The following is a 55813-nucleotide window of genomic DNA, read 5'->3' as shown; positions in this document are numbered from 1 at the left end:
ACTACTTCGACTGGGATCTGCTCCGGGGCAATCTGCGACACCTGCTCAGCTCCGGGCGCCCCCGCGTGCACGAGCCGGCCTACGACCCGGACCCGGATCACTACGTCACCTGGGAGTACGCCCGCGGCTACGCCGACGGCGTACACGACACGCTTTCCGACGAGTCAGACGACACGTAGCCGCGCGGCCCCCCGCGGGCGGACGCGGGGGGCGGGTTGGGTCAGGCGACCAGGCCGGCTCGGAAGCCGGCCGCTACCGCGTGGGCGCGGTCGCGGGCGCCGAGCTTGCGAAACAGGCGCCGGGCGTGCGTCTTGACGGTGTCCTCCGAGACGAAGAGTTCGCGCCCGATCTCGGCGTTGCTCTTACCGTCGGCCATCCCCCGCAGCACCTGCAGCTCCCGCTCGGTGAGCGCCATCCTGCGCGCCACCGCGTCGGTGCGGTCGCCGTTACGTTGGCCGGCGCGCCAAGCGGGGCCGGCGTTGGGGCCGGGGACCGTGGGGCGGTTGGGGCTCAGCTCGGGCTGGTCGCGCTGGGCCGGCACCACGGACGGGCCGTGAGGCCCCTGCGGGGTGTGCGGACCGTGGGGTCCTGGTGGGCCGGCCGACGGCGCCGGACGGGGTGTCGTGGCGACGGCCGGAAGGCCATTCGACGGGCCGGGTGTCTCGCGGGGTGCGGGGGCCGCCGACGCCGTGCGCCCAGCCCCACCCGGAGACGAGCGGTCGGGCAGGCACAGGAGCAGCGCCTTGGCGACCACGCTGACCAGATCGTGGTCGCCACCGCGGAGTACACCCCGAGCGCCCGCCGCGATCACCGCTGCGGACACCCGTGGATCCTCGGTGCCGAACAGGATGAGGATCGCGCTGGGCGCCCGGACTAGTACCCGCCGGGTGAATCCCACGCTGTCCCGCCGGGTCAGCGCGGTGTCGGCGAGCACAATATCCGCAGGCCGTTCGGCGAGCCGGAGAAGCGCTTCGGTCTCGGTCACGGCGGTGCGGACGGCGCCGCTCAGACCGAGCCGAGCCGCGGCCGCTGCCACGGTCTGCGCGGCGAGCGGTGTCCGGACGCACACGAGGACGGTTCGCACAGTCATCCTCCTCAAAATCCTCTGAGGAGGAGACCACGCAACCAAGTGATCATTACGGTCTTTTGACGCTAAAGAAGTTGAAACTTCCCGACAGTTCTCGGAGAGGCCTTCGCTCGTTGTTTCCTCCCCGACCCGACCGGGTACGCAGTGGCACGAGTCGGGAGGAGGGCGCAGTGGCCAACGTGAGCAGACTGCCTGGGCCCATCGCGGATATCTGGGATTGGCAACTGCTTGGCGCATGTCGAGGTCGCGACAGCGCCCAGTTCTTCCACCCTGATGGCGAGCGCGGCACCACTCGCAACAAGCGCGAGGCGAAGGCGAAGGCGGTGTGCGGTGCCTGTCCGGTGCGGGCCGAGTGCGCGGCGCACGCGCTGTCCGTGCGGGAGCCGTACGGCGTGTGGGGCGGCTTCAGCGAGTCGGAACGGCTGCGGCTACTGGCGGTGGGCTGGGAAGACCTGGCCAACCGGTACCGCACCCGGGTCGACATCGACCGCCTGGAGGCCCGGCTCGGCAAGCCGCACAAGTCGGTGCCGGCTATTCCACCTCAACGTCGACCGAGTGCCACCCGGTAGCACCGTCGGGGTCGGGCGGCCGCTGCTCCTCCGGCTGCACGGCCCCAGCGGTGTCCGTGGCGCGTACCTGGAGCGTGTGCTCGCCACGGGTCGCCTGCCACCGCCATGACCACTGCACCCACGTGTCGATGGAGACGGTGCGGGCGAGTGTGGCCTCCTGCCAGGGCCCGCCGTCGACCCGTACCTCCACCTTGGCGACGCCACGGTGCTGCGCCCACGCCACACCGGCGACGGTGACCGGCCCGGCGACCAGGTTGTTGCGCCCGCGCGGGGTGTCGATGCGGGACTGGGTCTTGATGGGCGCCTGGGCAGCCCAGCCGCGCGGCACCCAGTACGCGTCGAAGTCGGCGAAGCTGGTCAGCTCGAGCTCGGTGAGCCACTTGCAGGCCGACACGTAGCCGTAGAGGCCCGGCACGACCATGCGTACCGGGAATCCGTGCTCGATCGGCAGCGGCTCGCCGTTCATACCGACCGCGAGCATGGCGTCGCGCCCGTCGCGCAGGGCGGCGGTGGGCGTGCCGCAGGTCCAGCCGTCCGCCGACCGGCCCACCACCTGGTCGGCGCCGCCCTGCGGCTCGGCCTCGTCGAGCAGGTCCTTCAGCGGTACGCCCAGCCAGCGGGCGTTGCCGATGAGGTCGCCGCCCACCTCGTTGGAGACGCAGGCCAGGGTGACGTACCGCTCGATCATCGGCCGTGCCAGGAGTTGTTCGAAGGTGAGCGTCATGGGCCGGCGCACCCGCCCGTGGATCTTCAGCGCCCAGTCAGCCGGGTCGACCTGCGGCACGACCAGCGCGGTGTCGATGCGGTAGAACGCGGAGTTCGAGGTGACGTACGTGGCGAGCTGGGTCACCGACAGGTCGGCGCCCGCCGGTACCGCCGGTGCGGGGCTGGCCGGCACCGGGAGGTCCACCAAGGAACGGGCCTCCGACACGCTGCGCCGGGTGGCCAGCCACCGCCCGCCGAACCCGGTGACCGCGGCCGCGCCCACCGCCAGCGCGACACCGGTGAGCAGCCGCCGCCGGTCGACCTCGTGCTCGCCGATGTCGGGCAGCTCGATCAGCGCCCAGAGGACTCCCAGGGCGACCAGCGCGCCGAGCAGCGACGGCAGGGCCACGGCTGGGCCGGCGTCGGGCCGGGTCAGCGCGGCGGCGACCCCGATCAGCCCGAACGCGGCGATGCCGGCGACGCCGTACCAGAAGCTGCGGAGCGCGAGGACGCCGATGACGGCTGCGAACGCGGCGAGCAGCACGACGGTGCCGATCAGCAGCGCGGTCTTGTCGTGTACGCCGAAGACGTCGATGGCGAACTGCTTGAGCGGCTCGGGCACGTGGTCGACGACGACGCCGCCCACCGCCACGAGAGGCGCGCTGCGCGGTCCGGTGAACACGGCAACGGCCTCGGCTACCCCGAGCGCCACGGCGGCCGCGCCGACACCGACCAGCCCGCCACGCACCGCGTCCCGCATAACGCAAGTCTCCCGCACCTTCGGGGTGAACCCGATGGTGCGGGAGACTACGTAAGGAACCGGTTAGAAACCGGGGCCGTGCTGGTGGCCGTGACCGTGGCCGTGACCACCCGCGGCGGCGGGCTCGGCCTTTTCCGGCTTCTCCACCACGAGGCTCTCGGTGGTGAGCAGGAGGCCGGCGATCGACGCGGCGTTGGTGACCGCGTTGCGGGTCACCTTGACCGGGTCGATGATGCCGGAGGCGGCCAGGTCGACGTACTGCCCGATCGCGGCGTCGAGGCCGTGGCCCCACGCCTGCTCGCGCACCTTCTCGACCACCACGTAACCGTCGTGGCCGGCGTTTTGCGCGATCCACCGCAGCGGCTCGACGAGCGCCTTGCGGACGATCGACACGCCGACGGCCTCGTCACCCTTGAGGCCCAGGTCGCCGTCCAGCACAGACAGGATCTGCGCCAGCGCGGCGCCGCCGCCGGGCACGGTGCCCTCTTCGACCGCGGCCTTGGTGGCCGAGATCGCGTCTTCGATGCGGTGCTTGCGCTCCTTCAGCTCCACCTCGGTGGCGCCCCCGGCCTTGACGACCGCGATGCCGCCGGAGAGCTTGGCCAGCCGCTCCTGGAGCTTTTCGCGGTCCCAGTCGGAGTCGCTGGCCTCGATCTCCTTGCGGAGCTGGGCCACCCGGTCGGCGACCTCGTCGGAGCGGCCGCCACCCTCGATGATCGTGGTGTTGTCCTTGTCGACGACGATCCGCCGCGCCTGGCCGAGCACCTCGAGGCCGACCCCGTCGAGCTTGTAGCCAAGCTCGGGCGCCACGACCGCGCCACCGGTGAGGATGGCGATGTCCTGGAGCATGGCCTTGCGCCGGTCGCCGAAGCCGGGCGCCTTGACCGCGCAGACCTTGAAGGTCTTGCGGATCGCGTTGACCACGAGCGTGGCCAGCGCCTGACCCTCGACGTCTTCCGCGATGATCAGCAGCGGCTTGCTGGCCTGGAGCACCTTCTCCAGCAGCGGCAGCAGCTCCTCGACGGCCGAGATCTTCTGCGTCGTGACGAGCACGTACGCGTCTTCGAGCACCGCTTCCTGGGCGTCCGGGTCGGTGACGAAGTGGGGGGAGACGAAGCCCTTGTCGAACTGGAGACCCTCGGTGACCTCCAGCTCCGTGGCGAGGGTGGAGCCCTCTTCGACGGTGATGACGCCGTCGCGGCCGACCTTCTCCATCGCCTCGGCGATCAGGTCGCCGATGGTGGCGTCCTGAGCCGAGATGGTGGCGACGTGGGCGATGGACCGCTTGTCGGCGACCTCGACCGCCTTCTCCAGCAGCGCCGTCGAGACCGCCTGGGCGGCCGCGTCGATGCCCCGCTTGAGACCCGCCGGGTTGGCGCCGGCGGTCACGTTGCGCAGGCCCTCGCGGACCATCGCCTGGGCGAGCACGGTCGCGGTGGTGGTCCCGTCACCGGCGACGTCGTTGGTCTTCGTCGCCACCTCCTTGACGAGCTGCGCGCCAAGGTTCTCGTACGGGTTGGAGAGCTCGATCTCCTTGGCGATCGTCACGCCGTCGTTGGTGATCGTGGGGGCGCCGAACTTCTTGTCGAGTACGACGTTGCGCCCGCGCGGGCCGAGAGTGACCTTGACCGCGTCCGCGAGCTGGTTGACGCCGTGCTCCAGCAGGTGCCGGGCGTCATCCGAGAAACTCAGGATCTTAGCCATGCATATCCCTTCGAGCGGCAACGCCCCGGACCACGTGCGCGGCCCGGGGCGATGTCAGCTTCAGTCAGTCACTTCTCGATGACCGCGAGGACGTCGCGGGCGGAGAGCACCAGGTACTCCTCGCCGGCGTACTTGACCTCGGTGCCGCCGTACTTCGAGTAGATGACCGTGTCGCCGACGCTGACGTCAACCGGGATGCGGTTGCCCTTGTCGTCGATACGGCCCGGGCCGACAGCGAGGACGGTGCCCTCCTGCGGCTTTTCCTTGGCGGTGTCGGGGATCACGATGCCCGACGCCGTGGTGGTCTCAGCCTCGTTCGCCTGGACCAGAATGCGGTCCTCGAGCGGCTTGATCGCAACCTTGGTCGCGGTAGTCACGGGCATACCCTCCTGGGGTACTGGTTGGTTGCCGGCCATATTCACTTCAGCCAGCGTCAATCTGCTGCCTCATGCCACCGGGCGATGCCGTCGTCGCGGGTGCCGGCGTGCCCGAAAGCTAGCACCCTCGACACGAGAGTGCTAACCGCAGGTTATGCCGATTGCTAGCACTCCGTCAAGGAGAGTGCCAACGCGACACGATCCGATGGCGGACGGCGGTGATTTACGGCATTGTCAGGGGAAAGCACCTGCCCGCGACCGCGGAGGCGATGACATGCAGGCCACAGTCGGAGACCGCTTGCACGTGCACAGCAACACGGTTGGCGCCCGCGACCGGATCGCCGAGATCGTCGAGGTGCGCGGCGCCGAGGGGCACCCGCCCTACCTCGTCCGGTTCCCGGACGGCCACGAGAGTCTGGTGTACCCCGGTCCCGACTGCGTGATCGAGCGCAGCCAGACTCAATAGGTGATCGACGCGCTCCGTACCCCCGAAGGGGAAAGGGCGCTCGCGACGGCGGCGGAGCTGGCCGGCGGCGACCCACTGGCAGCGGCGGCCACGCTCCGCGCTCGCGGCGTGCCCGCCGACCTGGCGTCCGCCGCGCTCACCCAGGCCGAGCTGCGCCGCCGCGCCGCGGGCAAGTTCGGCTCCGACGCCGCCCGCATGTTCTTCACCCGCGCGGGCCTGGAGCAGGCGACGCGCGCCGCGGTCTCCGAACGCCGCGCGGCGCGGTTGCGCGCCGCCGGAGTGCGCACCCTCGCCGATCTCGGTTGCGGCATCGGCGCGGACGCGATCGCCGCCGTTCGTGCCGGCATCAAGGTGTACGCCGTGGAGGCCGACCCCGGCACCGCGAGTGTGGCAGCCGCCAACGCCGCCGCCCTCGGGCTGGCGGACCTGACCGTGACCTGTGCCGACGCGACGTCCGTCGACCTGACCGGTTTCGACGCGGTGTTCTGCGACCCGGCCCGGCGCCGGGGTGGCCGCCGGGTGTTCGACCCGGCGGCCTACTCACCGTCGTGGGACTTCGTGGCCGCCCTGCCCGAGCGCGTGCCGCACACGGTGCTCAAGCTGGCCCCCGGCATCGACCACGCGCTGGTGCCGCCGGGCGCCGAGGCGGAGTGGGTCAGCGTGCGGGGCGAGGTGGTCGAGGCGGCCTTCTGGTGCGGCCCGCTCGCCGAGGTGCCCCGGCGGGCGACCCTGCTGCCGTCCGGTGCCACGCTCTCCGGCACCGGGGTCGAGCGGGCTCCGGTCGGACCGGTGCGCCGCTATCTGTACGACCCGGACGGGGCGGTGGTGCGCGCCCACCTGGTGGCCGAATTCGCCTCCACTGTGGACGGCACACTGGCCGATCCGGACATCGCGTACGTGTATGCCGCCACCGCTACCGACACCCCCTACGGGCGGCGGCTGGCGGTGCAGGACGAGATGCCGTTCTCGCTCAAACGGCTGCGTGCCCTGCTGCGCGACCGTGGCGTCGGTCGCGTAGAGATCCTCAAACGCGGCTCCGCGCTCGACCCCGAGCAGCTCCGCCGTGACCTGCGGCTGGCCGGGCCCAATTCGGCGACGGTCGTCTTGACCAGGGTGGCCGGACGCCCGATAAGTCTGGTCTGCACACCCGACTGACAACCCAAGGTAGTACGCGCGGATGGCGAGAGCCGTTTCCCCGTACGGCGACGGACGGGCCGCTGAACGCTCGGTGGCCGCGGTCCGCCTCACCGGAGCGACTGTGGCGGCCATCGCTACCCGCCTGCTTTAACTTTCCGAGCGCATTCGCCCATGATCGGGACTAATGTCCTAGATCGAAGGAGTCTCCGCGACGGACGGTTAGATGTCGATCACGTTGCAGAATTGTTATCGCCGCCAACAAACTCGCGGTCTCGATGCTCTTGTGCGGACGCGTCTGACCGCAATACGTTGCCGGGCACAACAAAACAACCTGACACCACCTTTGACCCCACCATCGAAAGGACCCGAGCGATGCGCAAAGGGATCCTCTCCATCGCCGCCGCTGGCCTGATGGTCACCGGCACCCTCGCCGCCTGCGGCGACGACTCGGGCGGTGACAGCGGGAGCGGCACAGACACCAAGTCGGCGAAGGTCGGCGTCATCCTGCCGGACAGCGCCTCATCGGCCCGCTGGGAGACCGCCGACCGCAAATACCTGGAAGAGGCCTTCAAGGCCGCCGGCGTGCAGTACGACATCCAGAACGCGCAGGGCGACAAGACCCAGTTCCAGACGATCGCCGAGCAGATGATCACCAGCGGCGTCACCGTGCTGATGATCGTCAACCTGGACTCCGGCACCGGTAAGGCGGTGCTGGACAAGGCGAAGTCGCAGGGCGTCGCCACGATCGACTACGACCGGCTGACGCTGGGTGGCTCCGCTCAGTACTACGTCAGCTTCGACAACGTGGCGGTCGGCAAGCTCCAGGGCGAGGGCCTGGTCAAGTGCCTCACCGACATGAACAAGCAGAAGCCGGTCGTCGCCGAGCTCAACGGCTCGCAGACCGACAACAACGCCACCCTCTTCAAGGAGGGCTACGACTCGGTGCTCAAGCCCAAGTACACCGCGGGCGAGTACGTGCAGGGTCCGGACCAGTGGGTGCCCGACTGGGACAACGCCCAGGCCGGCACGATCTTCGAGCAGATGCTGACCGAGAGGAGCGGCAAGATCGACGGCGTGCTCGCGGCGAACGACGGCCTCGGCAACGCGGTGATCTCCGTGCTGAAGAAGAACAACCTCAACGGCAAGGTCCCGGTGACCGGCCAGGACGCCACCGTCCAGGGCCTGCAGAACATCCTCGCCGGTGACCAGTGCATGACCGTCTACAAGGCGATCAAGCAGGAGGCCGACGCCGCCGCCGACCTGGCGATCTCGCTGGCCAAGGGCGAGAGGAAGGACACCACGCAGACCGTCAAGGACCCCGACGGCAACCGCGACGTGCCCTCCGTACTGCTCACGCCCAAGGCGATCACCAAGGACACCGTCAAGGACGTCGTCGCCGACGGCTTCGTGACAAAGGCCGAACTGTGCACCGGCAACTTCGCCACCCTGTGCACGCAGGCGGGCATCAGCTAGAAAGACGCCACGGTGCGCCGCCCGGCCAGTTGCCGGGCGGCGCCCAGGCGCACATGGCGAAGGAGAGCACTCGTGTCCGTCACCCCATTGCTGGAGGCGCGCGGGATCGACAAGCGCTTCGGTCCCGTCCAGGTTCTGAAAGATGTCGACTTCGCCGTCACGCCCGGCGAGGTGACCGCACTCGTCGGTGACAACGGCGCTGGCAAGTCCACACTCGTCAAGTGCATCAGCGGGATCTACCCGATCGACGCGGGCGAGTTCCACTTCGACGGCCAGCCGGTGACCATCCACGGCCCGCGCGACGCGGCCGCGCTGGGCATCGAGGTCGTTTACCAGGATCTGGCGCTGTGCGACAACCTCGACATCGTCCAGAACATGTTCCTGGGGCGTGAGAAGCGCTCCGGTCTGGTGCTCGACGAGCCCACCATGGAGCAGATGGCGGCGGAGACGCTGGCTGGGCTCTCGGTGCGCACCGTCAAGTCGCTGCGCCAGCACGTCGCCAGCCTCTCCGGCGGGCAGCGGCAGACCGTCGCGATCGCCAAGGCGGTGCTGTGGAACAGCAAAGTGGTCATCCTCGACGAGCCGACGGCCGCACTCGGCGTCGCGCAGACCGCTCAGGTGCTCGAACTGGTGCGGCGGCTGGCCGACAGGGGCCTCTCCGTCGTCCTGATCTCTCACAACATGAACGACGTATTCGCGGTGTCGGATCGCATCGCCGCGCTGTACCTCGGCCAGATGGTGGCCCAGGTGAAGACCACCGACGTGACGCACGCGCAGGTCGTCGAGCTGATCACGGCGGGGCGCAGCGGCGACCTCGGCCTGCCGGCTGAAAAGATCGACAACGGGGTCGAATACGCCGACACCCTCACGCCCCCGGGAGCCGAGCAATGACCAGCACCGCGCACCACCTCGAGCCGGTCGCCGTGGCACCCAAACCGACGGTCGGCAGCCACGTCCGCGACTATCTGGGCCGGGTACGCGGTGGCGACCTCGGCTCCCTTCCAGCGGTACTCGGCCTGATCGTGCTCTGCGTGTTCTTCGCCGTCATGCGGCCGGTCTTCTTCTCCGCAGGCAACTTCGCGAACCTCTTCACGCAGGGCGCCGCGGTCATCATCATCGCGATGGGCCTGATCTTCGTGCTGCTGCTCGGCGAGATCGACCTTTCGGCGGGCTTCGCGAGCGGCGTGTGCGCCGCCGTGCTGGCTCAGCTCATGGCCGAGCAGGGGGCGCCCTGGTACGTCGCCGTGTTCGCCGCGATCGCGACGGGCGTGGTGATCGGCCTGGTGCTCGGTTTTCTCGTCGCCAAGGTCGGCATCCCGTCGTTCGTGGTCACGCTGGCGGGGTTCCTCGCCTTCCAGGGCACCGTGCTGCTGCTGATCAAGGGCGGCACGAACGTCTCCATCCGCGACGACGTGATCCTCGCGATCGCCAACAACAACCTGGCCCCGGTACTGGGCTGGGTTCTCGCCGTGCTCGGTGTGGCCGGGTACGCCGTCGTGACGCTCCTCAGCCGCCGGCGGCGGGCCGCGCGCGGGCTGGTCACCGAGCCGCTCGCGGTGGCCGTCGGCCGGATCGCGGCACTGGCCGTCATCCTCGGCATCGCGGTCTTCGTGCTCAACCAGGAGCGCAGCCGCAACGTCGTAGTGGTCTCGCTCAAGGGCGTGCCCATCGTCGTACCGATCATCGCGGCCCTGCTGATCATCTGGACGTTCGTCCTGCGACGCACCGCGTACGGACGGCACATCTACGCCGTCGGCGGCAACCGCGAGGCGGCCCGCCGGGCGGGTATCAACGTCGACCGCATCCGCATCTCGGTATTCGTGATCTGCTCCGGTATGGCCGCGATGGGCGGCATCGTCGCCGCCAGCCGGGCCAACTCCGTCGACGCCAACACCGGCGGCAGCAACGTCCTGCTGTACGCGGTCGGCGCGGCGGTGATCGGCGGCACCAGCCTCTTCGGCGGCAAGGGCCGAGTGCTCGACGCGCTGCTCGGTGGCGCGGTGATCGCGGTCATCGACAACGGCATGGGCCTGATGGGCCTCAGCTCGGGCCAGAAGTTCGTGTTCACCGGCGTGGTGCTGCTCCTGGCTGCGGGCGTCGACGCGCTGTCGAGGCGCCGAGCGGCGGCAACTGGTACGCGATAAGCGATGCGCACGGGACCGAGTCAAGAGGAGGTTCGCCGGCAGAACCTCGGCGCTCTGCTCCGGTACGTGCACATCCACGGACCGACGTCGCGGGCGGAGCTGACGTCGGAGCTAGGGCTGAACCGCAGCACCATCGGTGCGTTGACCGCGGACCTCGCGGGCGCCGGTCTGGTGACCGAGGCCGTACCCCGGGAGACCGGGCGGGCCGGACGACCGTCGCTGGTCGTCCGGCCCGAGTCCGGGCGCGTCTACGCGTACGCGTTCAGCATCGAGGTCGACCAGATCCGCGCCGCCCGTGTAGGACTCGGCGGCGAGGTGCTCGACCTGCGCGCCGACGAGCGCCCACACGGGCTGGCGGCGACCGACACCGTCCCGCTGCTGGCCGAGTTCGTCAAGGAACTGCACCACTCGGTGCCGGACGACGCCGTGTACGTCGGCAGCGGCGTCTCGGTGTGCCGGATGATGCGCCGCGACGACGGATTGCCCCGGCTGACGTTCGCGACCGAGCAGATCGCTGCCCCCCTCTCCGTCCAACTGGCCACCGAGCTGGGCGTGGAACGGCCGGTCGTGGCCGGCAACGCCGCCGACGTCGCGGCGCTCGCGGAGCACGCCCGCGGCACGGCGGTCGGCTGCGACAACGTCATCTACCTGCACCGCGACGCCGGCGTCGACGCCGGCATTATCGTCGGAGGTCGGCGGCTCGCCGGGCACGCCGGCCAGGGCGGACAGGTCGGCCACATGGTCGTACAGCCGAAGGGCCGGCCGTGCAGCTGCGGCTCGCGCGGGTGCTGGGAGACCGAGATCGGCGAGCACGCACTGCTCACGGCCGCCGGGCGAGACACTTCGACGCGCAGTGCCGGCGCGCTCACCGTCGTCGACGCGGCCTCTCGGGGAGACGCCAGCGCCCAGGCAGCGGTGCGCCAGGTCGGCGACTGGCTCGGCTTCGGCGTCGCGAATCTGGTCAACGTCTTCAACCCGGAGATGGTCATCTTCGGCGGCACGCTCCGGGAGTTGTACCTGGCCGCAGCTGCCCAAGTGCGCAGCCGCCTCAACTCGATGGCCCTACCCGCCGCCCGCGAACGCGTCCGCCTGCGCACTCCCCAGCTAGGCGACGACGCCGCGCTGGTAGGCGCCGCCGAGTTGGCCTTTGAGCAGTTGCTGGCCGACCCCCTCTCCACATAGCCCCCGCTGCAAGCCCCGCCCTCACTTTCCGTTGATCAAGAGCAAACGCACGTGGTTCGATCTCATTTCCGCGCGCGTTTGCCCTTGATCCATGCGGTCTCCCTTGATCCGCACCGCTACCGAGCAGCAGGTTGCAAAGGCTTCTTTGCAAGCATAGCTTTGCAAAGATGTCTGGGGATCAGATCAGGCTCGACCCGAAGTCGCTGCGCGGAGTGGCGCACCCAGTGCGGGTGCGCATCCTCGGGCTGCTGCGGCAGGACGGGCCGGCCACCTCGACCACACTCGCCCACCGCCTGGGCCTGTCGACCGGCGCGACCAGCTACCACCTACGGCAGCTCGCGGCGTATGGCTTCGTGGTCGACGACACTGGGCGCGGGGTGGGCCGCGAGCGCTGGTGGAAGGCCGCCCATCAGCGGACCGTCCTCGAATCGGAGACGGTCATCGCGGCGCCGGCTGACGCGGAGACATACCTGAGGGCCGTCGCCGCCTCCTACGCCGACGAGATCGACCGCTGGCTCGGGGAGCGACCAGCGCTGCCGGAGGAGTGGCGGCAGGGCAGCACGCTCAGCAACTGGCATCTTCGGCTCACCCCGAACGAGGCGGAAGCGCTACGCGAGGAGCTCACAGCGGTCGCGGAGCGGTACCGGCGATTCGACGCGCCAGACGCGCCGGCCAGCGCCCGGCCGGTGACACTCCAGGTCCAGCTCATGCCGTTCGCGGGCAGCGAAGCCGAGGGCGATGAAGAATGAATCGCGGGCTGGTCGGGCTCTTCGTCGCCAAGGCGGTCTCCGGCGTCGGCACCCGGATGTCGTTCCTGGCCGTGCCGTGGTTCGTGCTGGTCACCTCGGGCAGCGCGGCACGCACCGGCTTCGTGGCGTTCGCCGAGATGCTGCCGTACGTGCTGGTCTGCGCGTTCGGCGGCCCGCTGCTCGACCGGATCGGCGCCCGCCGCATCGGTGTGGTTGCCGACCTGGGCAGCGCGCTCGCCGTCGCCGCGATCCCCATCCTGCACCGCGGCCCCGGCTTGAGCTTTCCGGTGCTGGCCACGCTGGTGGCCGCGCTCGGCCTGCTGCGCGGGTTCGGCGACTCCGCCAAGCGGGTGCTGCTGCCCCAGGCGGTCGCGGCCAGCGGCGTGTCCATGACGCGCGCGACCAGCGTCCAGGACGGCATCTACCGGCTGTCGACGCTGCTCGGCGCGCCGCTCGCGGGTGTGCTGATCGCGGCGTTCGACGCCCCGACGGTGCTGCTGATCGACGCCGCGACCTTCTTCGTCTCTTCGGTGCTCGTCAGGACCCTGGTGCCGCGCGCGGAGAAGGTGACCGGCGAGCCCTACCTGCGCGCGCTGAGGGTGGGTTGGGGGTTCCTGCGCCGTGATCGCCTGATCCTTTCAATCGCCCTGATGATCTTCATGACCAACCTGCTCGACCAGGCGTACGCGGCGGTGCTGATGCCGGTGTGGGGGCGCGATGTGGTCGGCTCGGCCGCGGCGGTCGGCCTGCTGTGGGGGCTCTTCGGCGCCGGCGCGGTCGCCGGAAACGCCGTCTTCACGGTGCTCGCGCCGAGGCTGCCCAGGTACACGACGTTCGTGGCCGGTTTTCTGATCTCGGGCGCCCCGCGGTTCGCGGTGCCGGCGCTGACCGACGAGGTCTGGGTGGTCTGCGCGATGGCGGTCGTGAGCGGGTTCGCCATCGCGGGTGTCAACCCCGTGCTGGGCGCGGCACAGTACGAGCGGGTGCCCAAGGAGATGCACGCCCGGGTGCTCGGTGCGTCGCTGGCCATCTCGTGGGGCGGCATCCCGCTCGGCGGGCTGCTCGGGGGGTGGGTCGTCCAAGGGTTGGGCCTCACCACCGCGTTCTGGATCTTCGGAGCCCTGTACCTGGCCACGACGCTGGCGCCGTTCGTACTGCCGTTCTGGAAGGAGATGGACAATCCCGCGTCAGCGAGTGACGGCCATGAAGATGCCGAGCAGCAGCAGGGTCACGGCGGCGACAGCGAAGATGACCAGCAGGTCGCGGCGGGCCGTGCCGGCGGTGGCGGCGGCGGGCGAGGGCTCGGTGGGTAGGTCCTGCGTGAGCGTCGCAAGCTGGCCGAGCGTGCGCGCGGTGTAGACCTCGCCCACCCGCTCGGAGAACTCTTCCAGCGTCAGCCGGCCCGCTTCAGTGTGCCGCTGGAGGACGGCGATCACCCGCTGCCGGTCGTCGTCGGACGCCCGCAACTCCACACTCACGCCCCCAGGGTAGAGGGTGCGGGTGGCGTGCGTGGTTACGCGACGCAGCCGCGGGACGGGAAGTCCAGGACCTGCCAGCGGGTGCCGGCCCACTCCAGGACCAGGACGCAGTTCGCCACGGTCAGGCCTGGCAGTGAGGCCCTCTCCACGCCGGACCTGTCGATCGTGGCGCGCGGGCTGCGGTCGATGGTCGCTTCGTAGATCGGGCGGTCGAGCGTGAAAAGGCTGTTCGTGGAGATGCGCCGCACCAGGTACGCGCCGCCGCGCAGCGAGCCGCCCTCGGCGTACGCGTCGCGGATGGTCGCGAGCGCCGTGCCGCAGTCGCCGCACCGCTCGTTCGTCGCCTCGTCCAGGTCGGCCGTGTCTCCGCTGCGTTGGGCGTACGTGAGCAGGTCAAACCAGTATCGGACGAAGGCCTCGCCACCGTCCCGGCTGCGCTCGCCGGCGGCCGTGGGCAGCGACGGCCCGGCGGATCCGGGCACCGAGGCGGCGCCGCCCGGCGAGGCGGCGCTGGGCGATCCGGCCTGGTCGGTTTCCGCACGCCCCGAGCCCAGGAACGTCCGGGTGACCACGAACGCGCCGAGCACGATCGCCATCGCGATCGCGAAGATGGCCAGCAGCCGGGTCGGACTGCCGAAGAGCCAGACCTGCCGGGAGCCACCCGCACGCCGCCGGCCCGCCGCCCGTGACGGCGGCAGTGGCTGGGGTGAGCGTCCCGACCCGGTGCCGCCCAGGCCCGCGGCCAGCTCACCGAGCTCCACACCCAGTTCGGCGGCCGACGGGCGGTCCGCCGGGTCGTCCTCCAGGCAGGCGTCGGCGAGCATGCTCAGCCGGTGCGGCGGGTCGTCGGGCAGCATCTCGGCGAGCACGACACCAAGCGCGTAGACGTCGCTCGGCGGCGCCGGAACGGCCCCCTCGGTCACCTCCGGCGCCCGGTAGCGGAGCCGCTCGAACGGTTCCGGGTGACGGCGACCCGCGCGTACGAGCAGCGCCACCGCGAAGTCGGTCAGCCGCGCGGGCCCCTCGCCTGGCGGCGGAATGACCACATTGGACGGTTTGACGTCGCCGTGCACCACGCCCATCCGGTGCGCCGCGCCGAGGGCCGCCGCCATCGACGCGCCCACCGACGACGCCAGCGCGGGCGACAACGGGCCCGAGCCGGCCAGCCGGCGTCCCAGGTCGGTGCCCGGCACCAGGTCGGTCACCAGCGCCAGCGCCTGTCCGTCCGCCACGACGTCGAGCAGGCGGACGATGCACGGGTGCCACAGGGCGGTCAGCTGCGGCCGGGCACGCAGAAATCGGTCCACCAGGCGTGGATCGGCGGCGAGATCCGGATACAGCAGCTTCACCGCGACGGCACGCTCCGTGCCGACATCGACCGCCTGCCACACCTCCCCGGTGTCGCCGTTGGCTAACATTTGATACAGCCGGTAACGGCCGCCAACCGTTCGAGTCACTGGCGATGCCCCCACATGTGACCATTGGCCTGCGGAATTGTGACCATGATGGTCATCAACCCATCCCCCACAGCCCGTATGTTCGTATCACTGTGCAACCAACCTGGCCAGAAGTCACCCTCGCGCACTCTGTGCGACGGTGTATGTGCCAAGCGTCATCGCAATGTGAGGTGAGCAGTCGATGGGGGCTACTGTTCTGCGACACCGCCGAGGAGGACATGCCGGGCGGTTAGCGGCGGCCGGCGCCGCGATGGCGGTCGCCGTGGGAGCCGGCACCATCGGATACCTCCAGCTCGCCGGCGACGAAGGCTGCACCGGCGAGCCGGTGCGCCTCACGGTCGTCTCGTCGCCCGACCAGTTCCCCGTCCTGAATCGCCTCGCGGACCAGTGGAGCGCGACCAAGCCCGACGTCGACGGCCGGTGCGTCGCCGCCACCGTCCGCTCGATGCCGGCCAGCGCCGTCGCGGCCACCATCGGCCCCGGCTGGGACGAGCGCCGCGACGGCCCGCGCCCCGACGTGTGGGCGCCCGACTTCAGCGCCTGGCTCACCCTCGCCGCCGCGCGCCAGGACGCCGCCGCCGTACTGCCCACCGCCGCCCCACAGAGTCTCGCCAGCTCGCCCACCGTCATCGCGATGCAGCGCCCGATGGCCGAAGCGCTCGGCTGGCCGCGGCAGGAGCTGGGCTGGTCCGGGCTGATCGGCGCGTTCAGCGGCGGCAAGACGTGGGCGCAGTACGGCCACCCGGAGTGGGGACCGCTGCGGATCGGGATGGTGGACCCCACCAAGTCGGGCGCCGGCCTGGTCGCCGCCCTGACCATCCTCGACCCCAACAACGACCAGACGATGAGCAACGAGGAGCTCTTCGGCGGCCTTTCCCTCTCGCAGCTCACCACCGTCAACGCGGCCGACCCGGCCGAGCTGATGCGCCGGTTCGGCGAGACCAGCGAGGGCAACTCACTGCCAGCCGCGTTTCCGGTGCTGGAGCGGGACCTGGCCCAGTATGCCGCCGACAAGCCGCGCGTGCCGTTGGTGCCGGTGTATCCGCGCGAGGGCATCGGGTACGCCGACTACCCGTACGCGATCCTGCGTGCCGACTGGGTGGACGACACCCGCCAGCGCGCGGCGGCCGACCTGCTCACCTACCTCCAGGGCCCGGACGGGCGGCAGGCACTCCAGGCGGCCGGATTCCGCGACCCCGGTCACGCCGTCGGCGACGCGACCCTGCTCTCGACCGACCGCGGCTTCCGCGCCTCGCTGAGCGCACCGTCACGCGGCCTGACCGCCGAGGGCCTCACCCAGCTGCTCGGCATGTGGACGGTGCTCCAGCGCCCAAACAACGCCCTGCTGCTGCTCGACACGTCCGGGTCGATGGACGACAAGGTGCCCGGCACCAACCAGACCCGCCTCCAACTCGTACAGCGGGCCGCGATCGCCGGCTCTGGGCTGCTCAACAACCAGACGACGGTCGGGCTGTGGACGTTCTCGATCGACCAGACACCGACAACCGACTACCGCGAGCTCGTGCCGCCTGGCCTCGCGAGTGACGCGGTGGGCGGCGTGCCGCGCCGCCAGGCGATAGCGGGCGCGATCCAGGGCCTGAAGGCCGGCGGCGGCACCGGCCTCTACGACACCATCTACGCCGCGTACCTGCGGATGCAGCAGGCGTGGCAGCCGAACGCGCAGAACGTCCTGGTGGTGATGACCGACGGCAAGAACGAGGACGAGAAGGGGCTCTCGCTGGCCCAGCTGACAGCGCGGCTGAAGGGCGCGGCTCGGGCGGACCGACCGCTACCGGTCATCGGCATCGCGTGCGGCCCGCAGGCCGATGCCAACGCGCTGAGCGAGGTGTCCAAGGTGACCGGCGGCCGGACGTTCGTGGCACGCGACGACGTGTCAGCGATCCAGCAGATCGTGTTGGCCTTCGCCGGGAGAATCTCCTAGCGGTCGACCTCGGTGAAGTCCCACGAGTGCGGCGGGCGGGCGGCGTAGCCGGCCGGTGGCTCGGGCAGCGACAGCGGCTGGCTGCGCCACTTCGAGATGACCACCACCCGCTGGTCGGTCGAGGAGAACACCTCGCTCGTGATGTGCAGCGGGCTCACCTCGATCTCGGGGAGCGCGCTGTCGCAGACCCAGGTGATCAGATCGGCGAACCGGTCCGGCACGGCCCGCACTTCCCACATCCGGACGATCACGTCGCCGGACACTACACGCTCACCGTCGTCAGTGGCATCGCGGAGTCCGCGGGCAGATCCAGGCGGCTCGGCGCCACCCCGGCGGCCACCAGATGCGACCCGAGCGCCGCCACCATCGCGCCATTGTCGGTGCACAGCTTCGGCCGCGGTACACGAACCGTGATGCCGTGTTTCGCGCACCGCTGTTCGGCGAGCGCGCGCAGCCGCGAGTTCGCCGCGACCCCGCCGCCGATGACCAGCGTCTGCACCCCGCGCTCCCGGCAGGCGTCGATCGCCTTGGCCGTCAGCACGTCACAGACCGCCTCCTGGAACGAGGCCGCGACATGGGCGACCGGCACCGGCTCGCCGGCCCGCTGCCGCGCCTCCACCCAGCGAGCCACCGCGGTCTTCAAACCGGAGAACGAGAAGTCGAACCGGTGCCTGGCAAGGTCTTTCGGTGCGGTGAGCCCGCGCGGAAACACGATCGAGGCGCCATCGCCCTCCCGGGCCGCCCGGTCGATCGGCGGCCCACCCGGAAACGGCAGCCCGAGCAGCCGGGCCACCTTGTCGAACGCCTCCCCCGCCGCGTCGTCGATCGTGGCGCCCAGCGGCGTCACACCGGCCGCCAGGTCGTCGACCAGCAGCAGCGACGAGTGTCCGCCCGATACCAGCAGCGCGATCGCCGGCTCCGGCAGCGGCCCGTGCTCCAAGGTGTCGACGGCAACGTGCGCGGCAAGGTGGTTCACGCCGTAGATCGGCTTTTCGGCGGCCAGCGCGTATCCCTTGGCGGCCGCCACGCCGACCAGCAGCGCACCGGCCAGTCCGGGCCCGGCGGTCACCGCGATCGCGTCGATGTCGGCCAGCGTCACACCCGCGTCGTCGAGCGCGCGCTGCATCGTGGGCACGATCGCCTCCAGGTGGGCGCGGCTCGCCACCTCGGGCACCACCCCACCGAACCGGGCGTGTTCGTCCACACTGGACGCCAGCGCGTCGGCGAGCAGCGTGTGCCCACGCACGACACCGACGCCGGTCTCGTCGCAGGACGTCTCGATACCCAGTACCAGCGGCTCAGTCATCACGTCTCATCATCACGAGGGCGTCGGTGTTGCTCGGTTGGTAGTACCCGCGGCGGACGCCGACCGGCTCGAACCCGTACTCGGCGTAGAGCTTCTGCGCGGGCGCGTTGTCGACCGCGACCTCCAGCAGCGTCTTGCGCGCGCCGCGCCGCGCGGCCTCGCGCAGCAGCGCCTCCAGCATCGTGCGCCCGATCCCCCGGCGCTGCGCGTCGCGGCGGACCGCGATGTTCTGCACCCATGCCTCATCGGGCGGCTGGACGGCCAACCCGGCGTATCCGACGAGGTCGCCGCGCTCACCGCGGGCAATGAGGTAGTAGTGGCCGGTCGCGAGCTCGTTCCAGAACATGCCGGCCGACCACTGCTCGGCGCCGAACAGGTCCGCCTCGATGGCCAGTACCTCGTCGATGTGCCACCAGCGGAACCGCTCCAGGGTCACGGCAGCACCGGCTTGCGCACGGACTGCGCGACCGCGTCCGGGCGGCGCAGGTACAGCGGGGTCAGCCGCTCGCCGGGTGCCTTGGCGCGCACGCGGTCGGCGGCCAGCGCGGCCATCGCCTCCGCGGGCGGGAAGCGCGGCTCGTCCCGCACCTGCACCCCGAGCACCTCGGCGTACTTGTGCGCACCCTCGCCGATCGCCGCGGCAACACCCAGCTCGGCGGCCCGCTGCGCCACGGTCGCGGGCAGGTCGACGGCGGGCTCGGTGAGCCGTGCGCCGTCCTCGTACACCGCCCAGTAGACCTCCCGGCGCCGGGCGTCGGTGGCGACCAGCACCCTTTGGGGGACGCGGCCCAGCGCGTCCAGTGAGCACACGCCGTAGGTGGGGATGTCGAGCGTCTGTCCGATGCTGGCCGCCGTAACCAGCCCGACCCGCAGCCCCGTGAACGGGCCGGGCCCGAGGCCGGCCACGATCGCGTCGAGGTCACGGGCGCGGACGCCGGCCTCGGCGAGCACGGCCTCGACGGCGGGAGCGAGCAGCTCTCCGTGCGCCCGGGCGTCGACCGCACGCCGCTCCGAACGGATCGCGACCGCGTCGTCGGAGACCTCGGCGAGGGCCGCGGTCACGGCGGGCGTAGCCGAGTCCACCACGAGTACGAGCACACTACGCACCCTATCGACCCGCTACGCACCGTGTGTCTACAGGGCGGTCCAGTCGATTGGGGGCAAGCCGGCGTCGGCCAGGGCCTTGTTGGTGGCGCTGAACGGGCGGCTGCCGAGGAAGCCGCGCGGGTTCATCGGGCTCGGGTGGCCGGCCTCCAGCACCACGTGCTCAGGGTTCGTCACCAGGGCCTTCTTCTTCCGCGCATAACTGCCCCAGAGCAGGAACACGACCCGCCGGTCGAGCCCGTCGAGGGCCCGGATCGTCGCGTCGGTGAACTCTTCCCAACCGCGCCCCGCGTGTGAGTTGGGCGTGCCCTGGCGCACGGTCAGCACCGCGTTGAGCAGCAGCACGCCCTGCGCGGCCCAGCCACTCAGGTCACCCGTGCGGGGTGCTGGTACCTCCAGGTCTTCGGCCAGCTCCTTGAAGACGTTGCGCAGCGACGGCGGCACGGACACGCCGGGCCGGACGCTGAAGCTCAGCCCGTGCGCCTGCCCCGCCCGGTGGTACGGGTCCTGCCCGAGGATCAGCACCCGGCACTGCTCGGGAGCGCACAACCGGTACGCGGAGAAGAGATCCTCCTGCGGGGGGTACACGGTCTGTGCGGCGTACTCGGCGGCGCAGAAGGTGCCCAGCTCGGCGGTGCGTGCGGGGTCGAGGTGCGGCTCGACGGCGGTGCGCCAGGCCGGTGGCAGGAGGGAGAGGAGGTCCACTAGAGCGCCTCGATCCGGGCGGCCCAGTCGCCGCCGCTCGGTGCCAGCTCGACGACTCGCGCGTCGTCGTCACGGCGGTCGATGCGCACCTGAAGGTGCGTTTCGGCCAACTGCTCGACCATGCCCTCTCCCCATTCCACCACGGTCACCGAATCGTCGACCGACGCGTCAAGATCGAGGTCGTCGATCTCGGCGCGCGGGTCGGTCGCCGCGCCCAGACGGTAGGCGTCGGCGTGTACCAGGGCCACCCGGCCGCCGTGCTCGGGGTCGGGCCGATGCACCCGCGCGATCACGAAGGTCGGCGAGGTGATGTCGCCGCGTACCCGAAGGCCGGCCCCGATGCCCTGGGTTAGCGCGGTCTTGCCCGCGCCCAGCGGGCCGGTGAGCACCACGAGGTCGCCGGCGCGCAGGATCGCACCGAGCCTCCGGCCGAACTCCTGCGTGTCTTCGACGGTTGCCAGCTCGACGCCCCGGGGTCCCCGCGGAAATGTGGAGCGCGGCGGAGCTTCGTGGGGTGGACTCATCCTTCGAGTTTCTCCAGGAACGCGAGCAGCGCGACGTTGACCTCGTCGGCGTGTTCGAGCATGACGACGTGGCCGCTGTCGGGGATCTTGACGAACTCGGCGTCCGGCAGGTGCCGCATGATCTCCTCGGAGTGCGTCAACGGCGTGATCATGTCTTTCTCGCCGACGATGACCAGCGTGGGCGTGGACCGGAGCGCCTTGAGCGCCGGGTACCGCGCGTGAGTGTAGAGCGTCCGGAGGTACCGCGCGACCGTCTCGGCCGTGGTGCGCGAGTTCATTTCTTCCACATAGGACACCAGTGACGGGCTCGGGCGGGTCGTGCCGAACCCGTACCGCCTGGTGAGCAGCCAAGCCAGGTCGGACGACGCCTTCCGCGCGCGGTCGATGGCGCCGCCGGTGAGCCGGGTGGCGCTGTTGACGAGCGGCATGATCGGCGCGCCGGCGCGGGCGATCAGCGCGGGCAGGCCGAACTTGGTCTCCTCCATGCGCCCGCCCGACGTCGCCATCAGCACGGCGCCCACCACCCGGTCGCCGAACAGCTCCGGGTACAGCTCGGCGAACGCCATGATGGTCATGCCGCCCATGGAGTGCCCGATCAGCACGAGCGGGCCCTCGGGCACGGTCTCGTCGACCACCGCGCGCAGCGCCTCGCCGAGCGCGGGCAGCTCGTACTCGCCGGCTTCCAGCCTGCCGGAGTGGCCGTGCCCCGGCTGGTCGTAGAAGACCATCCGGTAGTCGCCCCGGCGGGTGAGCTCCTTGCGCTGGAAGTGGAACGTGCCCATGTCGAGGCAGAAGCCGTGCACGAAGACCAGGGTCGGCTCAAGGGCCGTCTCCGCGTCGGCGAACCCGGCGTCCAGCTCGATGCCGTCGGCCGGCTCGACCACCTCGACGTACAGGTCGGTGCCGTCGGCGGTGGTGACGGTGAGCGACTCGTCGTACGCCTGCTCGCCGAACTCCTCGTCCACGTGCGGGTCGGCAGTGCCGCGCCTGGTGCGCCGCACCAGCGCTCGCTCGGCCGCCACACCCGCCGCGATACCCGCGGCGGCGACACCCACTACAGCGCCGATCAGACCGACGCGCTTCGTCCGCGGATTCATGCGGGTTCCCCGCGGAAACGTGGAACGCGGCGGAACGTTCTCGTGGGGTGCTTCATGCGCGAGCTCCGTCGTAGATCCTGGGGACTCTGGTACTACCGAACCGCGTGACGATCTCGTAGTTGATCGTGCCGACCGCCTCCGCCCAGTCGTCGGCGGTGGGCTCGCCGTGCTCGCCAGCGCCGAAGAGGGTGGCGACGTCGCCGGCGACCACCGGGTCGTCGCCGCAGTCGAGCACCACCTGGTCCATGCAGACCCGACCCGCGATCCGGCGGACCCGGCCACCCAGCTCGATCGGGCCGGCGTTGGACGCGTGTCTGGGCACACCGTCGGCATACCCGAGCGGCACGACCGCGAGCGTGGTCTCACGTTCGGTGATGTAGGTGTGGCCGTACGAGACGCCTTCGCCGGCCGGCACCCGCTTGCTCAGGATCACCCGTGCCCGCGCGGTCATGGCCGGCCGCAGCCCATAGCGCTCGCCCGGCACCGGCGACAGGCCGTACATCGCGATGCCGGCTCGCACCAGGTCGAAGTGGGCGTCGGGGCGGGTGAGGATGGCGGCGGAGTTCGCGATGTGCCGGTAGCGGGGGGTGATCCCGAGGCGCTCGGCGACCGCCACGCCCTCCCGGAACGCGACCACCTGCTTGTCGATGGTGGGGTGGCCGGGCGCGTCCGCGTACGCGAAATGGCTCCACAGGCCCACGACCTCGATCTCGCCGTCGGCCTGGGCCTTCGCGGCGGCCTCGGCGAGCGCCGGCCAGTCGGCGGCGGTGGCGCCGCCGCGCGAGAGGCCGGTGTCGAGCTTGAGGTGCACGCGCGCCGGGCGCCCGGCGCGGCGCCCGGCCTCGACCATCTCGCGGAGCTGGTCGAGGCTCGCGGCGCTCAGCTCGACGTCGGCCGCGACGCCCTCGTGCAGCGGCAGCCCGGGCGCCAGCAGCCAGGCCAGGACCGGCACGGTCAGCCCGGCGCGGCGCAGCGTCAGCGCCTCGTCGAGCGTGCACACGCCGAGGTACGTCGCACCGGCGTCCAGGGCGGCGCGGGCGACCGGGAGCATCCCGTGGCCGTACCCGTCACCCTTGACGACGGCCATCAGCTCGGCACTGGTGCCGGCGCGCAGCCGCGTCACGTTTTCGCGAACCGCGTCGAGGTCGACGCGAACTTCCGCCTGCCACATGCTCTTCAGGGTACTGACCGGCCACGTAACATCTCAGAATGCGCCTGTCTGTCGTGGTGCCGTGCTTCAACGAAGAGGCGAGCGTCGATCGCCTCCACTCGGCGGTGACCCTCGCCGTGCAATCGTTGACCGCGGATGTCGAAATCGTGTTCGTCGATGACGGCAGCGACGACGGCACATTAGCCGCCCTGCGCGAGCTCGCCACGCGCGACTCGTCGGTCAAGTACACGTCGCTCAGCCGAAATTTCGGCAAGGAAGCGGCCATGCTGGCCGGCCTGGAGCGCGCCACCGGCGACGCCATCGTGATCATGGATGCCGACCTCCAGCACCCGCCGCACCTGCTCCCGCGAATGATGGAGCTGTACGAGCAGGGCTACGACCAGGTGATCGCCTGCCGCGACCGGCGGGGCGACCAGTTCTTCCGCACGCTCGCCTCGCGCGCCTTCTACCGCATGGTCAACAGATTGGTCGACGTGCAGCTCGTCGACGGCGCGGGCGACTTCCGGCTGCTTTCCCGGCGAGCGGTCGACGCCATACTGTCACTGCCGGAGTACAACCGGTTCTCCAAGGGAATCTACTCGTGGATCGGCTTCAACACGGTCGTGTTCGCCTACACGAACGAGTCCCGCCAGGGCGGCCGCAGCAAATGGACCTTCGGCAAGCTCTTCAACTACGCGCTCGACGGCCTGCTGTCGTTCAACAACCGCCCCCTGCGCCTCGCGATCTACGGCGGGCTGGCGCTGACACTGCTCGCCGTGGCGTACATGACCTGGGTCGTGGTGAGCGCGATGGTGCGCGGCATCGACATGCCCGGCTACACGACGATCATCGTCAGCGTCATCGGGCTGGGCGGCATCCAGATGATGCTCCTCGGGATCATCGGCGAATACATCGGCCGGCTGTACTACGAGGCCAAGCGCCGTCCGCACTACCTGGCCAAGGAGACGGAAATGTCCCCGTTGCGGCCCCGCAGCGCGTCGAGTTCCTCCTGAGAGGTCTGTCATCGGCCAAGCGGCCACACTCCGCAACTGCGTGGTGACAGGACCTTGACATGCCCAGGCAACCGGTGGTTACGGTCCACTTGAGAAACCGAGACGTTCTCGAGGGGGGAACCGGGTAGGGGAGGCTCCGGTCAGCCTGCGCGAGTGGGGGGTGGATGCGGTGAAGAGCATCGAGGTCAAGACATTCGACAAGCCGGACGAGACGCGCGACTTCGAAGGCAAGGGCTGGGCCGACATTTGCACGGTAGGCGGCAAGCCCGTGGCGCGCGGGCACTTCGAGCCGGGCTGGAAATGGTCGCAAAACGTAAAGCCGATCGTGGGCGGCGACATGTGCCAGGTATCGCACCTCGGGTATGTGCTCGAAGGCCGGATGCGAGTGATCATGGCGGACGGCAGCGAGCAGGAACTGGTACCGGGAGAGGTCGTCGCGATCCACCCAGGGCACGACGCCGAGGTGGTCGGCAACGAGACGTGCGTCTTCGTCGACTTTGGCGAGATCGCCGAGTACGCGCTCCGCAAGTAGAACGAAACCGGAAATCAGGACCCGAAGGGTCACCGCCACGAGAGCGGCACTACCTCGCGTAGTGCCACCGCGACGTCCGCCGCGGTCACTGGACCGCGGCGGGCCGCTTCCCGGCCGGCGAGGCCATGTAGGTACGCCGCCGCGACCGCGGCTCGCTCAGCGGGCAGCCGGGCCGCGAGCAGCGAACCGAGCAACCCTGCCAGCACGTCACCAGTTCCGCCGGTGGCCAGCGCCGGCGTGCCGGTCGGGTTGGCCCACGCCTCGCCGGCCGGGGTGGCGACTACCGTCCGGTCGCCCTTGAGGAGCACGACCGCGTTCATCCAGGAGGCCAGCCGCAGCGCCGCGCCGACCCGGTCCGAGCCCGGCTCGCCGCCGGCCAGCCGGGCGAACTCCCGGTCGTGCGGGGTCACCACGATCGGCGCATCGCGGCGGCGGAGCTGGTCGGCCATCGAGCCGTCCACCAGCAGCGTCAGGGCGTCGGCGTCCAGCACCGCCGGGAGCGAGGTCGCGAGCACGGTGCGCAGCTCGGTGGCGGCGGCTTCGTCGGTGCCGAGGCCGGAGCCGCAGACCCACGCCTGTACCCGGCCAGCGTCGGCGACCCGCTTCGTGGCGATCACCGACGGGTGCTGCCGCAGCACGTGACCGGCGGCGCTGCCGGCATACCGGACCATGCCGGTCGGGCCGGCGAGCGCACCGCCGACCGAAAGCACCGCCGCACCCGGGTACGTCGCGGAGCCGGTCGCGATGCCCACCACGCCACGGGTGTACTTCTCCGAGGCGGCGCCCAGGCGCGGCCACCACGCGTCGATGTCGGCCCAATCGGGCACCGCCAGCGCGGCGTCCGCCCGCAGCCACGGCCCCAGCCCGATGTCGATCAGCTCCACCTCACCGGCGTACGCCGCCGCCGGGCCCACGACAAGCGCCGGCTTGAGGCACCCGAACGTCACGGTCACGTCGGCGCGGACCGCCGGACCGCGTACCCCGCCGGTGTCGACCTCGACCCCGCTCGGGATGTCGACCGCGACCATCAGCGTGCGGCGCGCGTGCAGCTCCTCGACCACCTCGGCGGCGCCCTCACGCAGCCCACCGGAACCGCCCAACCCCACGATGCCGTCCACGGCGAGATCGACGTCGTTCGGCACCGCGTCGACCACGCGGCCACCTGACCGTTCGAGCGCGGCCAGACCGGCGCGGTGTACCTTCTCGGGCACCAACAGCAGCGCGCGGACAGCCGCACCCCGCTCAGCCAGGCGGGCACCGGCGTACAGCGCATCGCCCCCGTTGTTGCCCGCGCCAACCAGCAGCAGCACGCGTGCCCCGTACACGCCACCCCGCTCGCGAAGCAGGAGCGCGCAGCGGCGCGCGAGCCCGGCGGCGGCGCGCTGCATGAGCGAACCCTCGGGCACCGTCTTCATCAGCGCCTCTTCGGCAGCCCGCACGTCGCTGACCCGCCACGCCTGCCTCATGGCGCCTCCTCCGGGAGTCGTTCCGCCACCACCATCGCCGAGGCGATCCCGCCGTCGTGGGAAAGGGACAGATGCCACCGGGTGACGCCACGCTCGGCAGCCGCCGCGGCGACCGTGCCCCCGACGGTCAGCCAGGGCCGGCCGTCGGGGTCGGAGACGATCTCGCAGTCGTGCCAGCGCAGCCCGTTGGGCGCGCCGAGCGCCTTGGCCACCGCTTCCTTTGCGGCGAAGCGGGCCGCGAGCGACTCCGGCGAGCGCGGGTTGCCCGAGGCCGTGAATCGCTCGGCCTCGGTGAAGAGGCGGTCGGCGAGCAGGGGTGTGCGCGCGAGCGCGTGCGTGAACCGGTCGACCAGGACGACGTCGATGCCGACAGCCACGATCACGCGTTCACCTTATCGGCGACGCAGCCGGCGACGACGCCTTCCCTCGTCGCTTCGCTCCTCAGTCCAGACGCCGCCGCGCCAGCTCACTCACTCCACTCTGCCCGTGGTTGCGTTCGCTCGCGCGGCGCCAAAGACGACGCCTTCCCTCGTCGCTTCGCTCCTCAGTCCAGACGCCGCCGCGCCAGCTCACTCACTCCACTCTGCCCGTGGTTGCGTTCGCTCGCGCGGCGCCAAAGACGACGCCTTCCCTCGTCGCTTCGCTCCTCAGTCCAGACGCCGCCGCGCCAGCTCACTCACTCCACTGTCACGCTCTTGGCGAGGTTGCGGGGCTGGTCAACGTCGTGGCCGCGGGTCGCGGCGATCTCGCAGGCCAGGACCTGCAGGGGCACGGTGGTCACCAGCGGCGCGAGCAGGGTCGGCGTGCGCGGCACCCGAACCAGGTGATCCGCGTACGGCTCGACCGCCGTGTCGCCCTCTTCGGCGATCACGATGGTGCGGGCGCCTCGGGCGCGCACCTCCTGGATGTTCGACACGATCTTGTCGTGCAGGACGCCACGCCCGGCCGGCGACGGCACCACGCACACCACCGGGCAGCCCTCGTCGATCAACGCGATCGGACCGTGCTTGAGCTCGCCGGCTGCGAACCCCTCGGCGTGCATGTACGCCAGCTCCTTGAGCTTGAGGGCGCCTTCGAGCGCGACCGGATACCCGACGTGCCGGCCGATGAAGAGCACGCTCTTGGCGTCGGCCAGCGAGCGGGCCAGCTCGCGCACCGGCTCCATCGTCTCCAGTACCTCGCGCACCTTGCCCGGCATCCGCTGGAGCTGCTCGACGACCGCGGCGACCTCGTCGGCGTACTTGATGCCGCGCACCTGGGCGAGGTGCAGGCCGACCAGGTAGCAGGCGACGAGCTGGGTGAGGAACGCCTTGGTCGAGGCGACCGCGATCTCCGGGCCGGCGTGCGTGTACAGCACGGCGTCGGACTCGCGCGGAATCGTGGACCCGTTCGTGTTGCAGATGGCGAGCACGCGAGCCTTCTGATCCTTGGCGTGCCGCAGCGCCATCAGCGTGTCCATGGTCTCGCCGGACTGGCTGATCGCCACGACCAGCGTCGAGCGGTCGAGCACCGGGTCGCGGTACCGGAACTCGCTCGCCAGCTCGACCTCGCACGGGATGCGTGTCCAGTGCTCGATGGCGTACTTGGCGGCCATCCCCGAGTGGTAGGAGGTGCCGCAGGCGACGATGAAGATCTTGTCGACGTCGCGCAGGTCCTGGTCGCTGAGGCGGACCTCGTCGAGGACGATGTCGCCGTTCTCCTTGAGCCGCCCGAGCAGCGTGTCGGCGAGGGCCTGCGGCTGCTCGGCGATCTCCTTGAGCATGAAGTAGTCGTAACCGCCCTTTTCGGCGGCCGAGGCGTCCCAGTCGATGTGGAAGTCGCGCCCGGTGGCCGGCTCGCCGTCGAAGTCGGTGATCTCGATGCCGTCCGCGGTGATCAGCACGACCTGGTCCTGGCCCAGCTCGACCGCCTCGCGGGTGTGCTCGATGAACGCGGACACGTCGCTGGCGAGGAAGTTCTCCCCCACACCGCGACCGACCACGAGCGGCGAGTTGCGCCGGGCGCCGACCACCGCGCCGGGCGCGTCGGCCGACACGGCCAGCAGCGTGAACGCACCCTCGAGCAGCCGGCAGACGCGGCGCATGGCGTCGGCGAGCCCCTGGGCGCCGTCTGTGACCATCTCGCGAGCCAGCAGGTGCGCCACGCACTCGGTGTCGGTCTCGCTGGTGAACTCGACCCCGTCCGCCTCCAGCTGGGCGCGTAGCTTCGCGAAGTTTTCGATGATGCCGTTGTGGATCACGGCCACCCGGCTGTCGCGGGCGAGATGCGGGTGGGCGTTACGGTCGGTGGGACCACCGTGGGTTGCCCACCGGGTGTGCCCGATGCCGGAGGTGCCCTCGGCGATGCCGGCGATGTCGCCCTCGGCCAGCGCCTTCTCCAGGATGGCGAGCTTGCCGGCCCGCTTCTCGGTGAGCAGCTCGTCGGCGGCCACCACCGCCACGCCCGCCGAGTCGTAGCCGCGGTATTCCAGCCGTCGCAGCCCTTCCAACACGATGCCCAGCGCCGGCCGCCCGCCGACGTAGCCCACGATTCCACACATGCTCCGCAGCGTAGCGAAGAATCGCTCATCGCGCTTGCGCGAAAGGCGGCTTATCGCGCATCTGACATGAGCGTTTGGCGAACAGCTGGGAACAATCGGACACCCGACTTGCCGAATCCGGCCAAGGTGCAAGACGGTGTCATCCGATGACCTACACCCAACCGATGTACGAGCCGCCGCAACCGCCGCGGCCCAGACGCTCGAACGGCCCACTGCTGGCCGTCGTGATCGTGCTCGCGGTCCTGCTCTGCGGAGGCAGCGGCGTGGCCGGAGTGCTGCTGGTCGACCAGTCCGGCCAGCCGGACGACCCCACCACCACACCGTCCGACTACGCGGGCCGGCCGCCCACCGAGCGGCCCACCGAGCGGCCCAGCGAGCGGCCCAGCGGGCCGCCCTCCAGTGAGCCGGACGGCGGCGGTGGCCGAGACGTGGTGTACGAGGTCACCGGCGAGGGCCCGGCCACGATCGTCTACGTGAAGGCAGATGGCCTGACCGTGGTGCAGGAGTCCGACGCCGAGCTGCCCTGGCGGCTGGAGCTGACCCTCGAAGACACCGCCGCCGTGGCGACCGTCACCGCGACCCGCGGCCTCAGGTCGAGCGGCACCGTCAACTGCCGCCTCACCATCGACGGCAAGGAGGTGGCCAAGAAGTCCGCCTCCGGCAACTTCGCCACCGCGACCTGCACCAAGCTCGTACTCCCCGGCTAGCGTGCGTAGGCGAACCGCCCGAGCCGGGGCGAGGGCTTAGGCTAGCTCGGTGACTACGGCCTTCGAGGTCGGGGTGCAGCGGATGCGGCCCTTCGGCACCACGATCTTCGCGGAGATGTCTGCCCTCGCGGTGCGCACCGGCGCGGTCAACCTGGGGCAGGGCTTCCCCGACACCGACGGCCCACCCGAGATGCTCGCCGCCGCCGTCGACGCGCTGCGCGGCGGCCAGAACCAGTACCCCCCGGGACCAGGCATCCCCGCGCTGCGCGCGGCTGTCGCGGCTCACCAGCGGCGGTTCTGGGGGCTCGAGTACGACCCGGACGGCGAGGTGCTGGTCACCGCCGGCGCCACCGAGGCGATCGCCGCCGCCATCCTCGGCCTGTGCGAGCCCGGCGACGAGGTGGTCTGCTTCGAGCCGTACTACGACTCGTACGCCGCCTCGATCGCGCTCGCCGGCGCGGTCCGCAAGCCGGTCACGCTCCGGCCGGGAGCCGATGGCCGGTACGAGTTCGACCCTGACGCGCTGCGGGCGGCGTTCGGCCCGCGCACCAAGCTGGTGCTGCTCAACTCGCCGCACAACCCCACCGGCAAGGTCTTCACACCGGCCGAGCTCGCGCTCGTCGCGCAGCTGTGCCAGGAGCACGGGGCCTACGCGGTCACGGACGAGGTGTACGAGCACCTGGTCTTCACGGACGCCGCGGCGCCGCACACCCCGCTGGCATCGCTGCCCGGGATGCGCGAGCGCACGTTGCGCATCTCGTCGGCCGGAAAGACCTTCTCCTGTACTGGTTGGAAGATCGGCTGGGCGAGTGGCCCGGCGCACCTGGTGACCGCCGCGCTGCGGGTCAAGCAGTTCCTCACGTACGTGAACGGCGCACCGTTCCAGCCGGCCGTCGCCGTGGCGCTGGGCCTGCCAGACAGCTACTACGAGCAGTTCCGGGCGAGCCTCCAGCAGCGGCGCGACCAGCTCATGGCCGGGCTGACGGCCGCGGGCTTCGGCGTCCTGCCGTCCGAGGGCACCTACTTCGTCACCACCGACATCACCCCGCTGGGCGGGACGGACGGCATGGCGTTCTGCCGCACGCTGCCCGAACGCTGCGGCGTGGTGGCGGTGCCCACCGAGGTCTTCTACGACAACGCGGCGGCCGGCCAGCACCTGGTGCGGTTCGCCTTCTGCAAGCGTCCCGAGGTCATCGAGGAAGCCGTCCGCCGTCTCAGGGCCTAGGCGGCTGGTGATGCCGTGCGGACCACGGCGGCGATGCGCTCGGCGACCTCGCGGGCGGTGTCGACGGTCGCCGCCTCGACCATCACGCGCACCAGCGGCTCGGTGCCCGACGGGCGGAGCAGCACCCGGCCGGTCGCACCCAACTGGGCATCGGCCTCGGCAGCCGCCGCCAGCACCTCGGGCGCCGAGGCACCGGCATCGCGGTCGCCGACCGGCACGTTGATCAGTACTTGCGGCAGCTTGGTGACCACGGACGCCAGGTCGGCGAGCGACCGGCCCGTGTCGGCCATCCGCGCCATCAGGTGCAGGCCGGTGAGGATGCCATCGCCGGTCGTGGCGTACGCCGGCATCACGACGTGCCCGCTCTGCTCACCGCCCAGCGCCAGCCCCGACGCGCGCAGCTCCTCCAGCACGTACCGGTCGCCGACCTTGGTCTCGACCAGCCGGATGCCGGCGTCGGCCATCGCCAGGCGCAGCCCGAGGTTGCTCATCACGGTCGCGACCAGCGTGTCGGCGGTCAGCGTGCCCGCGTCTCGCATCCCGAGCGCCAGGATCGCCATGATCTGGTCGCCGTCGACCTCGTTGCCGTCCGCCGTGACGGTCAGGCACCGGTCGGCGTCGCCGTCGTGCGCGATACCCAGATGGGCACCGTGCTCGCGGACGGCGGCCTTCAGCGGCTCGAGGTGGGTCGAGCCGCAGCCGTCGTTGATGTTGAGCCCGTCGGGCTCGGCGTGGATCGCGATGACCTCGGCGCCGGCTTGCTCGTACGCGGCCGGCGCGACCTCGGAGGCTGCCCCGTTCGCGCAGTCGACCACGACCTTCAGGCCGTCGAGCCGGTGCGGGACCGTGCCGACGAGGTGCTGGACGTAGTGGTCTGTGCCGTCCAGCAGGTCGTGAACGCGACCGATGCCGCCAGCCACCGGCCGGGCCCAGGTAGCGCCGCTCTCCACGGCCGCCTCGATCGTCATCTCGACGTCGTCGGGCAGCTTGTGCCCACCGGCGGCGAAGAGCTTGATGCCGTTGTCCGGCATCGGGTTGTGCGAAGCGGAGAGCATGACCCCCAGGTCGGCCTTGGCCTCGCCGGTGAGGAACGCCACGCCCGGGGTGGGCAGCACGCCGACGCGTACCACGTTGGCGCCGGCGCTGGCCAGCCCCGCCACCACGGCCGCCTCCAGCATCTCGCCACTGGCCCGCGGGTCGCGGCCGACCACCGCGAGCGGCGGGTGGGTGCGGTCGGACTCGGCGAGCGTCCGCGCCGCGGCCAGCGCGATGGCCAGCGCGAGCTCGGGGGTGAGTTCAGCGTTGGCCCGGCCACGTACTCCGTCGGTGCCGAAGAGACGACCCATGCACGTAAGCCTTCCAGGGGAGCGCCAGTACGGCGGCAGCGAAACGGCCGGCACCGCGGCCCCGGATGGGGGCGGGCCGGCCGTCCGATCAGGCGTACAAACGCGTCAGCGCTTGGAGTACTGCGGCGCCTTGCGGGCCTTCTTGAGGCCGTACTTCTTGCTTTCCTTGACCCGCGGGTCACGGGTGAGGAAGCCGGCCTTCTTCAGCGCCGGCCGGTCGTCGACGTCGTTGGCGCAGAGTGCCCGCGCGATGCCCAGCCGCAGCGCGCCGGCCTGGCCGGTGATGCCGCCGCCACGCAGGTTGGCGACGATGTCGAACGCCTCAGCCTTTTCGGCGGTCGCCAGCGGCTCGCGGATGAGCTGCTGGTGGACCTTGCTCGGGAAGTACTCCTCGAGGTCGCGGCCGTTGCAGGTCACCTTGCCGGTGCCCGCAACGATGCGCACCCGGACGATGGCCTGCTTGCGGCGGCCCACTGTCTGGATCGGCCGGTCACCGCGCGGCACGCGCGTCACCGCCACCGGAGCGACTTCGGCGGCCGGCGGGGTCGGGACGATGGTGTCGGTCATGCTGTTTCCTTCGCCCGCGCTCACTGCGCGATCTGCTTGATCTCGAACGGCACCGGCTGCTGGGCCGCGTGAGGGTGCTCTGGGCCGGCGTACACCTTCAGCTTCTTGATGAGCTTACGGCCGAGCCGGTTGTGCGGGAGCATGCCGCGGACGGCGAGCTCGATGGCCCGGTCGGGGCGCTTGGCCAGCAGCTCGTCGTAACCGACCTGCTTCAGACCGCCCGGGTAGCCGGAGTGCCGGTAGGCGACCTTGGTCTCGCGCTTGTTGCCGGTCAGCGCCACCTTGCCGGCGTTAACGATCACCACGAAGTCGCCGGTGTCGACGTGCGGGGCGAAGGTCGGCTTGTGCTTGCCGCGCAGGAGCGTGGCGGCGTGGGTCGCCAGACGTCCCAGGACGACGTCAGCGGCGTCGATGACGTGCCACTGACGCTCGATCTCACCCGGCTTCGGGCTGTACGTACGCACAGGTTTACCTTGTCTCGTCGTCGGTCTTGGGGCGCATGGGTCTTGGGGCGCATGCTGGGTCCGCTGTATGTGCCCGCTTGTTCAACGGCAGCGCTCACGGCATAGCACAACAGCAGGCAACAATACCCGGTCGCCGCCGTCAGGGTCAAAGCGGGCTCAAAGCGGGCCCTGACGGCCTCCTCACAACCCTGATGGATGGGCTGGTAGGCCGGGTTTTACACCCCGGGTACATCCGGCGGAACCCGGCCGCAAAGTCGCCTCCATAACTTGCCGGTCATGAGTACGACACTGACCCCGCCCGTGGCTGGCGCCGCGGCTGCTCCGGCCGCGAAGGGCCGGTGGATCACCGACTGGGACCCAGAGGACGAAACCTTCTGGGCCGCGACAGGCCGCAAGGTGGCCCGCCGCAACCTGATCTTCTCGATCTTCGCCGAACACCTCGGGTTCTCGGTCTGGACGATCTGGAGCGTTGTCGTCGTCGCGCTGCCGGCGACGCTCTTCCCGTACTCGGTCGACCAGCGGTTCTGGCTGGTCGCGCTGCCCAACCTGATCGGCGCGCTGATGCGCATCCCGTACACCTTCGCGGTCACCCGCCTCGGCGGGCGCACCTGGACCATGATCAGCGCCCTGCTGCTGCTCATCCCGATCACGGGCCTCATCGTGGCCGTGACCGCGCGGCCGCCGTACTGGGTGGTGCTGATGCTGGCCGCGACGGCCGGCTTCGGCGGCGGCAACTTCGCCTCTTCCATGACAAACATCTCCTTCTTCTATCCGGAGAAGAAAAAGGGTGCCGCGCTCGGCCTCAACGCGGCCGGCGGCAACATCGGTATCAGCACCATGCAGCTGTTCGTCCCGGTGGTCATCGCTGGCGGGCTGGTCTACGGCGGGCTGATGTGGCTGCCGCTGGTCCTGGGCGCGGCGGTCTGCGCTTACTTCTTCATGAACAACCTGGCGGTCACCAAGACGCCGTTCAAGGCCCAGTTCGCCACCGTCAAGCGGCTGCATACCTGGGTCATGTCGTTCCTATACATCGGCACGTTCGGCTCGTTCCTCGGCTACTCGGCCGTGTTCCCACTGGTCCTGAAGCTGGAATTCCCGGAGGCGCCGACGGCGCACCTGGGCGCGGCCACGATCACGCTCGCGTTCGCTGGCCCCCTGATCGGGTCGCTGACCCGACCCGTGGGCGGCTGGCTGTCGGACAAGGTCGGCGGCGCCCGGGTCACCGCGGGCTGCTTCGTCCTCATGGGCCTCGGCTCCTTCGGCGTGATCACCGCCGTCGGTGCGCACAACCTGCCGATGTTCCTCGCCTCGTTCGCGCTGCTCTTCGCATTCGCCGGGGCTGGCAACGGCTCGACGTACCGGATGATCCCGGCCATCTTCGCGGCGAAGTCGCCGGACCTGGTCACGGCCAAGCGGGAGTCGGCGGCCACCCTGGGCATCGCTGGGGCGGTCGGCGCCGCTGGTGGCTTCTACCTGCCGCGGGCGATCAGCGACTCCTACACCGCCACCGGCGGGATCAGCACCGCGTTCTCCTGGTTCTTCGTGATGTACGCCGTCTGCCTCTTCGTCACCTGGTGGTGCTACATGCGGCGCCGCGTCCTCGTCGCTCAGGTCCCTAGCCTGGCCCACGCCACGGTCTAGTCGCCTTCTCCACGACCAAGGCGTCTCTCAAGTCGCTCCAACGACTTGAGAGGCGCCTTGACGGTGTGGGTGGGCTAGAGGTCCTGGATGATGCGCAAGGCTCGGGCGACCCTGTTCATGGTGTCGGTGTCGGCATAGTCGACGCACTCGGTGAACCACTTCTTCATCGGCGACGACAGCCGGTCGGGCATCACGACGTACTGCCCCATCTGCACGGCGAGCGGCGAGTCGCGCAGCAGTTCCGCTTCCACGACCTCCGCCACCAGGACGATCGGCACGTCGGTGCTGTTGTACACGTCTGAGCTGATCACGAGGCCGAGCCGCTCGCGGGCGCCTTCCACCCGCCAGATCTCGCCCCTACGAAGCACGGAAGATCGCCGCGTCGACCATCGCCACCTCGCGCTCGTCAGCGAGCGCGGCGGCCTCCAGGTCGAAGCCGGCACGGTTGAGCGCGGCAGCGTGCGCGGCGAAGACCTCGCGCAGCGCCTTTTCCCGGGCGGCCTGGTCCATCCACGCGGACAGGGACAGGCCCTCGCGCTTGGCGAACCTCTTGGCCTCTTCGATGGTGTCGTCCGGGAAGGAGAGCGTCACCTTCTTGGTCATGCGCTGAAGCGTACCGCGAGTATGACCAGCAGTCATCCCACCTGACCGTCTGCCGGGAGGGCTAGTGAACCTCTCTTAGCAGGCTCGAAACAATCGGGACGCGGCGGTGAAACCGCTGCTGGGCACGCTTCGAGGCATGACAGGCGGTGCGGAGGCGGTGACGGCGACCCGAGAGGTCGCCACGCATTGTCCGTACTGCGCCCTGCAGTGCGGCATGACGTTGCGAGCCACCCCGGAAGGGAAGACCGAGGTCCTGGCCCGGGAGTTCCCCACCAACCGGGGCGGCATGTGCCAGAAGGGCTGGACGTCGGCCGAGCTGCTCGACCACCCCGCCCGCCTGACGACGCCACTCATCCGAGAAGGCGACGCCCTGAGGCCGGCAAGCTGGGAAGAGGCGCTCGACAAGGTCGCCGACACGATCAAGAGGATCCAGGACGAGCACGGCCGGGACGCCGTCGCGGTCTTCGGTGGCGGCGGTCTCACCAACGAGAAGGCGTACGCGCTGGGCAAGTTCGCCCGCGTCGGCCTGCACACCAAGAACATCGACTACAACGGCCGGTTCTGCATGTCGTCGGCGGCCGCGGCGGGCATGAAGGCGTTCGGCGTCGACCGGGGTCTCCCCTTTCCGCTCAGCGACATCGGCGAGGCCGACACCCTGCTTCTCGTCGGCGCCAACGTGGCCGAAACGATGCCGCCGTTCGCGCGCTACCTCACCGAGCAGAAGCAGCGCGGCGGCAGGCTGATCGTCATCGACCCCCGGCTCACCGCTACCGCGCGGCAGGCCACCCTGCACCTGGCGCCGACGCCGGGCACCGACCTGGCACTCGCCAACGCGCTGCTGCACATCGTGCTGAGCGAGGGCTGGATCGACAAGGACTACATCGCCGCCCGCACCACCGGGTTCGCCGACGTGCGGCGCACGGTCGCGAGCTACTGGCCGGCCCGGGTCGAGCGGATGACCGGCGTGCCGGTCGCCGACCTGGAGGCCGCCGCCCACGCGCTGTCCGGCGGTGGAAAGACCATCATCCTGACCGCGCGCGGCGCCGAGCAGCACTCCAAGGGCGTCGACACGGTCACCGCATACATCAATCTGGCGCTCGCGCTCGGCCTGCCCGGACGGCCGGGATCGGGGTACGGCTGCCTCACCGGCCAGGGCAACGGGCAGGGCGGGCGCGAGCACGGGCAGAAGGCCGACCAGCTGCCCGGGTACCGGAAGATCGACGACCCGGCGGCGCGCGCCCACGTGGCCGCGGTGTGGGGCGTCGACCCCGACGAGCTGCCCGGCCCGGGCCCGTCGGCGTACGAGCTGCTCGACTCCCTGGGCACGCCAGCCGGCCCCAAGGCGATGCTGGTCTTCGGCTCGAACCCGGTCGTGTCGGCCCCGCGCGCAGCGCACATCGAGGAGCGCATCAAGAGCCTCGACCTGCTGGTCGTCTCCGACTTCGTGCTGTCCGAGACCGCGGCGCTGGCCGACGTGGTGTTTCCCACCGCCCAGTGGGCCGAGGAAGACGGCACGATGACCAACCTGGAAGGGCGGGTGCTGCGGCGCCACGCCCTCCGCGAGCCACCGCCAGGGGTGAGGACGGACCTGGCGGTGATCGCCGAGCTGGCCTCCCGGCTCGGCAACGGCGCACGGTTCACCACCGAACCGCGCGCTGTGTTCGAGGAGCTGCGGCGTGCTTCGGCCGGGGGTACGGCCGATTACGCAGGCGTGACGTGGGAGCGGGTCGACGCCGAGGACGGCGTGTTCTGGCCGTGCCCATCGGTGGACCGACCGGGTACGCCGCGGCTCTTCCTCGACACCTTCCACACACCGGACGGCCTCGCACGGTTCCTGCCGGTCGAGCACCGTCCCGCCGCCGAAGAGGTCGACGCGGAGTACCCGCTCTACCTCACGACCGGCCGGGTCCTGGCCCAGTACCAGTCCGGGGCGCAGACCCGGCGCATCGCACCCCTGAGCAAGGCGGCGCCGAACGCGTTCGTGGAGATGCACCCCGACCTGGCCGCCCGCCTCGGCGTCGAGCACGGCGACGAGGTGGTGGTCACCAGCCGGCGCGGTCAGATGCGGGCTCCGGCCCGCCTGACCGAGACGATCCGGCCGGACACAGTTTTCGCGCCATTCCACTGGGGCGGCGCGGCCCGGGCCAACTCACTGACGAGCGACGCCCTCGACCCGACGTCTCGAATGCCGGAGTTCAAGGTGTGCGCAGTCAAGGTGGAAGCGGCATGAAGGTAGTGATAGTCGGCTACGGCATGGCCGGGTCGCGGCTCGCGGCTGAGCTCCGCGACCGGGGCACAGACATGAAGATCACAGTGCTCGGTGCGGAACAGCACCGGGCCTACAACCGGATCATGTTGTCCAGCGTCCTCGCCGGCAAGGTGGGCGAGCGCGACGTGGAGATCACGGAGGCCGCCGGCCACGGGATCGACCTGCGCCCGGGAGTGACGGTCACCGCCATCGACCGGGCCGCGCGCCAGCTCACCACCGCCGACGGCGAGCAGATCGAGTACGACCATCTGGTGCTCGCCACCGGCAGCCGCGCGCTCGTGCCACCGCTGGCCGGGCTGGACACCTCCGACCTGCCGGACCGGGTGGCGGTGTTCCGCACGCTCGACGACTGCCGGCGCATCCTCACCACCGCCGCCGGTGCGCGCACCGCCCTGGTACTCGGTGGTGGCCTGCTCGGTCTCGAGGCTGCCCGCGGCCTGGCTGCCCGCGGCCTGGACGTGCAGGTCGTGCACGCGGTCGGGCACCTGATGGAGCGCCAGCTCGACCCCGGCGCCAGCTCCGTACTGGTGCGGACGCTCGCCGGCATCGGCATCACCGCACACCTCGACGCGATGGCGTCGTCCGTAACCGCCGATGCCAACAGCGTGACGCTCGGCCTCGCCGGCGGCCGCGAGCTGACCGCCGACCTGCTGGTGGTGGCCTGTGGAGTGCGTCCCGAGACCGAGATTGCCCGCACCGCCGGCCTCACCGTCGAGCGCGGCATCGTGGTTGACGACCGGATGCGCACCAGCGACCCGGCGATCTCGGCGATCGGTGACTGCGCGCAGCACGACGGCGTGGTCAGCGGGCTGGTGGCGCCCGCTTGGGAACAGGCGCGCATCGTCGCCCGGGTGCTGGGCGGCGACGACCCAGCTGCCCGGTACCGGCCGCTCCCGGTGGTCACGCGGCTCAAGGCCGCGGGCATCGACCTCGCCGCCATGGGTGCCCCGGCACCTGACGGCGCCGTGGCGGAGGAGCTGAGCTTCGCCGACCCGGCCCGCGGCACGTACGCGAAGCTGACGATCGTCGACGAGCGGCTCACCGGTGCCATCATGCTCGGCGACAACCCGGCGGTCGGCACGGTGATCCAGCTCTTCGACCGCGGCACCCCGGTGCCGGTCGACCGGCGGGCCCTGCTCCTCGGCCGGGCCATCGGCGGTGGCGCCGCGACGACGGCCGAGTCGCCGGCGCTCATGCCCGACGCGGTCACCGTCTGCCAGTGCAACACGGTCACCAAGGGAGCACTGGTGCGCTGCTGGCGTGCCGGTGCGAGGTCCGTCGACGACGTGGTCGCCGCGACCAGGGCCACCACCGGTTGCGGCACGTGCCGCGACGCGGTGGAGGGCATCGTCGAATGGCTTTCCACTGTGGACTCGACGGAGGTCGCCGCATGAAAAACCTGGTGGTCGTCGGCAACGGCATGGTCGGCCAGCGGTTCGTGGAGGCAGTGCGCTCCCGCGACACCGCGAGCGAGTGGCGGATCACCGTCCTCGCCGAGGAGGGCCGGCCCGCGTACGACCGGGTGCGGCTGTCGGCGTTCTTCGACGGGGTGAGCCCCGAGGAGCTGAGCCTGCACACGCCGGACGACGAGGTCGACCTGCGGCTCGGCGAGCCGGTGGTCAGCGTCGACCGCGACCGGCGGGTCGCTGTGACGGGTGCCGGCGAGTATCCGTACGACGCCCTCGTGCTCGCCACTGGCTCCTACCCTTTCGTGCCTCCGATCGACGGCAGGGACCTGTCCGGCGTCTTCGTATACCGCACGCTCGACGACCTGGAGGCGATCCGCGACTTCGCCAAGGGCAAGCGCACCGGTGCCGTGATCGGCGGCGGTCTGCTCGGCCTTGAGGCGGCCAACGCCCTGCGCCTGCTCGACCTGTCGACGCACGTGATCGAGTTCGCGCCGCGGCTGATGCCGGTGCAGGTCGACGAGGCCGGCGGCGCGATGCTGCGGCGGTACGTCGAAGACCTGGACGTCAAGGTGCACACCGGCGCCGCGACCACGGCGATCCGCCCCCGCAATGACACCGGCGGCCGCCCGGCCGCCACAGGTGGCGCTGCGGTTCACGGCCTTGTTCTTTCCAATGGAGAGTGGATCCAGGCGGACATCGTGGTGGTCGCCGCCGGCGTCCGGCCGCGCGACGACGTGGCGCGCGATGCCGGCATCGCGGTGGGTGACCGGGGCGGCATCCTCGTCGACAGCACGTGCCAGACGTCCGACGACCGCATCTTCGCGATCGGCGAGTGCGCCGCGGTCGAAGGTCTCTGCTACGGCCTGGTCGCACCCGGGTACGCGATGGCCGAGGTGGTGGCCGACCGGCTGCTCGGCGGGCAGGCGACGTTCCCCGGCGCCGACCTGTCGACAAAGCTGAAGCTGCTCGGCGTCGACGTGGCGTCCTTCGGCGACGCGCACGGCACCACCGAGGGCTGCCTCGACGTGACGTTCACCGACCCCGCCACCCGGGTGTACGCGAAGCTCGTGCTCTCCGACGACGCGCAGACACTGCTCGGCGGCGTCCTCGTCGGCGACGCCACGGCCTACCCAACGCTGCGTGCCAGCGTCGGCGGTCCGCTGCCAGGCCCGCCGCTCGCGCTGCTCGCACCCGAGTCCGAGGGCGGCGGCACCGGAGTCGGCATCGCCGCCCTCCCGGGCAGCGCGCAGGTCTGCTCCTGCAACGCCGTGACCAAAGACCAGATCATCGGCGCGATCCACGAGGGCTGCACCGACGTCGGTGCGATCAAGTCCTGCACCCGCGCCGGCACGAGCTGCGGCTCCTGCGTACCGATGCTCAAGCAGCTGCTGACCGTCTCCGGCGTACAGATGTCGAAGGCGCTGTGCGAGCACTTCGAGCACAGCCGGCAGGAGCTGTTCGAGATCGTGCGGATCCGTGGCATCCGGACGTTCTCGCAGCTGGTCACCGAGCACGGGCGCGGGCGGGGCTGCGACATCTGCAAGCCGGCGGTCGCGTCGATCCTGGCGGCGCTCGGCAGCGGATACATCCTGGACGGCGAGCAGGCGGCGCTGCAGGACACCAACGACCACTTCCTCGCCAACATCCAGAAGGACGGCACCTACTCGGTGGTGCCGCGCATCCCGGGTGGCGAGATCACGCCAGAGAAGCTGATCGTCATCGGCGAGGTAGCCCGCGACTTCAACCTGTACACGAAGATCACGGGTGGCCAGCGGATCGACCTGTTCGGCGCGCGCGTGGAGCAGCTGCCGCAGATCTGGCGCCGGCTGGTCGACGCCGGGTTCGAGTCGGGCCACGCGTACGGCAAGGCGCTGCGCACGGTCAAGTCGTGCGTCGGCAGCACCTGGTGCCGCTACGGCGTGCAGGACTCGGTCGGGCTGGCGGTGGCGCTGGAGCTGCGGTACCGAGGGCTGCGCGCCCCACACAAGCTCAAGTCGGCGGTGTCCGGCTGCGCCCGGGAGTGCGCCGAGGCGCGCAGCAAGGACTTCGGCATCATCGCCACCGACAACGGCTGGAACCTGTACGTCGGCGGCAACGGCGGCTTCCGCCCACGCCACGCCGACCTGTTCGCCAGCGATCTGTCCACTGAGGAACTGGTCCGGCTGATCGACCGGTTCCTGATGTTCTACATCCGCACCGCCGACCGGCTGCAGCGCACCGCTGCGTGGATCGAGGCCTTGGAGGGCGGCCTCGACCACCTGCGCGCGGTCATCGTCGACGACTCCCTCGGCGTCTGCGACGAGCTGGACGCCGCGATGGCCCAGCACGTCGGCGCGTACGAGGACGAATGGCGGGCCACCATCGAAGACCCCGAGCGGGTCCGGCGCTTCACGTCCTTCGTCAACGCGCCGGACACCCCCGACCCCTCGATCACCTTCGAGGTGGAGCGCGGGCAGCCGGTCCCGGCTCTGGGAGAGCGCCGCCCCGTGGCGCTCGGCCTTCCGACCATGGGAGCACGCCAATGACGGACACCCTTACGCAACAGTGGACAGCGATCTGCCCGTACGCGCGGGTGGATCCGGAGCGCGGCGTCGCCGCCCTGGTCGACGGCGAGCAGGTGGCCATCTTCCGCACGTTCGACGGCAGCCTGTACGCCATCGGCAACCGCGACCCGATCGCTGGCGCCTACGTGATGTCTCGCGGCATCGTCGGCACCCGTGGCGACGCGCCGACCGTCGCATCCCCGCTGCACAAGCAGGTGTACGACCTGCGCACCGGGGAGTGCCTCGACGAGCCCGGGGTGTCCGTGCCCGTCTACGCCGTCCGGCTACGTGATGACATGATCGAGATCTCCCGCTGATGTCAGACGAACTCTCCGGCTTCACCGTCGGAGTGACCGCCGACCGGCGCCGCGACGAGCTGGCCGCACTGCTGGAGCGGCGCGGCGCCCGGGTCGTACTGGCCCCGGCGCTGCGCATCGTGCCGCTCGCCGACGACACCGAGCTGCGAGCCGCGACCCGCGCCTGCCTCGACTCCCCGCCCGACGTGGTGATGGCCAACACCGGCATCGGCATGCGCGGCTGGCTGGAGGCGGCCGAGGGTTGGGGGTTGGCGGAGCCGCTCAAGTCGGTGCTGTCCGACGCCTACATCGTGGCCCGCGGGCCCAAGGCGCGCGGCGCGATCAGAGCCGCCGGCCTGCACGACGAGTGGTCGCCGGCGGGAGAGAGCTGCGACGAGGTCATCGAGCACCTCCAGCAGCGCGGCGTCGCCGGTCAGGTGGTCGCCATGCAGCTGCACGGCGAGCGCCAGCCCGAGTGCACAGCCGCCCTGGAGGCCGCCGGGGCCACCGTGATCGAGGTGCCCGTGTACCGGTGGGCGCCGCCGACCGACCCCGCTCCCCTGCACCGCCTGGTCGATCTGGTCACCGGCCGGCTCGTCGACGCGGTCACGTTTACGTCGGCGCCCGCGGTGGGTGCGCTGCTGCGGGCCGCCGGCCCGGGCAGTGACGCGGTGCTCGACGCGCTGCGCTCCGACGTGCTGGCCGCCTGCGTCGGGCCGGTCACGGCGGCACCGCTGCGCCGGTACGGGGTGCCGGTGGTGGCGCCGACCCGCGCCAGGCTCGGCGCGCTGGTCCGCACGATCGTCGACGAGCTGCCCCAGCGGGCGGTGAACCTCAAGGTTGCCGGGCACGTGTTGACGCTGCGCGGCCACGCCGCCGTGGTGGACGGCGAGCTGCGGCCGCTGGCGCCGGCGCCGATGGCGGTGCTGCGGGCGCTGGCCGCAACGCCGGGGCGGGTGCTCTCGCGGGCGGCCCTGCTGCGCACGCTGCCGCGGGGCGCCGACGAGCACGCGGTGGAGATGGCGGTGGCCCGCCTCCGGGCGGGTCTGGGCGCACCGGGCGTCGTCCAGACCGTGGTGAAGCGCGGCTACCGCCTGCCAATCGACTGAGCCGGACGCGGGTGGGGCGGGCGCTGGCGCGCCCGCCATCAACGTCAGCCCACGGGCGCTGGAGCGCCCCTGCCGCGCTCGCCGCGCAGCATCATCATGGCGTGCTCGACAACGCTGACCAGCACCTGCTTGACCTGGTCGCGGTGGCGGGCGTCGGTCATCATCAGCGGCACGTGCGGTGAGATCGCGAGTGCCTCGCGCACCTCGTCCAGCTCGTATCGGGGCGCGCCGTCGAAGTGGTTCAGCGCCACCAGGTACGGGAGCTGGCGGTTCTCGAAGTAGTCCAGAGGCGCGAAGGCGTCGGCGATCCGGCGGGTGTCGACAAGCACCGCGGCGCCCACGGCACCTCGGATGATCTCGTCCCACATGAACCAGAACCGGGTCTGGCCGGGCGTGCCGAACAGGTACAGGATCAGGTCTTCGGCCATGGTGATGCGGCCGAAGTCCATGGCGACCGTGGTCGTCTCCTTGCCGGGCACCTTTGACGGGTCGTCGATGCCGACACCAGCGGCCGTCATCACCGCTTCGGTGGTGAGCGGCGTGATCTCGGAAACCGCGCCGACGAGCGTCGTCTTACCCACACCGAACCCGCCGGCGACCACGATCTTCGCGGAGGTGATCCCTCGACCGCGGCGCGCCCCGGCTTGACCCGCTGGGTTTCCAGGTCGCTCCGCTGGGTTATAGCCTGCGAAGTCCACTCAATACCCTCTCAAGGAGTTCCATCCGCTCCTCGTACGCTTCAACCGGAGCGGCGCTGTGCAGGGTCAGCAGGCCCTCGGCCACCATGTCGGCGACCAGTACCCGGGCCACGCCCAAGGGCAGCCGGGTGTATGCCGCGATCTCCGCCAGCGACTGTGCGCGGTTTTCGCAGACGGTGGCGATGCGGTGTTTGTCGTGGCCGGCGAACCGGGACTCCTGGACGGCGGCCGTGGATGCGACCAGGACCGCCTCGATGGCGATGTCCTGGCGGGGTTCGGTACGCCCACGGGTAACCGCGTACGGCCGGACCAACGCGCCCCGCGGGTCTTCGCGCGGCTGGTCCATCACGCGGTCACCTCCCTTCGAAAGACGTGGGCGTTAGCGGCTCACGGCCTCCCGGGTAGCCGGCGACAGCGCCGCACCGACCCGTTCGACCAGGAGCGCCATCTCGTATCCGACCTGGCCGACGTCGCAGCTCCGCGCCGCCAGCACAGCCATGGAAGAACCGTCGCTGATGGACATCAGGAAGAGGTATCCGCTGTCCATCTCGATGACGGTCTGGAGCACGCCTCCGGCGCTGAACATGCGGGAGGCTCCGTCGGTCAGGCTCACCACGCCGGAGGTGATCGCGGCGAGCTGGTCGGCCCGGTCGGTTGGCAGGTCGCGCGAGGACGCGAGGAGCAGGCCGTCCGCCGACACCGCCACGACGTGCGCGATCCCCGCGACGCTGTCGGCGAAGTTGCTGAGCAGCCAACTCATGTCCTGCATCGTCGGCCTGGTCATCCGCTGGTCTCCTTGGTCGAGTTCGAGGAGGGCGCCTTGCCGGCCGAACGGCCGCGCTGCACGCCCCGGTGGTACGCCGACAGCAGCCCGCGCACCTCGTCTGGGGTCCGCCTGGTCTTCTCCCGACCGGTCTTCGATTCCACCCCGCCAGGCACAAGCTGAGCCTGCGGAGTCCGCTTGGGTAGGCCGGACCTAGTGGTGCCGGCCGGTTGAGGCTGAGAGGCCCGCTCAGCCCGCTTCCAGCCCTCATCCGCAGCTGTGCGCCAGCCGTCTTCGGTGCCGAGACGCTGACGCGGCACTACGGGCTCAGCCGCTGGCGCCGGCTGCGCGACCGGTGGCACCGGAGGCGGGCTGTACGCGGCCGGCGGGCTCACCGGCGGGCGCGGGGGTTGGCCCTGCCCGCCATTCGTCGGTGCGAACCCGGAGCCGGAGCCGCTCTGGGCGGCCGCACCGAACCCGGTCGGCCGGGTGGCCGGCGGTGCGGTGGGCGAGGCGGCAGCGGGTGGCTGGTCGAAGCCGCCCGGTGGCCGGCTGAAGATCTCGGTGGACGCCGACCCGTGCGAGCGGAACCAGACCGCTTCCATCTCCCGGAAGATCGGCGCCTCGCCGGCATCTTCGCGCACGGCGGCAGCCGCGGGCCCGGCGACCGGCCCGGAAGGCAGACCGGCGGGCGGCAGCATCGCTGGCGTCATCGGGTGCGCGGTGGCCGGGATGATCGTTTCCTGCTGGCCGGTCGCACCGCCCGCCCGGCGCGGCAGGCCCGACACGGTCGGGTACGCCACGGTGGGGCTGCCAAGGCCCGCCTGCGCGGCCGATTCGCCGAGCGTCGGGTAGGTGCTGGTCTGCGCGGCCGCGTTGACGGGTACGGCGTTGTCGTTCCAGTCCGGACGGGCGCCGCTGCCGGGCCAAGGGTCGGACAGGGTCGCGGCGGAGGTGCGCGCGCCCAGGGCGGACACGACGGACTGCTGCGGCCAGCCTCCCGCCGACACTGGCGCGGAACTGGCCGGCGACGGCTCGACGGCGAGCGGCGAACGCGGCCGGGAGAGCACCTGCTCGCGGGTGCGCGGCTTCGGCAGTACCACGATGCCGCTCGGCAGGGTGATCTGCGCGACCGTGCCGCCCTCGGCGTTGGGGCGCAGCTCCACCCGGATGCCGTACCGGGACGCGAGCCGGCCCACGACGGCGAGGCCCATCAGCCGGAAAGCCGCCACGTCGACGGTGGGCGGCTGGGCCAACCGGCGGTTGAGCGCGTCGAGCTGGTCTTCGGTGAGGCCGAGACCGCGGTCTTCGATCTGCAGCAGCACGTAGTCGCGGATGCGCCGGGCGTCGGCGACCACGACGGTGTTGGGCGGTGAGAACCGGGTGGCGTTGTCGAGCAACTCGGCGAGGAGCCGCACCACGTCGTTGACCGCGTGCGCGGCCACCGAGATGTCGACGTCGACCGTGCCGAACTCGATCCGGTTGTACAGCTCGACCTCGGACTGGGCGGCCCGCAGCACGTCGACCAGGAGCGCGTCGTCGCGGCGTGGCGGTGTCGAGTCGGCGCCGGCCAGGACGAGCAGGTTTTCGTCGTTGCGGCGCATTCGGGTGGCGAGGTGGTCGAGCTGGAAGAGCTGGGCCAGCCGCTTGGGGTCCTCCTCGCCGCGCTCGATCATGTCGAGCTCGCCGATCATCCGGTCGACCAGCGCCTGACTGCGGCGGGCCAGGTTGAGGAACATCGCGGAGACGCTGGTACGCAGGGCGGCCTGCTCGGCCGCGATGCGTACCGCCTCCCTGTGTACGACGTTGAACGCCTGCGCCACCTGGCCGACCTCGTCGCGGTTGGGCAATCGAATCGCGTCTCGGACCTGCCGCACCACATCGTCAGCGCCGCCTTCGCCGAGGCTGCGCACGTCGCGCAGCTTCGCGACGGCCTCGGGCAGGTCACGGTTGGCCACGGCGAGGGCGCCTTCGCGCAGGCGACGCAGCGAGCCGTTCAGCGAGCGGACCAACACGACCGCGAGCGTGATCGCCAGCATCAGCGTGATGAGCACCACGATCGACTCGATCACGGTCTGGCGGACAACGTCGGCCCGCAGCACATCGGCGTCGGCGGCGAGCTGGTCCTGCAGGCGGATCTCGGCGAACCGCATGAGGTTGGTGATCGCGCCGACGGCGCTGGACGCCTCGTCCGCGTTGAGGGAACCCCTGTTGGCGCCGATCGACTGGGCCACCTGGTTGGCCACGCGGTCGGAGAGGTCGACCGCGTCGCCCCGGACGGCCGCGCCGACGATCGACTGCTGCGCCGCGTCGGCGGTCAGGTTGAACTCTTCCAAGGCTTGCTGCTGGCTGGCCAGGGTGGCGACGAAGGCCGAGTACTGCTCGCGGTCCAGGGTGCCGTCGCCCACCAGTGCCGCGTAGGTGACCGCCTGTTCGTCGCCGACGGCAGCCTTCAGATCGGCGAACGCGGCCGCCGCGCGCAGCCTGTCGGCCAGCTCGCCCTGGCCAGCGATCTGACCAACCACCTGGGGGTATTCGACCAAGGAGTCGATCATGCCGGTGTACCGCACCACAGCCTCGGCCGGCGAGCGCTGCGCCCGGGACAGCACGTCCTGCCGGATGGCACCGAGCACGCCCAGCTTGTCGTCGATGTCCGCGAGCCGATCCTCGACCGCGGCGGGCACGTCTCCGAGGTCGGCCCGGTCACGGGTGTAGGCGGCGACCAGCGCGTCCGTGCGCTGCGTCTGCTGGGTGAACGCCGCCGTGCCGCCGGCCGGGTTGGTGCTGGTCAGGAAGCGGGCCGCCGCCATCCGCTCGTTGTGCGCCTCGTGCGCTATCTCCGAAACGTCGGCCGACAGCCTGGTGAGGGATCGGATGAGGCTGGCGTCGGCGGCACGCTGCGCACTGTCGACGAGCCGGACCCCGGCCAGTGCCACGATAGCTATGACCGGCACGACGAGGATCAGCCCCAGCTTGGTTCTGATCTTGGTGTCGCGCAGGCGCGGCAGGAATCGACGCCCGCCACCGGCCTGCACACCGCTTGCGGGCAGGGTCGTAGGTCCGGTGCTCACGACATCGCCTCCGTCGTCGTCTCCCGCGCTCCACACGCCCGGCCGCCACTTTTGTGCACCGGGAAGCGCAGCACGCGGCACGGCGGCGATTTCATCAGATATAAAGCCTGTTTGGGAAGCCTCAGTCGGGCAGGAATCGGTCGCAGCTGACCTAATGACCGCTCAGTCACATCAGATCGAGGGGTCTCGAACAGCCAAAACAGCGCATCGTGACGGGCCGTGTATACAGAGTAACGACATTGAGGATCAAGGACTGTCCACTATGCGGGATGGCAGTCTCACGGCTGAGGTACCGCCCCCCTTGACCCCCGCGTCCCCCATTGGCAAGGTTCTTCCGGTTCAATGCCGCTAACCAATCGCCGCTTGTAGGCGGGCCCTGTTGTCGGGCCGCCATCTGGAGGACTGAGTTGAGGCCCACCCGTTCCGCGCTCCTCGCGGCGGCGTTGTCCGCCGCCCTGCTGGCGTCGGCAGCCGGCTGCGACTCCGCAAGCGAGCCGGAGTCCAAAGGTGACATTCTCATCGCCGCCGATCTGGAGCTGTCCGGTGCAGCGGCCGCTGTGGGCACAGCCTACGAGCGCGCACTGCGTCTCAAGGTCGAGCAGATCAACGTGTCAGGCGTGCTGGGTGGGCGTCGTATAAAGCTCGACGTGCGCGACAACCGCTCCGACAAGACACTGTCCACCTCGAACATCAGCGAGTTCACCAGCAACTCCGCCGTCGCCGCGATCATCACCGGCGTCTGCGGCGACTGCATCGTCGCGGCGGTCAAGACAGCGAACGACGCCAAGGTGCCGACCATCTCGCTGGCGCCGGTCAACGCCGCGACGACCCCCCTGAACGAACGCCAGTACATATTCAAGGTGGGCGCCAACCCGGCCGACGACGCGGCGCTCATCGCCGGCGAGCTGCGCGACACCGGAGCCAAGCGGGTCGCGGTGCTGACCACCGACGACGCGTACGGGCAGGACGGTCAGGCCGCCATGCGCGGCGAGCTCGACGGCGACGAAACTGCCAAGATCGTCTCAACAAGGCAGTTCAAGACCACCGACACCGACGTCAGCCAGGTCGTGCGCACAGCACTGGAGGACGATCCCGATTCCTTGGTGGTCTGGGCGTTCGCCGACCAGGCGCAGCGGGTGGCGGCCGCTGCCCGGGCGGCCGGGTACCGCGGCCCCATCTACTTCGACGCGGCCGCCGCTGGGGAGCTGTTCATGCAGCAGGCGCCGCAGAACACCACGCTTGTCTTCACCCAGACAATGGCGATCGACGACGTCATCGCGACCAACCCCGCCAAGGCCGCACGCAAGCAGTGGTTCGGTGACTACACGTCGCGGTACGGCAGCTACTTCGGACCCGCCTCGTTCGCCGCGGACGCGCTCCAGCTGCTGGCGGATGCCATGAACCAGAGTGGTGGCACCGATCGCGAGGCGGTGCGCGACGCGCTGGAGTCGATCAAGGTCGACGGCCTGAGCGGTCCACTTCGGATCACGCCGGACAACCACTCCGCGCTGATGCCGCAGGCTCTGGTCGCGCTCGAGGCGAACTCGGGCAGGTGGCGGCTACGGGTCTGACGCCGCACCCGGGGGCCGCGTGCGACAACTAGGATCGGCCCCGGCAACAGACCCGACGCTGTCACATATCTCCATATGTAAGACCGTTGAACGCCCCCTCAGATCACCGGTTAAGGAGAAAACACAATGATCAGGCGCTCTCGCGCGCTGGCGACGGCTGCGCTAGCCACCGCCCTGCTCGTCGCCGCCGGCTGCAGCGACGATTCCGGCTCGGACGCCGGCGCCGACACCGGCTCCAGTGGCACGCCAGACAAGATCACGTACGTCACCGCGTTCGGCGCCGCTGGCCGGGACGCGTTCGCCTGGGTAGCCAAGGAAAAGGGTTACTTCAAGGAAGCCAATCTCGAGGTCGACATCCAGCTCGGCAAGGCCACCGGCGAAAACATCAAGACGCTCAAGGCCGGCGCGGCCGACTTCGTGAACCTGGACATGATGGGCGGGTTCATCACCGAGGGCAAGCTCGAAACCGCGCCCGAGATGAAGACCATCCTGGCGGTCCACCAGCAGACGCTGGTCTCGATCATCTCGCTGGAGGGCTACAACGTCACCGGGCCGAAAGACCTGGAGGGCAAGACGATCGCCGCCGCTACCGCCTCCGTGAACCAGCTGCTCTTCCCCGCGTACGCCAAGCTGGCCGGCATCGACGAGAAGAAGGTGACCTGGAAGGACGCGCAGCCCACGCAGCTCGCTGGCCTGCTGGCCCAGCACCAGGTGGACGCGCTCAGCACCTTCCTCATCGGCAAGACGGGCATCGAGAACGCGGCCGGCGGCAAGAAGGCGGTCGTCCTGCCCTACGGCAACTACCTGACCGACCTGTATGGCAACGGCATCTTCACCTCGAACGAGACCGCCAAGAACAAGCCCGAGCTGGTCAAGCGGTTCCGGGACGCGATGCTCAAGGCCCTGCAGTACACGCTGGACAACCCCGACGAGGCTGCGCAGATTCTCAAGACGGCACAGCCAGCGGCCAACGTGGCCGCGGCGAAGGGTGAGATCGTCTCGATGACGCCCTACACGAAGCCGACCTCCGGCGCGCCGCTCGGCTCCATCGACACCCAGCGGGCGGCCCGTGCGATCGCACTCCTGGAGTCGCTGAACCTGATCAAGGCGGGCGTGAAGCCGGAAGATCTCGTGGCCACGGACCTGATCGTCAAGGCGTGACCCGCCGGTGCCGGGTGCGCTCTACCTAGGCACCCGGCACCGCTACCAAGCCCCAGACAGAGAGTCGACCATGAAAGAGAAGACCCAGCGCACCTGGGGGTCGCGCGCGTCCGCACCGGTGCTGCCGCTGATCGGCGTGACGGTCTTCGTCGCCGTGTGGTGGCTGTCGAAGATTCTCTTCGATATCAAAAGCGTCATCCTGCCGGCGCCACCCGAAATCATCGAATCGTTCCTCGATCAGCCCGGCTACCTGCTGGAGCAGGCGTGGGCCACATTCACCACCATCATGATCGGCTACGGCACCGCGTGCGTGGGCGCGATCACGGTCGCCATGATCCTGTCCGCGTCCCGCACCATCGAGCGGGCCACGATGCCGCTGCTCGTCGCGCTGAACTCGATACCGAAGGTGGCCCTCGCGCCGTTGCTCGTGGTGTGGCTGGGCTTCGGCCGGGGCCCGAAGATCGCACTGGTCATCGTCATCTGCTTCCTGCCCATCGTGGTGGCCTCCATGGCCGGCCTGACCTCCACCCCATCCGACCTGGGCGAGCTGAGCCGTGCGCTGTCCTCGTCCTGGTGGCAGGCGTACGTCAAGATCCGCCTGCCGTGGGCCCTGCCGCAGATCTTCGTCGGGCTCAAGGTCGCCATCACCTTGGCCGTCATCGGCGCGGTCGTGGCGGAGATCCAGAATCCCGACCGCGGCCTGGGCTCGGTCATCGCACTGTCTGGCGCGAGTCTCGATACCGCACTCGCGTTCGCGTCGATCGTGCTGCTGGCGACCATCAGCGTCAGCCTGTACTACCTCACCGTGCTGGCGGAGCGTCTGCTCCTGCCGTGGGCCCGCGAAATCGCCGGCTGACAGCCCCACACGCGATCAGGGCGCCCCTCCGGTCGTTGGAACGACGGGAAGGACGCCCTGATCGTGAAGGTCAGGCGGGCCGGTAACCGATCGTGGAGTAGGCGAAGTGGCCGCGCACCACCAGCCGTGGGTCGGCGACCGCCTGGCACAGCGCGTTCAGCCGCTCCTCGCTCCAACCGGCGTTCAAGAAGTCCGCCCAGAGCTGACGGGTGTTCACCTCGATCAACATCGCGCCGGCCGTGCCACCCCGCCACGCGCGGGCGTGGATCTCAGTGTCCACATCGACCAGACCGGCCGCGCGCATGGCGGCACCCACCTCGGTCGCCCAGCCGGGATCGTTGCCGCGGCTCGGGAGGATGGTCTGGATCATCGTGCGCTGGTAGTCGTTCACCAGGTCTGCTGTCTCGGCGTCCGGCGCATCCAGGACCAGCTTGCCAAACGAGGTGTCCCAGTCCTCGATCACCAGCGCTCCGCCCGGCGTCAGCGCGGCCGCGAGCCTCGACAGGATCTCGCGCCGCTCCGGGATGTGCAGCAGCACCATCCGGGCGTGGATCAGGTGCCACGGCGGGTCGGGCACCGGATCGGTGACCAGGTCGTGCCGCAGCACGTCGTATCCGGCATCCCCCGGCACGTGCCGGGGGTTGATATCGGTGGCGAGCACCTGCCCGGCCCGCTCGGCCAGCCACCGCGCCACGCTCCCGCCGCCCGCACCCACCTCCAGGCACCGCCGCCCGGCCAGGCTGCCCACTGTGGCCAGTCGGGCGAAGGTGAACTCGTCACACACCGTGGAGAGGTAATTGTGCCGATCGCCAGCCTCGGCGTCGTCATTGTCGAATGAGTAAGTCACGCTCGGGCTTCCCACTCGGAAGATCCTACTCATTCCCGCCGATGTGTTCAAAGCATGCTTTGTGGGTCATGCGGTGGTCTCCGGTACCCAGGGCACCAGCAGCCGCTCGACCGCGACGAGCGCATAAAACAGCACCATGCTCATCAGCGCGAGCAGCACGATCGCGGCGAAGCTGAGTGCGGTGTCCGCGCCAGCGGTCTGGATCACGAACCCAAGCCCGGCCGTGGACCCGAACAGCTCACCCACGAGCGCGCCGATGACGGCGAGCGGCATCGCCACCTTCAGTCCGATGAAAACCTGCGGCAGCGCCGCCGGAAAGCGAATCTTCGCGAACGCCTGCCAGCGGGACGCGGACAGCGCCCGCGCCAGCTCCACCAGCTCGGCCGGCGTGCGGGTGAGGCCGGTCGCGGTGGCCAGCACGATCGGGAAGAAGCACATCAGGATCACCATCACGACCTTGGGTCCGCGCCCGTACCCCATCCAGACGATGAGCAGCGTCGCAAAGGCCAGCTTCGGCACCGCGTTGAGCGCGACCAGGGTAGGCATGAACGCCCGCTCGACCGGTCGGGAACCGGCCAGCACGGTACCCACCAGCACACCAGCCACGATCGTGATCGCGAAGCCCAGCAACGTCTCCACCAGCGTGACCCAGGCGTTCTCGAGCAGATACCCCGGCATCCGGCCGAACGTAGCGGCCACCTCGGGCGGGGTGGGCGCCACGTACGACTCGATGCCGAACGCGATGATGACAAGCCACCACAGGCCCACCGTGGCGACCGCGCCGCCCACCGGCAGGCCAATCGCCGCGACGGCCGACCACCGGCCGCCCCGGGTGTCCGGCATGTCAGCCCTTCGGTGCCAGGTCGAACGAGACGACGTCGGCCGGCTCGACCACCTTCGGCATCGCACCGGCACTGTGGACCAGCTCGACGTTGCGGGTCATCCGCGCCTCGTCGAGCACGCCGAGCGCCGTGCCGCCGGTCGCGTAGGGCACCATGAGCCGCACCTCGGCGGCGGCCACAGCGGGCGGTTGGATCTTCTGGTACTTGGCGTAGATCCGGCCCGCCTCAGCCGGGTCGGCGATCACGTCTGCGAGCCCCTTGAGCACCGCGTCGTTGAACCGCCGGACCCGGTCGGGCCGGTCCGTGGCGGCCGCGCGGCCGACCGCGATGCCGTTGCCGTACAGGTCAGGCAGATGGTCGCTGAGCGGCAACACGACGGCCTTCTGCCCCTTCGCGGCGGCCTCGATCGCTGGCGCGCCCACCACGAGCTGGGTGGCAGCGTCGATGGTGCCCGCGGCCAGGTTCTGCGGCATCTGTTGCGCCGGCATGTTGACCCACTCGATCGCGCCGGCGTCGAGACCGGCTCGTCCGGCGTACGCGTCGAAGAGCGCCTTGACGACGCCGCCCGGCAGGTAGCCGATCTTCTTGCCGGCCAGGTCGCGGGGTTGCGCGATGCCCTTACCCGCGATCGCCGCGATGCACGAGAGGTTGCGCTGGTGTAGCGCGCTCACGACGGTGAAGTCTGTAAAGGTGCCGCGGCCGTACTCGATGAGCGCCGCGGTGATGTCCACGACCGCGAAGTCGGCCTGTCCACTCTGGAGGAGCTGGAGGTTCTGGTTGGTGCCGTTGCCCGGCCGTACCTCGACGTCGAAGCCTGCGGCCGCGAAGTAGCCCTTCTCGATCGCCATGTACACGTATGCCTCGCGGCCCTGCACGCCAGCTCCGGTCAGGTACGTGACCTTCTCCGCCGCTGGCCTACCGGTGTCGGCGTCGTCGGTGTCGCCGCAGCCGGCGGTGGCCAGCGCCAGGGCCGCCGCGACGGCGGCACCGGCCACGCCCAGTCGTCCCACCAAACACCTCCAGCGCGGTAACGTTGGCACGATAGCGGGCGAATCATCATGATCGGAACGGGACAGGTGCCCGAGGCGTCATGTGGCAGAAATCGACCATTGGATGATCCACTACGGCGCGATACCCTCCACAAGCCCGGCCAGCTAACCTGACATCCGACGACGCGGCCCAGAATTGGGAGAAGCACGATGATTCGACTGTCCGGCGTGTCGCACACCTTCCGGGGTCGCTCGGGCACCGTAGAAGCGCTGCGAAACATCAACATAGCCGTCCGCGAGGGCGAGTTCGTGGCGGTGATTGGGCGGTCCGGTTGTGGAAAGTCCACATTGCTCAGGTTGATCGCCGGGCTCATCACGCCGACCGGTGGTGAGGTCGCCGTCGCCGATTCCCTCGTCACGAAGCCGCGGCGCGACATCTCGATGATGTTCCAGCGCCCGGCCCTGCTGCCCTGGCGGTCGGTGCTCGACAACGTGCTGCTGCCAGCGGAGATCTTCGGCTGGCGCGAGGCCAGCCAGCGCGAGCGGGCGATGCGCCTGCTCGACATCGTCGGGCTGACCGACTTCCACAAGCGACAGCCGCACGAGCTCTCCGGCGGGATGCAGCAGCGGGTGGCGCTCTGCCGGGCGCTCATGCAGCAGCCCAAGGTCATGCTGATGGACGAGCCGTTCTCCGCTCTCGACGCGCTCACCCGCCAGGAACTCTCCGCCGAGTTGCAGCGCATCCATATGGAGCTGGGCGCGACGACGGTATTCGTCACGCACTCGATCGACGAGGCGGTGCTGCTCGCCGACCGTGTCGTGGTGCTCAGCGCGCGCCCGGGTCGCCTGCGCCGGGTCGTCGAGGTCAACATCCCCCGTCCGCGCTCGCTCGGCCACAACGCCCACCTCGAAGAGGTCGCGCAGGTCAGCGCCGAGCTGCACGAGTTGCTGCTCACCCCGGACGGGCCGCCGGCAGCGCCGGTGGCGCACCACCAGGACCGCCCGCGCGGGGTGAAGACGCCCACCTCGTAGTCGCGGCAGGGTCAGTCCACGCCAGCTCGCAGCACCGCGAAGGCGGTGGCCGCCGCCGCGGACTCGAAGAGCCGCGCCAGCCGCGCGCGGGCCAGCTCGCGACGGAACGGCCCGTGCCGGGAAGCGTCTCCGGCGTCGTGCACCATCTCCATCATCCACCGCGAGAAGTCCTGATAGTCCCAGGTCCGTCGCAGGCAGGTGGTCGAATAGGTGCGCAGCGCCGAACAGTCACCATCCCGTACTGCCGCGCGCAGCACCATGGCCAGCGTCTCCGCGTCGGAGAGCGCCAGGTTCATACCCTTCCCGCCCATCGGCGTGATGACATGCGCCGCATCGCCGACGAGAAACAGCCTCCCGTACGACATCGGGTCGACCACGTAGCTACGCATCTCCACCATGGACGTCGCGGTGACCGACCCGACGGGGAGATCGTCGTCGCCCAGCCGGAGCCGCAGTTGCTTCCAGATGCGGTCGTCGGGCCAGGCTGCCGGCGTTTCACCGGGTGTGCACTCCAGGTAGTACCGGCTGGCGTGCGGCCCGCGGGGAAAGTGCGCCGCGAACCCGTGTTCACTGACCGCCAGCAACGGGCGCCGCGGCGCGGGCGTGTCGGCGAGCACGGTGACCCACCCGACGCCGTGGTCGTACGCGTAGGTGGTCAGTGCGCCCTCGGGCACGCTGCGCCGGCTCAGCCCTCGGAAGCCGTCACAGCCGGCCACGTAGTCGCACGCTAACTCGCGGCCCATGCCGGCCGCATCGTGGTACCTGACCACCGGCCTGTCCTCGTCGAGGCCGTGCAGAGCCACGCCTTCCGCTTCGGTCCGCAGGTCGCCGCCGCCGGTCTCGAACGCCATGATCAGCCGTTGCACGAGCACCTGTTGCGGCATCAGCCGGCTGTGCCGCCCGCCGGCCAGCGCCGGCACATCCAGATGCCGCGGCACGCCGTCTATCCGGAACTCCAGCAGGCCATCGACCGGTACGCCCGCCAGCACCTGGTCGCCCAGCCCCCACTCCTCCAGCATCCGGACCGCCCGGTGCTCAAGGACGCCCGCTCGCTGCCTGTGCTCTATATAGGACCTGCGGCGCCGCTCCAGCACCACACAGTCCACTCCGGACCGCTGTAGCAGGTTCGCAAGCGTCA

At 70.5% G+C, this 55813-nt stretch carries 54 protein-coding genes and 1 pseudogene (2 of these 55 only partly in view); 25 read left to right on the top strand and 30 right to left on the bottom strand.

All coding sequences use genetic code 11. The features are described 5' to 3' along the window. Positions 1–179: the 3' portion of a DUF5319 domain-containing protein gene (locus V6V89_RS02845; RefSeq protein ID WP_265250803.1), read on the top strand. It extends 217 nt beyond the left edge of the window; only the last 179 of its 396 coding nucleotides appear in the window; its start codon lies beyond the left edge, outside the window; it ends in the stop codon at positions 177–179. Positions 180–220: 41 nt separating this feature from the next. On the opposite strand, the gene V6V89_RS02840 is transcribed toward V6V89_RS02845, so the two are convergent. Then, entirely contained in the window at positions 221–1084 is an 864-nt protein-coding gene (locus V6V89_RS02840; RefSeq protein WP_334617323.1) for a response regulator transcription factor, read from the bottom strand. Between the two features lie 173 nt (positions 1085–1257). Here V6V89_RS02840 and V6V89_RS02835 point away from each other — a divergent pair, with 173 nt between their 5' ends. Next, positions 1258–1656, top strand: coding sequence for a WhiB family transcriptional regulator (locus V6V89_RS02835; protein ID WP_334617322.1), 399 nt, complete (start codon positions 1258–1260; stop codon positions 1654–1656). On the opposite strand, the gene V6V89_RS02830 is transcribed toward V6V89_RS02835, so the two are convergent. The 3 genes from V6V89_RS02830 to groES all read right to left on the bottom strand — a co-directional run bounded on the left by V6V89_RS02830 (position 1619) and on the right by groES (position 5208). Then, complete coding sequence (locus tag V6V89_RS02830; protein WP_334617321.1) at positions 1619–3121, bottom strand: molybdopterin-dependent oxidoreductase; 1503 nt, start codon at positions 3119–3121, stop codon at positions 1619–1621. The genes V6V89_RS02835 and V6V89_RS02830 overlap by 38 nt on opposite strands. Before the next feature lie 63 nt (positions 3122–3184). Further along, entirely contained in the window at positions 3185–4825 is a 1641-nt protein-coding gene (gene groL / locus V6V89_RS02825) for a chaperonin GroEL (RefSeq protein ID WP_334617320.1), read from the bottom strand. Positions 4826–4893: 68 nt separating this feature from the next. Further along, a complete protein-coding gene (groES, locus tag V6V89_RS02820; protein ID WP_121399825.1) occupies positions 4894–5208 on the bottom strand; it encodes a co-chaperone GroES in 315 nt (104 codons plus the stop codon). A gap of 268 nt (positions 5209–5476) precedes the next feature. On the opposite strand from groES, the gene V6V89_RS02815 reads away from it, so the two are divergent. The 8 genes and pseudogenes from V6V89_RS02815 to V6V89_RS02780 all read left to right on the top strand — a co-directional run. Next, entirely contained in the window at positions 5477–5668 is a 192-nt protein-coding gene (locus tag V6V89_RS02815; RefSeq protein ID WP_334617319.1) for a DUF1918 domain-containing protein, read from the top strand. Then, positions 5669–6823, top strand: coding sequence for a class I SAM-dependent methyltransferase (locus tag V6V89_RS02810; protein WP_334617318.1), 1155 nt, complete (start codon positions 5669–5671; stop codon positions 6821–6823). It abuts the gene before it with no gap. 354 nt (positions 6824–7177) lie between these two features. Beyond that, positions 7178–8278, top strand: a complete 1101-nt coding sequence (locus V6V89_RS02805) for a sugar ABC transporter substrate-binding protein (RefSeq protein ID WP_334617317.1) — start codon at positions 7178–7180, stop codon at positions 8276–8278. Between the two features lie 72 nt (positions 8279–8350). After that, positions 8351–9169 (top strand): ATP-binding cassette domain-containing protein, encoded by an 819-nt coding sequence (locus V6V89_RS02800; protein WP_334617316.1) that lies wholly within the window; start codon positions 8351–8353, stop codon positions 9167–9169. Further along, complete coding sequence (locus V6V89_RS02795) at positions 9166–10422, top strand: sugar ABC transporter permease (RefSeq protein ID WP_334617315.1); 1257 nt, start codon at positions 9166–9168, stop codon at positions 10420–10422. Before V6V89_RS02800 ends, V6V89_RS02795 begins: the two co-directional genes overlap by 4 nt. Positions 10423–10425: 3 nt before the next feature. Beyond that, positions 10426–11604 (top strand): ROK family transcriptional regulator, encoded by a 1179-nt coding sequence (locus tag V6V89_RS02790; RefSeq protein WP_334617314.1) that lies wholly within the window; start codon positions 10426–10428, stop codon positions 11602–11604. A gap of 167 nt (positions 11605–11771) precedes the next feature. Next, a complete protein-coding gene (locus V6V89_RS02785; RefSeq protein ID WP_334617313.1) occupies positions 11772–12353 on the top strand; it encodes a winged helix-turn-helix domain-containing protein in 582 nt (193 codons plus the stop codon). Beyond that, positions 12350–13531: pseudogene (locus V6V89_RS02780) on the top strand (MFS transporter); the annotation flags it as partial. The gene V6V89_RS02785 and the pseudogene V6V89_RS02780, both read left to right, overlap by 4 nt. 9 nt (positions 13532–13540) lie before the next feature. Here the strand turns inward: V6V89_RS02780 and V6V89_RS02775 are convergent. After that, positions 13541–13831 (bottom strand): DUF1707 SHOCT-like domain-containing protein, encoded by a 291-nt coding sequence (locus tag V6V89_RS02775; RefSeq protein ID WP_334617312.1) that lies wholly within the window; start codon positions 13829–13831, stop codon positions 13541–13543. 35 nt (positions 13832–13866) lie between these two features. Continuing rightward, complete coding sequence (locus V6V89_RS02770) at positions 13867–15249, bottom strand: DUF6318 family protein (protein WP_334617311.1); 1383 nt, start codon at positions 15247–15249, stop codon at positions 13867–13869. Between the two features lie 220 nt (positions 15250–15469). Between V6V89_RS02770 and V6V89_RS02765 the strand changes: the two genes are divergently transcribed. Further along, on the top strand, positions 15470–17230 hold the full coding sequence (locus V6V89_RS02765; protein ID WP_334617310.1) for a substrate-binding and VWA domain-containing protein: 1761 nt from the start codon (positions 15470–15472) through the stop codon (positions 17228–17230). On the opposite strand, the gene V6V89_RS02760 is transcribed toward V6V89_RS02765, so the two are convergent. Genes V6V89_RS02760 through alr form a run of 8 tightly spaced genes read right to left on the bottom strand, consistent with a single transcriptional unit; the run spans position 17227 to position 23137 of the window. Then, entirely contained in the window at positions 17227–17481 is a 255-nt protein-coding gene (locus V6V89_RS02760) for a hypothetical protein (RefSeq protein WP_334617410.1), read from the bottom strand. The genes V6V89_RS02765 and V6V89_RS02760 overlap by 4 nt on opposite strands. Before the next feature lie 11 nt (positions 17482–17492). Next, positions 17493–18539: a tRNA (adenosine(37)-N6)-threonylcarbamoyltransferase complex transferase subunit TsaD gene (tsaD, locus tag V6V89_RS02755; protein WP_334617309.1), complete on the bottom strand. Its 1047-nt coding sequence runs from the start codon at positions 18537–18539 to the stop codon at positions 17493–17495. Then, complete coding sequence (gene rimI / locus V6V89_RS02750) at positions 18529–18972, bottom strand: ribosomal protein S18-alanine N-acetyltransferase (protein ID WP_334617308.1); 444 nt, start codon at positions 18970–18972, stop codon at positions 18529–18531. Before rimI ends, tsaD begins: the two co-directional genes overlap by 11 nt. Then, complete coding sequence (gene tsaB / locus V6V89_RS02745; protein ID WP_334617307.1) at positions 18969–19634, bottom strand: tRNA (adenosine(37)-N6)-threonylcarbamoyltransferase complex dimerization subunit type 1 TsaB; 666 nt, start codon at positions 19632–19634, stop codon at positions 18969–18971. Before tsaB ends, rimI begins: the two co-directional genes overlap by 4 nt. A gap of 36 nt (positions 19635–19670) precedes the next feature. Continuing rightward, positions 19671–20345, bottom strand: a complete 675-nt coding sequence (gene ung, locus V6V89_RS02740; RefSeq protein WP_334617306.1) for a uracil-DNA glycosylase — start codon at positions 20343–20345, stop codon at positions 19671–19673. After that, the gene (gene tsaE, locus V6V89_RS02735) at positions 20345–20869 is read right to left on the bottom strand and encodes a tRNA (adenosine(37)-N6)-threonylcarbamoyltransferase complex ATPase subunit type 1 TsaE (protein WP_334617305.1); all 525 of its coding nucleotides are present in this window, start codon (positions 20867–20869) and stop codon (positions 20345–20347) included. Before tsaE ends, ung begins: the two co-directional genes overlap by 1 nt. Beyond that, positions 20866–21966, bottom strand: coding sequence for an alpha/beta fold hydrolase (locus V6V89_RS02730; RefSeq protein WP_334617304.1), 1101 nt, complete (start codon positions 21964–21966; stop codon positions 20866–20868). Before V6V89_RS02730 ends, tsaE begins: the two co-directional genes overlap by 4 nt. A gap of 52 nt (positions 21967–22018) precedes the next feature. Then, a complete protein-coding gene (gene alr / locus V6V89_RS02725; protein WP_334617303.1) occupies positions 22019–23137 on the bottom strand; it encodes an alanine racemase in 1119 nt (372 codons plus the stop codon). A gap of 38 nt (positions 23138–23175) precedes the next feature. On the opposite strand from alr, the gene V6V89_RS02720 reads away from it, so the two are divergent. Together V6V89_RS02720 and V6V89_RS02715 are read left to right on the top strand one after the other, a co-directional pair. Then, positions 23176–24129 carry a glycosyltransferase family 2 protein gene (locus V6V89_RS02720; RefSeq protein ID WP_334617302.1) on the top strand — a complete coding sequence of 318 codons (954 nt, stop codon included), beginning with the start codon at positions 23176–23178 and terminating at the stop codon, positions 24127–24129. A 169-nt stretch (positions 24130–24298) separates the two neighbouring features. Then, complete coding sequence (locus V6V89_RS02715; protein ID WP_334617301.1) at positions 24299–24661, top strand: cupin domain-containing protein; 363 nt, start codon at positions 24299–24301, stop codon at positions 24659–24661. Between the two features lie 29 nt (positions 24662–24690). On the opposite strand, the gene V6V89_RS02710 is transcribed toward V6V89_RS02715, so the two are convergent. From V6V89_RS02710 to glmS, 3 genes are all read right to left on the bottom strand, one after another. Next, a complete protein-coding gene (locus tag V6V89_RS02710) occupies positions 24691–26127 on the bottom strand; it encodes an NAD(P)H-hydrate dehydratase (RefSeq protein ID WP_334617300.1) in 1437 nt (478 codons plus the stop codon). Beyond that, complete coding sequence (locus V6V89_RS02705; RefSeq protein WP_334617299.1) at positions 26124–26510, bottom strand: holo-ACP synthase; 387 nt, start codon at positions 26508–26510, stop codon at positions 26124–26126. Before V6V89_RS02705 ends, V6V89_RS02710 begins: the two co-directional genes overlap by 4 nt. A gap of 293 nt (positions 26511–26803) precedes the next feature. After that, the gene (gene glmS, locus V6V89_RS02700; RefSeq protein WP_334617298.1) at positions 26804–28666 is read right to left on the bottom strand and encodes a glutamine--fructose-6-phosphate transaminase (isomerizing); all 1863 of its coding nucleotides are present in this window, start codon (positions 28664–28666) and stop codon (positions 26804–26806) included. Between the two features lie 146 nt (positions 28667–28812). Between glmS and V6V89_RS02695 the strand changes: the two genes are divergently transcribed. Both V6V89_RS02695 and V6V89_RS02690 read left to right on the top strand, forming a co-directional pair. Then, entirely contained in the window at positions 28813–29373 is a 561-nt protein-coding gene (locus tag V6V89_RS02695) for an MmpS family transport accessory protein (RefSeq protein ID WP_334617297.1), read from the top strand. A 49-nt stretch (positions 29374–29422) separates the two neighbouring features. Further along, positions 29423–30598 carry a pyridoxal phosphate-dependent aminotransferase gene (locus V6V89_RS02690; protein ID WP_334617296.1) on the top strand — a complete coding sequence of 392 codons (1176 nt, stop codon included), beginning with the start codon at positions 29423–29425 and terminating at the stop codon, positions 30596–30598. On the opposite strand, the gene glmM is transcribed toward V6V89_RS02690, so the two are convergent. The 3 genes from glmM to rplM form a co-directional block, all read right to left on the bottom strand. Beyond that, entirely contained in the window at positions 30595–31944 is a 1350-nt protein-coding gene (gene glmM / locus V6V89_RS02685; RefSeq protein ID WP_334617295.1) for a phosphoglucosamine mutase, read from the bottom strand. The genes V6V89_RS02690 and glmM overlap by 4 nt on opposite strands. A 105-nt stretch (positions 31945–32049) precedes the next feature. Further along, positions 32050–32511 carry a 30S ribosomal protein S9 gene (gene rpsI / locus V6V89_RS02680; RefSeq protein ID WP_334617294.1) on the bottom strand — a complete coding sequence of 154 codons (462 nt, stop codon included), beginning with the start codon at positions 32509–32511 and terminating at the stop codon, positions 32050–32052. A gap of 20 nt (positions 32512–32531) precedes the next feature. Beyond that, the gene (gene rplM / locus V6V89_RS02675) at positions 32532–32975 is read right to left on the bottom strand and encodes a 50S ribosomal protein L13 (RefSeq protein WP_334617293.1); all 444 of its coding nucleotides are present in this window, start codon (positions 32973–32975) and stop codon (positions 32532–32534) included. Positions 32976–33251: 276 nt separating this feature from the next. Between rplM and V6V89_RS02670 the strand changes: the two genes are divergently transcribed. After that, complete coding sequence (locus V6V89_RS02670) at positions 33252–34616, top strand: nitrate/nitrite transporter (RefSeq protein ID WP_334617292.1); 1365 nt, start codon at positions 33252–33254, stop codon at positions 34614–34616. A gap of 74 nt (positions 34617–34690) precedes the next feature. Here the strand turns inward: V6V89_RS02670 and V6V89_RS02665 are convergent, their stop codons facing one another. Then, positions 34691–34984 carry a type II toxin-antitoxin system PemK/MazF family toxin gene (locus V6V89_RS02665; RefSeq protein ID WP_334617291.1) on the bottom strand — a complete coding sequence of 98 codons (294 nt, stop codon included), beginning with the start codon at positions 34982–34984 and terminating at the stop codon, positions 34691–34693. Further along, complete coding sequence (locus tag V6V89_RS02660; RefSeq protein ID WP_334617290.1) at positions 34974–35219, bottom strand: DUF6364 family protein; 246 nt, start codon at positions 35217–35219, stop codon at positions 34974–34976. The genes V6V89_RS02665 and V6V89_RS02660 overlap by 11 nt, the downstream gene beginning before the upstream one ends. Positions 35220–35355: 136 nt before the next feature. On the opposite strand from V6V89_RS02660, the gene V6V89_RS02655 reads away from it, so the two are divergent. Genes V6V89_RS02655 through V6V89_RS02635 form a run of 5 tightly spaced genes read left to right on the top strand, consistent with a single transcriptional unit; the run spans position 35356 to position 42845 of the window. Beyond that, positions 35356–37449, top strand: a complete 2094-nt coding sequence (locus V6V89_RS02655) for a molybdopterin oxidoreductase family protein (protein ID WP_334617289.1) — start codon at positions 35356–35358, stop codon at positions 37447–37449. After that, positions 37446–38882 (top strand): FAD-dependent oxidoreductase, encoded by a 1437-nt coding sequence (locus tag V6V89_RS02650; protein ID WP_334617287.1) that lies wholly within the window; start codon positions 37446–37448, stop codon positions 38880–38882. The genes V6V89_RS02655 and V6V89_RS02650 overlap by 4 nt, the downstream gene beginning before the upstream one ends. After that, a complete protein-coding gene (nirB, locus tag V6V89_RS02645) occupies positions 38879–41422 on the top strand; it encodes a nitrite reductase large subunit NirB (RefSeq protein WP_334617285.1) in 2544 nt (847 codons plus the stop codon). The genes V6V89_RS02650 and nirB overlap by 4 nt, the downstream gene beginning before the upstream one ends. Then, positions 41419–41757: a nitrite reductase small subunit NirD gene (gene nirD / locus V6V89_RS02640; RefSeq protein ID WP_334617283.1), complete on the top strand. Its 339-nt coding sequence runs from the start codon at positions 41419–41421 to the stop codon at positions 41755–41757. Before nirB ends, nirD begins: the two co-directional genes overlap by 4 nt. Beyond that, positions 41757–42845, top strand: a complete 1089-nt coding sequence (locus tag V6V89_RS02635) for a uroporphyrinogen-III synthase (protein WP_334617281.1) — start codon at positions 41757–41759, stop codon at positions 42843–42845. The genes nirD and V6V89_RS02635 overlap by 1 nt, the downstream gene beginning before the upstream one ends. A 44-nt stretch (positions 42846–42889) precedes the next feature. Here the strand turns inward: V6V89_RS02635 and V6V89_RS02630 are convergent, their stop codons facing one another. From V6V89_RS02630 to V6V89_RS02615, 4 genes are read right to left on the bottom strand one after another with little or no spacing between them, the layout of a single operon-like run. Continuing rightward, positions 42890–43543, bottom strand: a complete 654-nt coding sequence (locus V6V89_RS02630; RefSeq protein ID WP_442935052.1) for a GTP-binding protein — start codon at positions 43541–43543, stop codon at positions 42890–42892. Beyond that, positions 43524–43889: a DUF742 domain-containing protein gene (locus V6V89_RS02625; RefSeq protein ID WP_265248441.1), complete on the bottom strand. Its 366-nt coding sequence runs from the start codon at positions 43887–43889 to the stop codon at positions 43524–43526. The genes V6V89_RS02630 and V6V89_RS02625 overlap by 20 nt, the downstream gene beginning before the upstream one ends. A gap of 33 nt (positions 43890–43922) precedes the next feature. After that, complete coding sequence (locus V6V89_RS02620; protein WP_334617279.1) at positions 43923–44327, bottom strand: roadblock/LC7 domain-containing protein; 405 nt, start codon at positions 44325–44327, stop codon at positions 43923–43925. Continuing rightward, positions 44324–47377, bottom strand: coding sequence for a nitrate- and nitrite sensing domain-containing protein (locus tag V6V89_RS02615; protein WP_334617277.1), 3054 nt, complete (start codon positions 47375–47377; stop codon positions 44324–44326). Before V6V89_RS02615 ends, V6V89_RS02620 begins: the two co-directional genes overlap by 4 nt. A gap of 407 nt (positions 47378–47784) precedes the next feature. Here V6V89_RS02615 and V6V89_RS02610 point away from each other — a divergent pair, with 407 nt between their 5' ends. The 3 genes from V6V89_RS02610 (at position 47785) to V6V89_RS02600 (ending at position 50965) form a co-directional block, all read left to right on the top strand. Beyond that, positions 47785–48948 carry an ABC transporter substrate-binding protein gene (locus V6V89_RS02610; RefSeq protein WP_334617275.1) on the top strand — a complete coding sequence of 388 codons (1164 nt, stop codon included), beginning with the start codon at positions 47785–47787 and terminating at the stop codon, positions 48946–48948. A 126-nt stretch (positions 48949–49074) separates the two neighbouring features. Next, positions 49075–50109 carry an ABC transporter substrate-binding protein gene (locus V6V89_RS02605; RefSeq protein ID WP_334617273.1) on the top strand — a complete coding sequence of 345 codons (1035 nt, stop codon included), beginning with the start codon at positions 49075–49077 and terminating at the stop codon, positions 50107–50109. 70 nt (positions 50110–50179) lie between these two features. Further along, positions 50180–50965, top strand: a complete 786-nt coding sequence (locus V6V89_RS02600; protein ID WP_334617271.1) for an ABC transporter permease — start codon at positions 50180–50182, stop codon at positions 50963–50965. A 70-nt stretch (positions 50966–51035) separates the two neighbouring features. On the opposite strand, the gene V6V89_RS02595 is transcribed toward V6V89_RS02600, so the two are convergent. The 3 genes from V6V89_RS02595 to V6V89_RS02585 all read right to left on the bottom strand — a co-directional run bounded on the left by V6V89_RS02595 (position 51036) and on the right by V6V89_RS02585 (position 53664). Next, complete coding sequence (locus V6V89_RS02595) at positions 51036–51812, bottom strand: methyltransferase domain-containing protein (RefSeq protein ID WP_334617269.1); 777 nt, start codon at positions 51810–51812, stop codon at positions 51036–51038. Between the two features lie 66 nt (positions 51813–51878). After that, positions 51879–52655, bottom strand: coding sequence for an ABC transporter permease (locus V6V89_RS02590; protein WP_334617267.1), 777 nt, complete (start codon positions 52653–52655; stop codon positions 51879–51881). 1 nt (position 52656) lies between these two features. Continuing rightward, positions 52657–53664, bottom strand: a complete 1008-nt coding sequence (locus tag V6V89_RS02585) for an ABC transporter substrate-binding protein (protein WP_334617265.1) — start codon at positions 53662–53664, stop codon at positions 52657–52659. A gap of 189 nt (positions 53665–53853) precedes the next feature. Between V6V89_RS02585 and V6V89_RS02580 the strand changes: the two genes are divergently transcribed. After that, entirely contained in the window at positions 53854–54675 is an 822-nt protein-coding gene (locus V6V89_RS02580) for an ABC transporter ATP-binding protein (protein WP_334617263.1), read from the top strand. Between the two features lie 11 nt (positions 54676–54686). Here V6V89_RS02580 and V6V89_RS02575 read toward each other — a convergent pair whose 3' ends face one another. Continuing rightward, on the bottom strand, positions 54687–55813 hold the 3' portion of the coding sequence (locus tag V6V89_RS02575) for a 4-hydroxybenzoate 3-monooxygenase (RefSeq protein WP_334617261.1). It continues 31 nt past the right edge of the window; 1127 of the gene's 1158 nt are visible here — the last part of the coding sequence; its start codon lies beyond the right edge, outside the window; its stop codon occupies positions 54687–54689.

Source organism: Micromonospora sp. CPCC 206061 (assembly GCF_036906915.1).
Lineage (GTDB): Bacteria > Actinomycetota > Actinomycetes > Mycobacteriales > Micromonosporaceae > Phytohabitans.
The sequence above is the reverse complement of the archived record's forward strand: the minus strand, read 5'-3'. Positions and strand labels throughout refer to the sequence as shown.

What these genes read in the sequence shown, in the direction of transcription:
- V6V89_RS02720 (WP_334617302.1), top strand. Translation starts at nt 23,176, where the DNA reads ATGCGCCTGTCTGTCGTGGTGCCGTGCTTCAACGAAGAGGCGAGCGTC.
- V6V89_RS02815 (WP_334617319.1), top strand. Translation starts at nt 5,477, where the DNA reads ATGCAGGCCACAGTCGGAGACCGCTTGCACGTGCACAGCAACACGGTT.
- V6V89_RS02660 (WP_334617290.1), bottom strand. Translation starts at nt 35,219, where the DNA reads ATGACCAAGAAGGTGACGCTCTCCTTCCCGGACGACACCATCGAAGAG.
- V6V89_RS02590 (WP_334617267.1), bottom strand. Translation starts at nt 52,655, where the DNA reads ATGCCGGACACCCGGGGCGGCCGGTGGTCGGCCGTCGCGGCGATTGGC.
- V6V89_RS02605 (WP_334617273.1), top strand. Translation starts at nt 49,075, where the DNA reads ATGATCAGGCGCTCTCGCGCGCTGGCGACGGCTGCGCTAGCCACCGCC.
- tsaE (WP_334617305.1), bottom strand. Translation starts at nt 20,869, where the DNA reads ATGAGTCCACCCCACGAAGCTCCGCCGCGCTCCACATTTCCGCGGGGA.
- V6V89_RS02785 (WP_334617313.1), top strand. Translation starts at nt 11,772, where the DNA reads ATGTCTGGGGATCAGATCAGGCTCGACCCGAAGTCGCTGCGCGGAGTG.
- nirB (WP_334617285.1), top strand. Translation starts at nt 38,879, where the DNA reads ATGAAAAACCTGGTGGTCGTCGGCAACGGCATGGTCGGCCAGCGGTTC.
- nirD (WP_334617283.1), top strand. Translation starts at nt 41,419, where the DNA reads ATGACGGACACCCTTACGCAACAGTGGACAGCGATCTGCCCGTACGCG.
- V6V89_RS02730 (WP_334617304.1), bottom strand. Translation starts at nt 21,966, where the DNA reads ATGAATCCGCGGACGAAGCGCGTCGGTCTGATCGGCGCTGTAGTGGGT.
- V6V89_RS02710 (WP_334617300.1), bottom strand. Translation starts at nt 26,127, where the DNA reads ATGAGGCAGGCGTGGCGGGTCAGCGACGTGCGGGCTGCCGAAGAGGCG.
- V6V89_RS02625 (WP_265248441.1), bottom strand. Translation starts at nt 43,889, where the DNA reads ATGGACCAGCCGCGCGAAGACCCGCGGGGCGCGTTGGTCCGGCCGTAC.
- V6V89_RS02830 (WP_334617321.1), bottom strand. Translation starts at nt 3,121, where the DNA reads ATGCGGGACGCGGTGCGTGGCGGGCTGGTCGGTGTCGGCGCGGCCGCC.
- V6V89_RS02805 (WP_334617317.1), top strand. Translation starts at nt 7,178, where the DNA reads ATGCGCAAAGGGATCCTCTCCATCGCCGCCGCTGGCCTGATGGTCACC.
- V6V89_RS02620 (WP_334617279.1), bottom strand. Translation starts at nt 44,327, where the DNA reads ATGACCAGGCCGACGATGCAGGACATGAGTTGGCTGCTCAGCAACTTC.
- V6V89_RS02795 (WP_334617315.1), top strand. Translation starts at nt 9,166, where the DNA reads ATGACCAGCACCGCGCACCACCTCGAGCCGGTCGCCGTGGCACCCAAA.
- V6V89_RS02765 (WP_334617310.1), top strand. Translation starts at nt 15,470, where the DNA reads ATGGGGGCTACTGTTCTGCGACACCGCCGAGGAGGACATGCCGGGCGG.
- alr (WP_334617303.1), bottom strand. Translation starts at nt 23,137, where the DNA reads ATGTGGCAGGCGGAAGTTCGCGTCGACCTCGACGCGGTTCGCGAAAAC.
- glmS (WP_334617298.1), bottom strand. Translation starts at nt 28,666, where the DNA reads ATGTGTGGAATCGTGGGCTACGTCGGCGGGCGGCCGGCGCTGGGCATC.
- V6V89_RS02580 (WP_334617263.1), top strand. Translation starts at nt 53,854, where the DNA reads ATGATTCGACTGTCCGGCGTGTCGCACACCTTCCGGGGTCGCTCGGGC.
- V6V89_RS02670 (WP_334617292.1), top strand. Translation starts at nt 33,252, where the DNA reads ATGAGTACGACACTGACCCCGCCCGTGGCTGGCGCCGCGGCTGCTCCG.
- glmM (WP_334617295.1), bottom strand. Translation starts at nt 31,944, where the DNA reads ATGGGTCGTCTCTTCGGCACCGACGGAGTACGTGGCCGGGCCAACGCT.
- rpsI (WP_334617294.1), bottom strand. Translation starts at nt 32,511, where the DNA reads ATGACCGACACCATCGTCCCGACCCCGCCGGCCGCCGAAGTCGCTCCG.
- V6V89_RS02635 (WP_334617281.1), top strand. Translation starts at nt 41,757, where the DNA reads ATGTCAGACGAACTCTCCGGCTTCACCGTCGGAGTGACCGCCGACCGG.
- V6V89_RS02650 (WP_334617287.1), top strand. Translation starts at nt 37,446, where the DNA reads ATGAAGGTAGTGATAGTCGGCTACGGCATGGCCGGGTCGCGGCTCGCG.
- V6V89_RS02600 (WP_334617271.1), top strand. Translation starts at nt 50,180, where the DNA reads ATGAAAGAGAAGACCCAGCGCACCTGGGGGTCGCGCGCGTCCGCACCG.
- V6V89_RS02770 (WP_334617311.1), bottom strand. Translation starts at nt 15,249, where the DNA reads ATGTTAGCCAACGGCGACACCGGGGAGGTGTGGCAGGCGGTCGATGTC.
- groL (WP_334617320.1), bottom strand. Translation starts at nt 4,825, where the DNA reads ATGGCTAAGATCCTGAGTTTCTCGGATGACGCCCGGCACCTGCTGGAG.
- groES (WP_121399825.1), bottom strand. Translation starts at nt 5,208, where the DNA reads ATGCCCGTGACTACCGCGACCAAGGTTGCGATCAAGCCGCTCGAGGAC.
- V6V89_RS02790 (WP_334617314.1), top strand. Translation starts at nt 10,426, where the DNA reads ATGCGCACGGGACCGAGTCAAGAGGAGGTTCGCCGGCAGAACCTCGGC.
- V6V89_RS02695 (WP_334617297.1), top strand. Translation starts at nt 28,813, where the DNA reads ATGACCTACACCCAACCGATGTACGAGCCGCCGCAACCGCCGCGGCCC.
- V6V89_RS02655 (WP_334617289.1), top strand. Translation starts at nt 35,356, where the DNA reads ATGACAGGCGGTGCGGAGGCGGTGACGGCGACCCGAGAGGTCGCCACG.